The following is a 47,474-nucleotide window of genomic DNA, read 5'->3' as shown; positions in this document are numbered from 1 at the left end:
AAACTATTCAAATAATTAAAAAAATTTTAAATAGATGAAACCTAAATAAATTCCATGATTTTGCTACACTTGCTTAAAAGACTATGTGAGCCAATATAAAGTCTTCATTAGGTGTGTAATCCTAGTGAGATATTTGTGATTAGTAGTTTATTATGTTTATCGCAAAAAGCAACAATAACCCTTACTCATTTTCCACTGAGATTAGTATACTATCTACTTCTTATCAGATAAGCTATGATGATTCTATTTAAACACAAAAAGAATATTAGAGACAAACTAACATTCCATAATTTTTCACTCTGATTATATTATAGAGAAAGCATTTTTCACTTTTTTAAAATTTACCGTATAGGAACTAAATGAAACAACAATTTAGTATATAGTCTCATCTTCGAAACATACTACATGTTATCTTTCACTGCGACTGCTACCATTCTAGCTTTGGCACGAACCTGACCCGCTACTGTCATCTCCATTGCCACAATGGCTTTTCTTTGGCCTAGTTCTTCAAGTCGAGAGATGACCGTAATTTCCTCATCAATGGGCGTTGGACTTTTATAATCTATTTCCAAGCGAGCTGTGATAAATCGTCCAATGACCGTTTCTTCTGTCAAATCTAAGCCCTTATTTTGATGAGCAAACCAGGCTGCTGAAGCGGTACCATGACAGTCAAAAATCATGGCAATCATACCGCCAAATAGATTAGCTGGAACACCACCGGTATACTGTTGAGCTGGTGTTATCTTGCTAATACAACTAGTTCCGTTTAAACTAGGATAAGTTTTTAAATGCAAGCCTGACTCATTCTTAGAACCACATCCCCAACAATGCTGGAATCGCTCACCATAAGTATCTTGAATAGCAATATTTCTTGTTTCCAAAACCATTTGTTCTCCTTTTTAAAATTAATTTTACAAGCGCTTTCATGATTATTATATCAGTCTTTAAATGAAGAGTAAATACGAAGTAGATTCAAGATATTTTAATCGTTCGTCTAAGCTTACTTTATAGAAAATATAGTTAGATTTCACACAACGAATGCCTTTAAAACTTTTCAATTTTCATTGAGTATGAGATGAACAGGCAACAAAAGGCCAGCGAGAAATACAAAAAACGAGCAATTTTGATTTTCTGTTAGTTAGAATATCAAAATTGTTCGTTTTTCTTATTTGTACTATTAAGTTATAGTATTTTATAAAGAATCTCTGGTTGCCCCTTTTATAGAGGAAGCGTCTCAACCTCTTTCTTTGTCTTCTGCATAGTTACGCTTCAAGCTAAATACATCCGGCACAGGATCATCTCCTCCTTCTGCCCAAGGATGACAACGCAAAATACGTGCTGTTCCCATTAAGACACCTTTAGCACCGTACTTTTCAATCGCTTGAATCATATAATTTGAACAAGTCGGCTGATAGCGACAAGAAGGTGGAAAGGCTGGCGAGATAAACTTTTGATAAAGACGCACTGGTGCAATAAGGATTTTTTTCATCATTTTTTCTTCGTCACAGCTAGGTTATGTAACTGGCTGACCTCTTTTTTATTGAGACGGCGAGCTTCACCTGGACGAAGTCCCGTTAAATTCAAATGACCGAATTGCGTACGAGAAAGTTTATCTACTTGCAAACCAACCGCTTCAAACATCTTTTTCACTTGATGATTTCGTCCTTCATGAATGGTCAACTGGACAACCGAACGATTCTTAATCGGGTCTACTTTCAGAATTTCATAAACCGCTGGTTTGGTTTTTTTGCCGTCAACTTCCACACCTTTTGTCAAGGGACGGAGAACTTCTTTATCAGCCACCCCCTTGACACGAGCTACATAGACCTTATCAATTTCATTTCTAGGATGAATCATCTCATCTGTAAAATCGCCATCATTTGTCAAAATCAAAACACCCGACGTATCCCAATCAAGTCGACCAACTGGATAGATTCTCTCTGTGACATTTGGCAACAAATCAACCACCGTTGGACGACCTTTGTCATCTGTCACGCTAGAAATGACACCGCGAGGCTTGTTTAAGAGATAATACACTTTTTCTTCATTGTAAATCGGCTGACCACTGACCTCAACACGATCACCTGACTTAATCGTCGTTGCCAACTCACGAACAACTTGTCCATTCACAGTGACAAGCCCTTGTTTTATCAACTCTTCTGCCTTTCTACGGCTTGCAATCCCAGAATGGGCAATATATTTATTGATTCTCATCCTCTATCCTTTCGGTAAATAGCTGACTTTCTTCTGCTATTAACTCTGTTTCTTCTACTATTGGCAATTCTTCTAAGCTATTGATTCCCATATAATCCAAAAAATAATCCGTTGTCACATAAAGATTTGGGTGCCCTAGCACTTCTTTTTTTCCATTTTCACGAATCAAGTCAAATATCTGCAACTTTGAAATCGCACCACTAGAATTGACTCCACGAATCTCATCCACTTCCACTCTCGTAATGGGCTGCTTATAAGCAATAATGGATAAGGTTTCCAAGGCAGCCCTTGATAAACTTTGATTGATAGGGGCTTTTGAATATTCCCGCAACAATTCAGCGAAATCTTGCTTGGTAACAATTTTATAAGTATTCGACGTCTCTAACAAGGCAAGACTCGAATCTTCATCTTTTTGATACTTTTCTGCCAATTTCTCCAAGCTCTGTGTCACACCTGTCGGAGGTATAGAGAGGAGCTCTGCTATTTGACGGACCCGCAAGCCGTCTTCGCCCGCTACAAAGAGCAGGGCTTCAATCTCTGCTAACTTACTCATTTCTTTTTCCTATTAGATAAATATTCCCAAAATTTTCTTCTTGCATTACTTGGATTTCTTGGACTTTTACTAGTTCCAATGTCGCTAAAAATAAGGTAATCACTTCATTCATATCTTTTGTTTCTGAAAAAATGGCTTGCAGAGCAATTTCTTCTTGAGAATAACAGCGCTCACGTATCACATCCATCATGTCTTCGATTTTATATTCATCTTTGACAATCGTTGTATGACTTTGGGCAAATTCTTCTCTTTTTTGCGTCATCAATTTAGAAAAAGCCAAAAACAAATCAATCGTTGTCTTATCATGGAGCAATGTTGCATCTTCATACACCAATTCAATTTTAGGTTTAGAGTAATAAAGAGCTCGTTCTTCATGTTGCTCCGCCATTTTCTCACCTAATAATTTGAATTTCCGATATTCCTCAATTTGAGAAAGCAAATCTTGCTCCAAATCTTCTTCAGCTTCTAAGCTATCAGCTACTTTTGGCAAGAGTTTTCGGCTTTTAATCAACATGAGCTGACTTGCCATAACCATGTATTCTCCCGTCACTTCTAACTTCATTGCTTGAAGAGTCGCCACATAAGCCAAATATTGCTCAATGACCTCTGTAATCGGCACATCATAGATATCCATTTGATATCTTGACACCAAATGAAGCAATAAGTCCAATGGGCCTTCAAAATCTTTAATTTTTATGTCCATTATCTGTATTTTTCTAATGTCATCATTGTTTTCAAGCCTAAATTGCGCGCAATTTCATACAATTCAACACCTTGCTCTCGCTGACGTAAAATATATTGCTCTCGCAAACTCTGAGCTGATAAAGTAGCTTGATTTTTTTCAATCAAAAAAGCTTCTAATTGACGAAAGCCCCATTGGCGCGAATAGCTTTTCCCATTCTTTTCTAACAAATAAGTTCCTTCCAGAGTTGTTTCCAGTTCTCCAATCAACTGGTCTGGAATGGGCACAATACGCTTTTGACCTGCTTTCTCAATGCGAATAATCTGAAAATCCAGATTGACATCTGCTACTTTCAACTGTAAAATTTCGCTTGGTAAAAGCCCTATTTCTAAAATGAGAAGCGCAATCAAGCGACCGTTGTATTGATTTGTATCTGCATAAAAATCAGACAAATCCAAAATTTCCGCATCGTGTTCTTTCGGAATACCAACTTTTGGCAACTCCAAACGATAAAAGTCTGAAATCAACCGTTGCTTGTATAAATAATGCAAAAATTGATTGATAGCAGATAGTTTTCGTTTCTGAACAGATGGTTTGAAGTCAGCGATAGAAGCTTGGTAAATCCGCAGATTGGTCTCTGTAATTTTTGCATGGGTCACATCTACGAATTGCTCCAAATCATAAAAATAAGCTGTTTTTGAATTCTCAGATAAATTTTTTCCTTCTAAAAAGGTTGTTATTTCTTCTTTCATTTTGGATGAATCTCGTATTCATTCGCAAAACTATGCAAAAGAGCATTAACTGCTTTTAGGATAGATTTACGTGTAATAATTCCTTGAAATGTATTGTCCCGATCAACAACTGGCAAGAAGGACTCATCTACTAACTTATGCAGCACTTCTGTCAATGTAAAATCTGGACCAACTGTCAAATCATCTTTTTTTGCCATGTGCACAATATCGGTTGTCATAAACTCCTCGTCAGGAATTTCGTGCTGCATCTGATAAGACAAGATATCTGTCAGCGAAATGGTGCCAACAAACTTTTTCTGATCTGTCACCACGGGTACTCGTGAGTAGGTCATCTGACTTAACAACAAAATAGCATGATCAGCATTGTGAGTATCAATCAAAACAGCCAAGTTTTCTGCCGGTGTTAAAAAAGTATCTTCTTGCTGTAAGAGAAAATTTTCAAATTCTTTGGCAATCATCGAGTAAACTCCTTTGATAGGCGAGAATACAGTTCGTGTTGACGCGTATAGTAGTTCACTTGAAATGCATCATCACTAATCTCTACCTTAGCATAAAGTCGCTCATTGATAACACCACGCGGTTGACTGATAGAGCCGGGATTTAAAAAGAGTGTTTTTCCTTCCATCCACGCATCTGGAATATGTAAATGCCCATATAAACAAATATCCGCATCTACCTCTTGTGCCCATAAATCCAATTTTTGAAAACCAAAGTTGATATGCTGAAGGTGACCATGAGTTTGTGCAATAACGGTACCATTTAAATCCGTCACCAAACGATCTGGATAGCCACCATAGAAATCCATGTTCCCTGCTACAACGTAAATTCCTTGCCACACTTCGTCATCACTTGGCAGCTCAGAATCACCATTATGAAAAATAGCATCTACTTTTCCGAGATAATAGGTCTTTATCTCTTCTACAATAGCACGATCTCCATGAGAATCACTCATTACGATGATGGTTTGTTTTGCCATGTTGGAAATACCTCCACTAATTTTTGAACTGCTTGAGCTCGATGTGATTGAGCGTTTTTTTCTTCCATTGTTAATTCTGCAGATGTTTTGCCTGTTTCACCTACTAAAAATAAAGGATCATAGCCAAATCCATTTTCACCTTTCGGCTCAAAATTGATATAGCCTGGCCAGTCAGCCTCTATGACCAGACTTTCTTTGTCAGGACTTGCCACTACCAGAGTGGTATGAAACTGTGCAGAGCGATCTTTCAAGTCGAAAACCATTGCTAATTCATGTAGCAATTTTGCATTGTTTTCTAAGTCTGTTGCATCATTTCCAGCAAAACGAGCAGACCAAACTCCAGGAAGACCACCTAGTGCATCCACTTTTAAGCCTGAGTCATCCGCCAATACCATTTTGCCAGTCAGCTTAGAAATGGTCTCTGCTTTCAAACGAGCATTTTCTTCAAAAGTCATCCCAGTTTCTGCGACCTCTGGTAAATCAGGATAGTCATTCAAATTTTCAATCTGATAGCCTAATTTTTCAAAGATTCTGCGGAATTCAGCGGTCTTTCCCTCATTACGAGTAGCAATTAAAATCGTATCTCCTACTGTCAAACCTGACAATTCTTGTTGAGAAAAGAAAACATTTAATTTGACACCTTTTTCAGGTAAGTGCACTAAAACTAATTGTCCCTTTTCCGTAATCAGAATAGCACCTTTATGAAATTGCGCCTGAAACTGTGAATCTTGGTTCTCGTTAATCATTTGCAAGACAAATTGAACAAAAGACATCATGGAGTTATATTGAATCACTGCAACAGAAAAAGACTGCTCTTCAACTACTAATTGACGGAGCTCTTCTTCCATGCGACTGAGTTCTTCCGAATCAACATCCTTAAAATGGAAAGTTCTGCCACGAGAAGACCATTCTCCAACATACCAATCTTGGGTATCTTTATACTCATAAATTTTGCTACTCATAAGGTCACATGCTCCACATTTATTTCTTTGTTTAACCACGTTTCTGCAATTTCAGCAAAACTTTTTGCATTTGCTGTGGTAAAAAAGCGGTGTTGAGGAAGTTCTCCTTCTCTGCTGTGATTGATTTCAAAATAATTGAGCAAAACAGAAATGTCCCGCACGCATTCTGCTCCACTATCAATCAGTTTCACTGTTGGTCCCATTACATTTTGAATGATTGGTTTTAGTAAAGGATAATGCGTACAGCCTAGCACTAAAGTATCTACCTTGCCTTTTAACGGCATCAAGCTCTCATAGACCACTTTTTTCGTAATGCTAGACGACAGCTCGTTAGACTCTACCAGTGGGACAAACTTGGGACAAGAAAGACTTGTCACCTCCACTTCCGGTAAGAGACGTTCGATTTTTTGCCGATAAATATCTGATTGAATCGTCATTGGCGTTCCAATAATGCCAATCGTCCCATGTTGAGAGGCTTTAATTGCTGCACTAGCTCCCGGTAAAATCACTCCCAAAACTGGAATATCCAATTTTTCTTTGATTTCTTCCCAAACCACAGCAGTAGCTGTATTACAGGCAAGAACAATCATTTTGACATTTTTAGTTAAGAGAAATTGCACTAATTGCCATGTATACTCACGAATCTGCTCTGCAGGTCGAGGACCATAAGGCGCACGCGCAGAATCACCGATATAAATCACTTCCTCATGTGGAAGCTGCCGCATCAGCTCGCGAACAACTGTCAAACCGCCCACGCCTGAGTCTAAAAAACCAATTGGTCGATTATCCATAAGTTCTTCTTTCTAAAGAAGGGACTGGGTGCAAGTCCCAAATCCCCATTCATTTATCTCTTTAAAAATCAAATTTTATACTGTTTTAACAGCTTATTTTTTCTTTTTAGCATTTTCAAGTGCTGCTTTTTGTTGATTTTTAATTTGACGATACACTTGTTGTACCTTTGCTTCATTTGGCTTTTGTCCATTTGCAGATAGCATTGTACGAACCGCATCAATATTCAAACGTGGATTGTCTGCAAATTCTTTTTCAATTTGTTTGCGGACAAGGTACATTCCAGCGAGCATACCACCAAAGAAAGCCAGAATAATCAACAAAATAGCTAATAGTAAATTCATAAATATGTAATCCTCTTTTCCCTTTTTACATCTTCTTATTATATCAAAAATTGTCTATTTTTCAAAATCAAAGCCATACAAAGTTGCGAAGTAATCCTCCGGTATTTCAGCACGCCGAATCATTCGTACACCACCGTCTTCTTCTAGCAAAATCTCAGCTGAACGAAGTTTAGCGTTATACTGATAGCCCATTGAAAAACCATGTGCTCCTGTATCGTGAATCACCAAAGTATCTCCAATATTGGTAATCGGAAGTTCGCGCTGAATGGCAAATTTATCATTGTTTTCGCAAAGACTGCCGACCACATCCACTATTTCTGTCGGTCCATCTGGATGATCCATATTTGTAATATGGTGATAAGCGCCATACATAGCCGGGCGCAGCAGATTCACTGCCGAAGCATCTACACCAATGTAAGTGCGGTAAGTCTTCTTTTTATGCAATACTTTCGTCACCAATAATCCATGAGGGGCCAGCATAAAACGTCCCAGTTCCGTAAAAATTTTAACCTTTCCTAAACCTGCAGGTGTTAAAATTTCCTCATAAACTCGGCGAACTCCTTGCCCAATCGCTAAAATGTCATTTGCTTTTTCTTCTGGACGGTAAGGAACGCCTACTCCGCCTGAAAGATTGATAAAATCCAAGTCCACATTGGTCTCAGCCACAATCTCAACGGCTAATTCAAATAGCTGACGGGCTAATTCAGGATAATAATGATTCGTAACAGTGTTAGAAGCCAATAAGGCATGAATCCCAAATTTTTTAACGCCCAACTTTTTTAAATCTTTAAATGCTTGGATGAGTTGTTCTTTAGTCATCCCGAATTTGGCTTCTTCTGGAGAATCCATAATATCTGTTCCCAATTCAAATACACCGCCTGGGTTATAGCGGCAAGAAATGATTTCTGGAATGCTCGCCACTTCCTGTAAAAATGCAACATCTTCATAAGCATCAAGATTGATAGTAGCTCCCAATTCACGCGCAAATTGTATTTCTTCTGCGGGTGTATCATTGGACGAAAACATCATGTCATTTCCTGAAAAGCCTACTTTTTGGCTCATCAAAAGTTCTACATAGCTGGCGCAATCTACTCCACAACCTTCTTCTTTCAAGATTTTCAAAATAGTCGGATTCGGAGTTGCTTTCACTGCAAAATACTCTTTAAATCCTTGATTCCAAGAAAAGGCTTTCTGAAGCGCACGAGCTGTCTCACGAATTCCTTTCTCATCATATAAATGAAATGGAGTTGGAAATTGAGTTGTGATTTCAGCTAACTTTTCGCGACTAAGAAATGGTTCTTTCATAGCAAGTCTCATACTTTCTTTTCATTTGCTTTATTATATCATAAAAGAAGAATCCACAGCCATAAAAAAGAAGCTGGAACTATTCCAACTTCTAATTCTTACTTTTAATTATCTCTTCCAAAAATGCGAAGAATGCTGAGGAACAGATTGATAAAATCAAGATAAAGGCTTAAGGCGAGTGAAACTGCCCAACCAGCCGCTACATTTCCTCCTGATTGCTCATAGACATAGCGGATTCTTTGATTATCCCAAGCAATCAATCCAGAGAAGATAATCACACTAATAATGCTAATGATGAAATCTAGTCCAGAACTTCTAAGGAAAATATTCACCAAACTAGCGATGATAACTCCAATCAGACCTGCAATAAAGGCTCTACCCAAGCCAGAAAGATCTTTTTTGGTAAATTTCCCAATCAATGCCATAGCAAAAAACATCGCTGAAGAAGTAACGAAGGCTGCTAAAACCGTTGCTTGTGTGTAAAGAGCCAATACTAAACTAATCGTAAAGCCATTTAAAGCCGAATAAACTAGAAAAGTTGGCAATGCAGCTGGATTGTTTTTGGCAGACATCCCTGAAGCTACCCAGACAAGAACCAACTCAGCAAAAATAGCTAAGTAAAAAATCCAACTATTCGCCATTATTACTGAATAAATCACATCTTGAAATATTGTTAACATCAAAGCCGAGACAAGGGCAGAAATGCCAATACCCATACCGACTAATGAATAAACTTTAGCGTAAAAACTATTGATACCACTATTTTCTTGAATAACTGTATTGTTCATAAGTTCCCTCCTTTATTATGATATGTTACGATTTTAACATTTTTCGATGAAAAAGTCTTCTTTTAGCAATTCTTTTCCGAACTGGCGCCATGGCTTCCTTGATTGCCCAGTATTTATCCACCATAGTGACAATATAGCCTTCTTTATACCGTGGCGGCGCCAATGTTGCTCCCCACATGTGTTTGATAATGATGTCTTCTTCTACTTTATTTAAATTGGTTACTTTCCGTGCATTTCGCACTGCTAAGCGAGGGTGTACCCAAGCATGGCTTTTATTAAATTTCGTTTCCCGCCAATCATAATAAAACATATCGTGCAGAAGTCCACCACGTGCGGTACTTTTTGCATCCCAACCTAATTTTTTCGCAATTTTATAACTCGTATAACTAACATGAATCGAATGCTCCAAGCGATTGGAATAAATATGGTGTGTTATGGTTTTTAATTTCTGGACGCGTGGTTGAGCAATCAATTGTCCAACATGCTCCATATACTCTTTATCTTCTTTATAAAGCATAGAACCACCTCCATGTGCTTCTAATTATAAATACATTTCTAAATTTTAGCTTAAAGCGAAGATGAGAATGCCTGCTGCCACGGCGACATTTAAACTCTCAGCTCGTCCTTTCATCGAAATATGAATGAGGTTATCAGCTGCTTCTGCCATTTCATGACTAATACCCTGTCCTTCATTTCCCAACACAAGAGCAAAATCCGACAGTGGTGCTAACTCTCGATAATCCATCGAATCTTTTGAAAGCGTCGTTGCTAATATCGGTAATTGTACTTGTTTAGCAAGCTCAAGAAAATCTGCTGTTTTTACTCGGTAAACAGGCAAATGAAAATGACTGCCCTGCATGGAGCGTAGGGTTTTAAGATTGTAAATATCTGCCGAATGCTGCGAAATAAACACTCCATCATAACCAGCTGCATCAGCCGTTCGGATAATCGTTCCTACATTTCCGGGATCCTGCACATCTTCTAAAAAGAGATATTTCCCTTTGAGAAATGAAGGAATCGTCGCTTCCTCAAAAGCAAGCTCTGCTACAATTCCCTGCGGTGTTTTGGAATCAGCTAAATCCGCCAAAATTTCTGCCGTCACTACATAAACTTGAGGAAAATCCTGCACTCTGTCAACAAATTCTTCTAAAACAAAGATATGCCTAATTTTAGCTTGTGCATTGACTGCTTCTTCAAATAAATGCCAGCCCTCAATTAAGTATGAGTCTTTTCGATATTTTTTTTGAAGTAATTTTTTAGTATTTTTTACCACATTATTCGCTTTTGAGGTTATAATATTCATAGAACTATTATATCACAAAAAGGAGGTTCACATGCAAAAAGTAAGAATGATTGCACAAGGTCGCGTGCAAGGAGTTGGCTTTCGTTGGGGTGTTTACACACTTGCCACAGAAATTGGCGGTATCACAGGGCGTGTCTGGAATAATGAAGATGGTACCGTAGAGATTTTGGCGCAAGCAGAAAACTCTGCCCTTATGGCAAAATTTATCCAAGAAATCCGCAAAGGGCCAACGCCATTTTCAAAAGTCAACTATTTAGATGTTACAATGACGAATTTTGAATCCTATTCAGATTTTAAAATTGCAAATTAAGTCCTAAGAACTATTGTATATTTAGGAAAAAAACAGTAGAATAGAAAGGTATTATTTTTTAGAAAAAGGAAACAAACACGTGAAAAAATTAAATCGTATTTTATTCTCAGGATTAGGGTTATCTATGCTTCTGCTGCTCTCAGGATGTGTGCAAGTAAAAGATGGTAAGCCTGCTGGGTTTGTCTGGGATATCATTGGAAGACCAATGAGCCTTGCCATTCAGTATTTTGCTAATAACATGGGGCTAGGTTTTGGTGTTGCTATTATCATTGTTACCCTGATTGTGCGGCTGATCATTTTGCCACTAGGACTTTATCAATCATGGAAAGCAACTTATCAATCTGAAAAGATGAACTACTTGAAGCCTATTTTTGAGCCTATCCAAGAACGTATGAAAAATGCTGAAACACAAGAAGAAAAGCTTGCTGCTCAGCAAGCACTCATGGCTGCTCAAAAAGAAAATGGTGTCAATATGCTCGGAGGTATCGGATGCCTTCCTCTCCTGATTCAATTACCATTTTTCTCTGCCCTCTATTTCTCTGCTCAATACACTGAAGGAGTGGCTAAGAGTGTATTCCTAGGAATTCCACTCGGAAAAGCCAGCATTCTCCTTACTGTTATCGTCGGAGTTTTGTATTTTATTCAATCTGCTTTGACCCTTGTCGGCGTTGATGAGGTTCAAAAAGAGCAAATGAAGAAAATGATGTACATGAGCCCGCTCATGATTGTCATCTTCTCGTTCACAGCTCCTGCAGGTGTCACACTTTACTGGGTAGTCGGTGGTTTCATTATGATCATTCAACAATTGATTATCAATCATTACATCCGTCCTCAGCTCAGAAAACGCGTAGCTGAAGAATACAAAAATAATCCACCTAAAGCCATTAAAAATTCTGGTCGTAAAAAAGATGTGACACCTCAAGCACAGGCCGTTATTGAAAATAGAAAACAAAATAAAAAGAAAAATCGTAACGCTGGAAAACAACGTTCAAGATAAGCAAAAAAGCTGGAACAATCATTCCAGCTTTTTGCTTGCCGTTCAATTTAAATGTTCTCATTCAAAAATAAACTTACCAAAATTCGCGAACAAAATCATTTTCTAAACGTTCACTATAAAACAATTCTGACAACGATTTGTCATCAAAAATACGTAGCAAATTTTTTAAATCATAAGCCAATTCGAGAGTGTCCAACTCTTCACGCGCCACCCACCTAACTTCACCTTCTTCTGATGAACGGAGATGTCCTGAAAATTCATTTGTGCGATAAAGAAAAACCAGATAACGAATTCCTTCTGCCGTGTACCAATGTTTCATACCAACCAGTCTAGGATGATGGATTGTTAGTCCCGTTTCTTCATAAATTTCACGCACAACTGCTTGGTGGAGGCTCTCCTTTTCTTCTATATGTCCGCCGGGTAAGGCTGCTCCTGACCAAGAATACATCTTGGGATCACGAATCTGCATGACAATGCGATTTTGATTATCTTCAATCAGACACATATTGGTTAAAATTACTTGAGACTTACGAGCCATATTTCTCTCCTCTATGTTTTGCAGAGACAACCCCCGTGGTACTATTACAATCACGGGGGCTCATCTTACTCATTTTTAATTATGCCGTTTTTTCGACTTTTAGGATTTTTACATCATAACTGCCAACAGGTGTTTCAACTGTAGCTGTATCGCCTGTTTTCTTGCCAATTAGAGCTTGTCCAATAGGACTTTCATTAGAAACTTTTCCTGCAAAAGCATCTGCTCCTGCTGCACCAACAATCATATAGACTTCTTCGTCCGTTTCGCCAACTTCTTGAATTGTAACAGTCTTACCAATAGCGACTTCATCTTGCGCCACTGCATCGCTATTTACAATTTCAGCATAGCGAATCTTGGTTTCCAGACTTGAGATTTGGCCTTCAACAAAAGCCTGCTCATCTTTGGCTGCTTCATACTCACTGTTTTCTGATAAGTCTCCATAAGAGCGAGCAATTTTAATACGTTCTACCACTTCTGGACGGCGAACTAATTTTAATTCTTCTAATTCTTTTTCAAGTTTTTCCTTTTCTTCAAGGGTCATGGGATAAGTTTTTTCTGCCATTATTTTTTCTTCTTTCTATTTTTAAAATAAAGAGGGAGTGGGACAGAACTCATCTTGAAAATTTTAGTTCCTAGTCTCACCCCCGCAGGGTTGCTCAACAGTCTGGAAGACTGTTGAGGTGGTGGATAAAGAAAACAAATTTTTTGTCAAAAGTGTTCTTCCGAACTTGAAAAGCAAACAGCTTTGAGATTTGCTTTACAAGTTCTATCCGCCACCTCAAAGCAATGCTTTGAGCAATCAGTAGCTGCGTCGTTGGTTTATTATAACTATATACTTTATACTTTGAAGCTGGAAACTTTCGTCCCAGCTTCTTTTTAATATTCGCTTGCTTTGCAAGGTGCATTCTTCATCTAGTCTAAAATACACTTGTAGCAATCTTTTTAGACTTATACATCATTGCTCAGAAGTAGAACAAAATCAAGTTTTAAAAGTTACGATTTTGTCCCGCTTTTTTAACTTGAACTACTTGATTGTGTCAATTTACTATTAACATGTTCTTGAACATTTTTTTCATGTTCTTCATAGGTATTTGCGAAATAAACATTTCCTGTTTCTGTATTAGCTACAAAGTAAAGATAATCCGTTTTAGCTGGATTAACAGTCGCTTCAATAGCAGAAAGACTAGGATTGTCTACAGGACCAGGCATTAAACCGGTATTTTTATAAACATTATAAGGCGAATCAATATTAGTATCAATCGCAGCGTCTTCTGCTAAGGTTGTCTTTTGACCAAGCTTCCCTTGAGCATACAAAATTGCAATATTACTTTGCAACGGCATGTTTTGATTTAAACGATTGTAAAAGACACTTGCAATGTTCTTTCGATCTTGATCTCTTGAACCCTCTTTTTCAACCAAGGACGCAATTGTCAAAACATCGTGCACAGTCAAGTTCTTTGAGGCTAAAACATCATAATATTGCGACATGGTGTTATCCATTGCTGCTAACATTTGGTCAATGAGCGTTTCAGCAGTTATGCTGTCGGTCACATTGTAAGTAGCAGGGAAAAGATAGCCTTCTAAGCGATACTTAACACCGCTCTCTTTTTTAGCTAAATTGCCTAATAAATTTGGATATTTTGCAACTTCCTGAGTGATAAAATTATCATCTTGCACTTTCTTTAAGAACGTATCCGAAGACAATTTACTTTTCTTCAACTTCGCAATCGTTTTTGCAATTTGGTCAATCGTATATCCTTCGGGAATGGTTAATTTTTCCATTGAGGGATCCTGCGGAGTGTCCGTTCCACCTTGCTGTAGCTTTTTAGCAATCGTATCCAAACTCATGCTCTTTTGCAGATTATAATAACCCGATTGAAAATCTGCATAGTTATTAAACTTAGCATAATAGCTAAAAATCTGAGCATTTTTGATCAAACCAGCTTTTTCCAAGACCGTTCCAATTGCTTTGGTGCTCGATCCAGTCGGAATCTTAACCGTCACATACTTTGTATTTTTCGCATCAACTGGTTGTAAAGCTGATGTAACATAGCGATAAGCAAAGAAACCAGTTAAACCAATCCCTAAAAGTAGCAAAATTAAGACCGTTTTGACGATTTTTCCGGCAATTTTGTTTTGACGCTTCTTCGTGTTAATCGTTTGAGCAGTCCGATTTGAACGAGAAAGTTTCTTTGTGTCTTGCTCTGTTCCGTAAACTGCAGGTTGAACCAATTCTTCCGGAGCTTTACTTTCTTCAACCGCTTGATTGGTTGGATAAGAAACAGGAACTTTCGTTGTATGAGTATTAAACTCTTTCTCTTCCCTAGCTGCCGTTTCGGCTTCTATTTGTTCAACGGTTGGAAGGGGACTTTCTAAAGGAGCTAGCTCTGGTTCGCCACTTTCTTCTTTTTGAACTTTTGGTATATCCGTTTCAGAAGCAGTTGTTTCCTCCTCTTCCTGTGCAGAAGGAAGCACAAATTGACCCAAACCTAACTTTTCCTGCAAGTTATTAGATTCTTCTACAGGTTTTGGTTGTTCAGTTCCCTTTGCTTTTGCCAAGTCGCGCAGAATCTGCTCTTTAAAACTCAGCCCTTCTTTTTCTTGTGAATCTTCAGCCAAATAGTTGACCTCCTTGTTCAATATCCCTACTATTATATCTTAAAAGGTAAATAAAAGCAATAAGAGAATGCCTTTCTTTCAAGCATTCTACAGAATAATCAATTCTTTTCTCCACTATTGGGAGTTTTCCAAAGCATATCATACCAAACTTCACCTGCATAGGTAGATTGGGATACACCCTCATTGATAAAACCATGTTTTTCATAGTAAGCTACCAAATAATCATGACAGGTTAAGTTGATCCCCAAACGCTGGTCGCGAACAGCAATATCCTTCATTGCATTTAACAAACTTCGACCTAACCCCATATTTTGAGCATTTTTAGCAATAGATAAACTGGTCAACGAAATATAATGGTCTGTCAAATGACTATAATCTTCTACCTCAGAAGTAAAGGATTGGTCTACTAAATGGCGCTCAGGACGAACAGGTCCTTCAAGGTAGCCTAAAATCTGACCGTCTCGTTCAGCGACTAAGAAACTGGTTGTTAGTTTTTGGATATGGGCTTCTAAAATATCTCTACTCAGAGCTTCTTCTGGTCCAAAATTTTCCCATTCAATAGTTGTAATAGCATCCAAATCTGCTAAATTTGCCTGTCTAATCTTCATTGTTCCTCCTTAAAATATGGATTTTCCCAAACAAGTTCATATAAAATAGCATGGCTATCTGCCCTTTCAGAAATTCCTTCGTTTATGAAAGCATTCATTTCGTAGTAAGAAATCAACTCATCTGAACAAACCAGCTGAAGACCTTTCTGATTTCGTGCGACAGCTATTTCTTTGCAAGCAGCTAAAAGCAAAGTTCCCAGCCCTTGACCTTTAAACTCTGGATGAATGGACAAGCGCTGAATCGTCATAAAATCAGAATCTTGCTGCTGTTTTGACGAATTATCTATCATTTCATTTGTCAAATGACGTGAAAAAACGGCTGACCCTACAATGTAGCCAGCTATTTTCTCATTTAATTCTGCTATTAAAAAGTTCGTTTGACCCTGTTCAATCCATTTTTGGAGCGTTTCTGCACCAGCTGCTTCTGTGGAGAAATTCGCCTCCTCAATCGCAACGATTGTCTCCCAATCTTCCGAAGCAGCTTCTCGAAGGGTAACTTGTGTGACTTGTGGTATTAGATTACTGGACATTGCTTGTCAAATTAGATAGCAAACGTTCAAAAGAATATTCATAAGTCTGAATATCCCCAGCTCCCATGAAAACATAAACAGCATTTGGGTGTTCTAACAATGGCGAAACATTGTCAACAGTAATAATTTCTGCCTTTTTGATAATTTTTTCAGCCAAATCTTCTACTTTGACATCTCCATGATCCACTTCGCGTGCAGAACCATAAATCTGTGCTAAATACACTGCATCCGCTTGATTCAAGGCTTCGGCAAATTCGTCCAAAAGTGCAATGGTTCTAGTAAAAGTATGTGGTTGGAAAATCGCAACAATTTCTTTACTTGGATATTTCTGGCGAGCTGCATCTAAAGTTGCAATGATTTCAGTAGGGTGATGAGCAAAGTCATCAATAATTGTCGTTCCATTGACCATTTTTTCAGTGAAGCGACGTTTCACACCACCAAAAGTGACTAAATGCTCCCGAACTAAATTCAAATCAAATCCAGCGGTGTATAACAAACCAATGACTGCTGTTGCATTCATAATATTATGACGACCAAAGCTAGGAATCTTAAATTCTCCTAATTCTTCGCCATGGAAAGAGACTTTAAAGCTAGAGCCTGTCGTAGAACGGAGTAAGTCATGAGCGATAAAGTCATTGCCTTCCTTAAAGCCATAGTAATAAATAGGAGCGTTAGCTGTGACTCGGCGCAATTCTTTGTCTTCACCGTAAACAAATAACCCTTTGCTAACTTGCTTAGCATAATCATTAAAAGCATTGAAAACATCTTCTAAGCTGGTGAAATAATCTGGGTGGTCGAAGTCAATATTCGTGATAATTGAATATTCAGGATGATAAGGCATGAAATGACGTTCATATTCATCTGCTTCAAATGCAAAGTATTTCGCATTTGCAGAGCCGCGCCCCGTCCCGTCACCAATCAGATAACTGGTATCCGTAATGTTTGACAAAACGTGTGCTAACATACCCGTCGTTGATGTCTTTCCGTGTGCACCTGCCACTCCCATGCTGACAAAATCGCGCATGAAGGTTCCAAGGAATTCATGGTAGCGCTTATAAGTAATTCCATTTGCATCGGCATAGGCAATTTCAATATTATTATCCGGACGGAAAGCATTTCCCGCAATGACTTCTACATCTGCTTGAAGATTTTTTTCATCAAAAGGTAGGATTTTAATCCCTGCTTGTTCTAAGCCACGTTGTGTAAAATAATATTTCTCCACATCGCTTCCCTGAACGTGATGTCCCATTTGATGTAGCATCAATGCTAAGGCACTCATCCCAGAGCCTTTAATCCCGATAAAATGATAGGTTTTTGTCATAATTTCTCCTTAAATGCTAAGAGCGTTAAATTTAGTGAAACCAAGTTCACACAAAAATATTTGGCTCTTGTCAACGTTCGATTATTTTTCTTCCAGCCGTGTTAAATTTAGTTCTTGCGCTATCCGACGCTCTCTTTGGCTTTGCAATTCTTTTTTATTGTAAATTTGACTTGTCTTTAAAAAGTCATAATTATTTTTAGCTTTTTTGGGCAATTCATTTGGTTGATGTACAGAAGGCTCCGTCCTGATATCTGCTAAAATATATTGATCCTGTTTCAAATTCCGACTGTATTTTGCCAGTTCACTACCATTTTCCTTTTGGAAAAATGCTGTTGGTTGATGTGAAATAGCTGTGTTACCATTCATAACGGCAGGATAGGAGCGCTTTTTAGCAGTAAAATCCGATGTCAAATAAGCTGCCGAACGTTTCTTTTTCAAATCCGCTCTGGCTTCTTCTCTAGCCAATTCTGCATAACTTTTTGAAGCAGACTTTTTGGCTTTGACAGATTGAACAACTGAAGTCGCTTGGTAAGACTTTGCCTGTCCTTCTTTTACTTGACTGTCTGCAATTTTCTTTACAATTGGTTCCCATTCTAAATAATTTTTATCGACATAGTCACCATTAATATTGCTGATAAGATCGCTTTCATCATAAAGGTTCATACGCGGCATTTCTGATAGCATGACTTCATCGTCAGAAATCAACGGAAAAGTTTTTTCTTTCATGAGCACATTCCTTTCAACACTTCATTATAAACTATTGATGCTATTTTTCAAGTGTTTCTGGAGAAATTCCTAGAATTTCTCGTATTTCAGCAACGGTTAGGCTGCTGCGCGACTCCGTTCCGTCTAGGATAGTTGACACGAGATGGCGCTTGCTTTCTTGCAATTCTTGAATTTTTTCTTCAATCGTGCCTCGCGTAATCAGGCGGTAGACTTCTACATTTCTTTCTTGTCCCATACGGTGAGCTCGGCCAATTGCCTGAGACTCTACTGCTGGATTCCACCAAAGGTCAACTAGAATAACGGTATCTGCACCTGTCAGGTTTAAGCCAACACCGCCAGCTTTTAGGGAGATTAGAAAGGCGTCTCCTTCCCCATTGTTGAAAGCATTTGTCATCTCTTGACGTTCTTTTGCTGGCGTGGAGCCTGTAATTTTAAACGTCTCTATTTTCATCTTTTTCAATTCTTTTTCGATAATATCGAGCATGCCTCGGAATTGAGAAAAAATGAGCACACGGTGGCTTCCTGTCTGAATCTGCTCTAATAGTTCCATCAAGCTTTCTAGTTTGCCACTCTCGCCATGATAATCTTCCATAAAGAGCGCTGGTGTATCACAGATTTGTCGTAAACGCATCAAGCCAGATAAGATTTCCATTTTGCTGCGATTGAGTTCTTCCTCTGTAGAAGTCAGCACGCGCTCCCGCATTTGTTTTAGCTGCGCTAGGTAGATAGCCTTTTGACTATCTGCTAACTCATTGCGATAAGACACTTCGATAAGATCTGGCAATTCTTGCAAGACATCTTCTTTCTTTCGCCGCATGACAAATGGTTTGATAAAACGAGCGACAGTTTCTGCAGGCAATTTCAAAAAGTTCTTTTTGCTAGGTAATAATCCTGGCAAAACAATTTGAAAAATAGACCATAATTCGCCGAGATTATTTTCAATCGGCGTTCCAGAAAGAGCAAAGGTATTTTTGACCTCAAAATTTCGTAAATGATGAGCAATCTTGGTCTGTGCATTTTTCATGACCTGCGCTTCATCTAAAAAGAGATAATCGAAGTTCAATTGACTATATTCTTCAACATCTTGACGGAAGGAAGCATAACTTGTAATCATCACCTGATGACCTTCTGCAATCAAGTTATCTCTGACTGGTTTTAATCCATAAATGACCGCTACATCCATTTCTGGTGCAAATTTCGCAAACTCATCCAGCCAATTGTAAATCAAACTAGACGGAGCCAAAATCAAAACATTGATCTCTTTTTTTAGCTGACTACTTAAAAAGGCAATGGTTTGAAGGGTTTTTCCCAACCCCATATCATCTGCTAAAATACCACCAAATCCGTAACGATGAAGCATAGACATCCATTTGACACCCGTTTCTTGGTAATCACGCAAAGTTGCTTCCACTTTTAATGTAGGTAGCGCAAACTCCTCTGGATGCGTCAAATCAAAGGCTAAATGGCGAAACTCCTCTGAAAAACTAACTTTTTCTTGGTCTTTAAACAATTCAGATAGCTGATAAGCAGCAATCTTCTGCGTTTGGAAAATGCCGTCTTTTCCTTTTTTAGCTCGTAAATCCTGTAAGGTTTTTCTGACTCTTTTTGTTTCTTCATCAAAAACGAGCACCTTACCAGAGCGACTAATGAAATAATCATTAGCCGAAAAAAGAGCTTCTAACGCATCGTCCACTTCTGTCTGGTCAATACTTGTAAAGTCAAACCCGATATCCAACAAGCCACCATTTGTCTGAACAGAAACTGCTGGTCTTTCCACTTGGTACAAGGCTGTCAGGTTTTCTGCCACAGATACCTTTCCCAAGCGTCTAAAATGAGGCAGAGCCACTGTGAAAAAGGAGTAGATTTCTTGTGGTTGCAATGGCGGACGGGTGCTTGTGAAATCTGCTTCAAAACCAGCAGACAGAGCTTGTTGAAAAACCTTTTGTTCTAACTGGAAATCGCTGGCAAATGGCAATTCTTCCAACTCAAGACGAGTATCCACAACACAATTTCCATAGTCAAACTGGATTTTGAGACGAATTTCCTGAGTATCCAATAATTCGAAATCAAACAGCGGAGTAAAAGTATGAATCACCAAACTTTCTGGTGCTTGAATAGAACCGACTTTACCAAATTCTAATAGTCCTGAAGCCAGTTTGGCTTGATCGCTTGTATCAAATTGAAGGCGTTTTTTGCGATCGGCATCCACAGGTAATTCTCGAATCACCTGAATCATCCGCTTTTGTTGCTCCGTCAGTTGATAAAAATGATCTCCATAAAAAATAAAGTCACCACCATATAAGATTTTATAATTTTGCTCTGTAATGATGAGCTCAAAATAATCCGAATTTTCCTCTACTGTAAAATCATAGATGCCTACTTCAGCATGCAAATCTTGAAAAAAAACTTTGTCATAGTCATAAAGACTGTATTCTAAGCGGAAATGCGGCAAATTCATGAGTCGATTTACGCCTTCTTCAAACAGACTAGACGGAAAATAAAGATGTCTAGCTGCATTTGGCAAGATAAAAGAAGCATCTTGATCTTGCTGATAAGAAACAAGTCCTCGTAAAAACTGAATCACCTCTTGGCTAGCTTCATCGAAAGCGGCTAATTGCATTTTTTCATAATAGTGCTTGCCGATTTGATAATAATCGCCTTTTTCAACAATCTTTAAAAAAGCACGAATATCCCGGATAACATAGGAGCGCTCATCTGGTAAACGACTGATACGCAAGGTCCACAAAAATTGTCCTGTATAGTCATCTTCTTGCCCGACAGCAGACAGTTCATAGCGAACGGCTACATCTTCTGTCTGGAGGATTTTATCCAAGAAGAGACTGCCAAATGAGACCTTCGTTTGAGTTTCTTCTGAAGTTGTCTGCTCCTCTTCTAGATTTGCCAAAACGACTTTCCCTTCAGGATCATTTTTTAGAAAATATTCTAAGCCTGCTAGATGAGCACAGTATTTCTTTTTTTGAAAAAAATCACAGGCGCAAAAAATGGCTTCATCATCCAAGCTATATCGCAGATTGTGATTCTCCACTCGGCTGTAAATCATCTGATCTTTCACTTTGAGAATTTCAATTTTCCCTGCTTCGTAAAGAGCAATTCCTTCTGTCCGAATCTTCCCAGGAATCAATTTTGCCATAAGTACCACCTTTATTTTATCTATTCATTATACCATATTTTCAGTATAAAGAAAAAAAGCAAGGTTCGCCTCGCTTTCTTTTAGAAAATATCCTTGTTGAGCTTTTTATAGTGCTTAGTGCGTGCAATCAACACTTTCATAAAACCGACTAGCAATATTGTATTTCCTATTACTAAGAATACTAAAAGGAGCCAAATTCCCAGTAAAAGTATAGAGAATTTTGTTATCATAAGCCAAATGACTCCCAATGTTATAGCAGCCAAGAAAAGATGTGCAATTCCTACAACTATCAGACTAAAAAGTGATAACCAATAGCGAAAACCAAACGGTTTGTACTTTCTATCATCATAGTGAATATTCACATAAGCTGCACTTGCAATTCCAATGAGCACCACTTTAGCAATATTTATCCAATTCATATTTCTTTCTCACATAAGCACATTAGATTATCTTGTACTGTACCACTTCTACTATTTTTATGTTCATCCTTGTTTAGCTAGCTCCGCCCTACTTCCGCTTTCTGGCAATGAGATGAATTGGTGTCCCTTCAAATACGAAAGCCTTGCGGATTTGATTTTCTAGGAAACGCATATAAGAAAAGTGCATGAGCTCTTCTTCATTGACAAAGATGACAAAGGTTGGCGGTTTGGTCGCAACTTGTGTCGCATAGAAGATTTTCAGCCGTTTGCCTTTGTCAGTCGGTGTTGGATTGATTGCAATGGCATCCATGATGACATCATTGAGTACTGCAGACGGTATGCGGGTATTTTGGCTTTGACTAATTCTCTTAATCATGTCTGGTAATTGATGCAAACGTTGCTTAGTCAGAGCTGATACAAAGACAATCGGTGCATAAGAGAGATACTGAAATTGGTCGCGAATATCGGCTTCCCAATTTTGCATGGTCTTATTATCCTTTTCCAGCGTATCCCACTTGTTAACAACGATAATAATTCCTTTACCTGCTTCATGAGCAAAACCAGCAATCCGCTTATCATACTCGCGAATCCCCTCTTCAGCATTGAGCACCATGAGTACTACATCGGAACGGTCAATGGCTCGCATAGCTCGCATAACAGAATACTTCTCTGTATTTTCATAGACCTTGCCTGACTTGCGCATACCTGCTGTATCAATCATGGTAAATTCTTGCCCCTCATTGTCCGTAAAGACCGTATCAATCGCATCACGAGTAGTACCAGCCACAGGACTAGCAATCACACGGTCTTCTCCCAGAATCGCATTGATTAGGCTAGACTTGCCGACATTGGGACGACCAATAAGGCTGAATTTAATCATGTCTGGATTTTCAACGGCTTCTTCATTAGGGAGATTTTCAACAATGGCATCTAAAATATCCCCCGTACCAATCCCATGAACGGAAGAAACAGGATAAGGGTCACCCAAGCCAAGAGCATAAAAATCAAAAATTTCACTACGCATCTCTGGGTTATCTACTTTATTAACCGCTAGAATAATCGGCTTGTGGGTCTTGTAGAGCATACGAGCCACATATTCATCCGCATCTGTAATACCTTCTTTTCCAGACACCACAAAAACGATGATATCAGCCTCATCCATAGCAATCTCTGCTTGGTGCTTGATTTGTTCCATAAAAGGCGCATCTACGTCATCAATCCCGCCCGTATCAATCATGCTAAACTTGCGATTCAGCCACTCAGCCGTTGCATAAATACGGTCTCTGGTTACTCCTTCAACATCCTCAACAATCGAAATCCGCTCCCCAGCAATCCGATTAAAAAATGTCGATTTGCCGACATTAGGACGGCCGACAATGGCAATGGTTGGTAAAGCCATAGTGTTCCTCTTTCTATTCCAAGAAGCTGGGACAAAATGCTCAGCTTCACTTGTTTATGTAGTTATAATTACAGGACGCAGCGGTTTGGAGAAACTCTGTTGACTTTAGTCAATTTAGAATTTTCCATGCACAATTGATTAGCACCTTAGTGCCAATCAATCACTGCTAAGTGGGGGCTAATGTGCTGATAAATCAGCTTTTACAACTCTTTTGACGTCAAGTTTCACTTGACTATTTCCAACTTCGAAAGATTCCCCAAACCTTTCGAGCTGTGCGGGGTGAACCAACAAAATCGAATTGCTTCGAAATGACTGTTTTTTGTCTCACTGCCTTTACTTTATAATAATTTCTTATCTTGTAATAGATTCTGGCTAGCAGGATTGGGCTTTTGAGCAAATTGATTCGTCAACCGCTCGCTCCATGTATCAGTTGCTCGATCTCCAGCATAGTCTGCCTGAATCTGATCATAAGCCTGAATAACAGACGCACCCTGTTCTTGATAATCTTCCTCAAAAACGACTGTTTCATACGGCAGGCGTGGTTTAACAGCATGGTGCTGAGCTGGCTTTCCCAAAGCCATTCCAAAAATAGGATACGTATAATCTGGTAAATTAAACAGCTCTGCTATTTCCCTAGAAGCATAGCGAATCAAGCCAATGATGACCCCGCCATATCCCAGACTTTCAGCCGCCAAAAGAGTATTCTGCGCGACCAGACTAGCGTCAACAGAACTAATCAGAAGATTCTCCACTCCTTGTGGGTAAAAGGCATTTGTGTGAAGTCGCACACCTTTCTCAGCTCGACTGAGGTCTCCGATAAAAAGAAGAAAAACGGACGACTGACGAATAGCCTCCTGAGGCACCAAATCAAACAAGGCTGCTTTCTTTTCCTGACTACGAACAACGATAATCGAATAAGACTGGAAATTCTTCCAGCTGGAGGCTGCTCGACCAGCATCAATAATCGCTTTCAAATCCTCATCTGAAATCTGCTCCTCTGTAAAACGACGAACAGAAGTATGTTTTTTCATCAAATCAATCGTTTCATTCATCGGCGATTTTCTCCTTCCAGACGAACTTCCTCTGCTAAAAATTTTATTCTTTCCATGACTCGACGAGCCTGCCAAGTTTCATCTCCGTTTTTGGATGTCGCAAAATGCCGTTCCAAATCCGCAAAATTAAAATTCGATGTAAAGAAAGTTGGCAAATTTTCCTGCATCCGGTGCTGCAAAATAACCTGCAAAATCTCATCTCGCATCCACGGACTTGATTGCTCCGCACCAATATCATCCAAAATCAATACTTGCGCTACTTTTACTTCATCAATCTTTTCCTTAACTAGACCGGAAGAAATAGCATTCTTTACATCCAAAACAAAACTAGGATAATGAAGTAATGTCGTAGAAACACTACGTTTTTCCGACAAATCATGTGCCAAAGCCGCCATCATGTAACTTTTCCCTACGCCAAAATCACCATAAAGGTAAATCGCTTTTTTGTAGTTTGGATAATCTGCCACAAAATTCGTCAGCAATTCAAAAGCCTTGTAACGACCAACATCGTCCAAATCCACTTTTGCCAAACTAGCTTCCTTGAGACTAGCAGGAAGACTAATCAAGTTTAAACGTGCATTGATAGTTGCCTGTTTCTGCGCTTCAACTAATTCTGGAGTTTCTTCATAAGAAACATCCGCATAACCCTCATTTTTCACCAAGATTGGCTTATAGCCCTTAGCAATATACGCTTCATCTCCCAGTAAGAATCGATTGCGTTCAGAAATATACTGATTAAACTTAGAAATGCTTCGTTTGATTTCAGCAGGTGTTAATCGCTCAGACTGGATAAAAGCCACTACATCTGGATCGGCGACGATTTGCTTCACCAACTCTTCATAGTTAAATTGACGAGCTTGTTTCCTATGCGCCATCGTTTGTCCAACACTCTCCATCTAGTCACCTCCTTGGTCTAATTTCGCTAAAAGTTTTCTCTTTTGCTCCTCTAGCTCAGCCTGCTTTTCAACACTTGTTTCATTCTTATAGTCAGGATTGCTCCAGTCGGGAACATTGCTCTTTGAAGTAGCCGTCTGATTTGCTTTTTTGCTTGGTTGTTGATTTCGCTCACGAATTCGCAAAACTGCCTCTTCTGCTGATGTCACTTCTTGATATGAAAAATCATTTGCTACTTTCAAAGCGTATTTTTCATTGAGATTAGCCGAATCCACTTTGTTAAAAGTCAACAGCAAAATCACATTAATCACTTCATCTAACAGTCCCAAATTTGCCAATTCTTGCAAACACTGACGTTCTCCTCGTGTGATTGTCGCATGCTTAGTTTTTTTGATTTCTGCTAAAAACTGCATGGCTGACTTACTCTTAGCCTCTCGAATAATCGTTTGTTCAGCGTTAGAAAATCCGCTTGCAGCAGGCTTTTGATTTAATTTTTGCTTCATTCGCTTGGTTGAAATCACATGACCGACAGCCGTCTCCTTAGCCAACAAGTAGGTCTCATACCAAGTCCAATTTTGTTGCTCTGAAATAGCAAAAAGTACCAGCAAATCTTCTTTTTCGTTTTCAAAACGCAAGTTTTCTCGCGCCATCAATTGTTTAAAGTAATCCAAGTCAAAATGATTCTGTTTTGATTGCGTCTCTGCCTTTGCATCTTCCACTTGAAAAATCTCTGACAGCTTCACATCTTTCTTCTCACCATTTGGGTGACTAGGTAACAAAGCCTCTACCGCAGCTTCACCAATCTTCTTTTCTAGCAGGCGCTTGTAAACAGGATTGCTTAAAAATTCACCAGACGATAGTGTGGGCTGCAAATAGACCTGAAAATGATTCTCCGTATGATAAAGCTCTACTAACTGCATAGCAGACAACATTTCTAAACTTTTTTGCAAGGCATTCATCCCCAGATTGAGATGATTCAAAATGTGCCCAAAGGTGTAAGATGATTTCCCGTTGTCCCAAAAAGCAAGCAAATACTGATAGATAGAGGTCGCTTCAAGCCCTAAAATTGGCAAATACAGACGAATCAAATTGGTGCTGTCCTGGCTAATCAGATTATTCTTCACAAAAGAAAATTGATCATTCGGTTTCATCTATTGTTCCTTTTTCTTTTTCGCTGTTTTTGTAATCTGTTTCAAGAGGTTTTCCAGCTCGCTCACATCTTTAAAGCTACGATAAACACTAGCAAAACGAACATAAGTAATTTCATCTAAATCCGCTAACTCTTCCATTACTAAACCACCGATATACTCGCTTGCGATCTCGTTTTCATTGCTGCTGCGCACTTTTTGCTCAATTCTGCTGACAATTTCCTCAATCTCATCACTAGAAACAGGACGTTTTTGCGCCGAACGAATGATTCCATTAAAGATCTTGTCTCTTGAAAATTGTTCCCGCGTGCCATCTTTTTTAACGACAACGAGCGTCCGTTCTTCTACACGTTCATAAGTCGTAAAGCGATACTGACATTCATCACACTCACGACGACGACGAATTGTATTACCATCTTCTGCTTGCCGACTGTCAATAACACTTGATTTACTACCACCACACTTAGGACAACGCATCTGCTTCCCTCCTGAATTCTTAATACTTCATTATACCATGTTTTAAGAAATAACAAAAGATAGGACCTTCCTCACGAAAACATATAATAATCCGTTATCCTATTTACTTCTCTCGAGAAATTTTATATAATAAATTGTAAACGTTATCATTTTAAGGAGAATTATGATGAAAAGATTTTTTTCTGTTGCCTTTTTTAAAGACAAAAAGAATATCGCTATTCTAACGCTAGTAGTTCTTTTATTGGGATCGTTTTCTGCCATGGGAAACCAGCAGAAGGACGAGAAAGAATATAAGGTACAGATTCAAAAATTAACAAAAAGCAATGAAGAAGCCGCGAAAGACTACAAAACATTAAAAAATGAGTTTGACTCCTACAAAAAAGAAAACGAGCAATATATTGCTCTAGGTAAAAAAGAGGAACAGACAAAGAAAGAGAAAGCCGCAGAGGAAAAGAAGAAAAAGGAAGCGGAAAAAGCTAAGCAAGAAAAAGAGGCTGCAGAAAAAACAGCAAAAGAACAAGAAATAGCTAGACAAGCAGAAGAAAAACGAAAACAAGAAGAAGCAGCTGCCGCTCAAGCGCAGCAACAACAAGAGGCTGCTGCAGCAAAAGAAGCTCAACAGCAGGAACGAACCGTTTATGTAGCTCGTAATGGAACTGCTGATGTTTATTGGTACAACTTAGATAATATGCCACGCAATACACGGTTTGACAGAGTAGTCACCATGACCGAGGCCGACGCTATCAATGCTGGAAAACACCACACCTCTAAAGAATGACAATCAAAAACGGGAAGTTCAAGATAAAACTTCCCGTTTTTGATTGTTAAAATGCAACTTCTGCTTCTAACCCAAAATGGTCACTAACAACAGGTGTTGCTTTGCCGTCAAAAACAACAGCAGATTTTTCAATGTTGAAATCTTTACTTGTAAAGATATAATCAATTTTTAGAGCTTCCTTATTTCCAGCCCAGCCAGCAATATCGCCTTCAACCGTTGCTGTACCAACGACTGTAGCAGCAACAGCATGACTATCTTGCAAAGCAAGTGGACTTCTTAAAATGTGCTGATAGCCTTCATAACCGACAGGATTGTTAAAATCTCCCATCAATACCAAAGGCATGTTGCATTGTAACAATTCTTCTTCTATCTGTGCCCACTCTTCTTGGAAGCCTTTATTCCACCAGGAAAGATGACAGGAAGCCACCGTTACAAGCCGTCCATCAACTTCTGTTTCCGCCAAAAGTACTTTTCTAGTGTGATAATCCGTTGGATCGTTGGCATCTGAAACCAATAACTCCCTTGGTTTCAATGGATTTAAGGATAAAATAGCAACTCCCTCATGAAACCGATCAAAACCAATATGATTATAAGCCCAAGACCAATGATAAATAAGACCTTTCTCTACCAATCTCTCCACAAGACAATGTGCAAAGTGGTCTTTATGAATCGCAATAGCACCATCTACCGCATGATAAAATGGAGCCTGAACAACCTGTTCAGACTCCATTTCTTGATTGACTTCCTGCAGGCAAATGACATCATATTTTTCTTGAAGAATCCGCTCAGCTAGTTGATCTAGCTTTTTTTCTTGCTCATCTTCCATCCAACTATGAGTATTTAAAGTCAGGAATTTTGCCATGATTTCTCTTTTCTATTTACAATTCTACTTTAGCAACAACCGTTTTCGCTGCTACTTTGCCGAATGTTTCAACCGTTACAGATTTAATAGCTTGTGCATTTGTGAAGACAACAACTGTTGAAGTTTCACGACCTGCCGCTTTGATAGCTTCTAAATCAGCTGTCACAAGAAGATCACCTGCTGCAACTTTTTGTCCTTCTGCAACATGTACTTCAAATGGTTTACCTTCAAGACTGACTGTATCAAGTCCGATATGAACAAGCACTTCAAGACCATTATCAGTCAAGAGACCAAGAGCGTGTTTTGTAGGGAAAATGCTTGTAACAGTACCTGCTACTGGTGAGTAGATATTCCCATTTTCAGGTTCAACTGCAAATCCGTCACCCATCATTTTTTGTGAGAAGACAGGATCTTTCACATCAGAGATAGCAATGACTTCACCGTCAGCAACCGTTTCAACTTCTTCTGTTACACCTTTGTAGCTCACTTCCGCAGCTTGTGAAGCTGTCATTTGACTCGGAAGAGTTTCAGGAATCACTTCACCTGAGTCAAGTAAGTCTTGAATATCAGATTTAAGAACATCCGCTTTCGGACCATAAATAGCTTGAACACCTTGGCCTTTCATCACCAAGCCCATTGCTCCTTCAGCTTTCCATTGTTCTTCTGTACCAACTTTTTCACCATCTTTGACAGTCACACGGAGACGTGTCATACAGGCATCTACATCAACGATATTTGCGCGTCCGCCAAGAAGGTTGATAATATTTACTGCTTGAGAAGCTTCAGCTACTTTGCCACCAGCTTGAGCAGATGAATCACTATCTTCTCCATCAGCTGTTTCATAGTTACCATTACGTCCTGGAGTTGCGTAGTTAAATTTCTTAATCATAAAGTTGGCAATAAAGTACATTCCAACTGCAAAGAGAACTGTTACCCAAATAAAGTTAATGATATCCATACCCAAACCAGCGTTGATTGCAAGTGGGGTACGAGTTAAGAATTCGATCGAACCAAATGAGTGAACACGCAAGTGAACAACGTCAGCCATTGCAAAGGCTAACCCTTGCACAACTGCATACACCAAATAAAGAGGTGTTGCAACAAACATAAACATGTATTCAATTGGTTCTGTAACACCTGTTAAGAAAGTTGCAAGTCCTGTTGCAATCATCATCCCTTTGTATTTATGTTTCTTATCATCATCTACATTTCGATAAATTGCAAAGGCAACCCCCATCAAAATACCAAATGAACCAATCATTTGCCCAACTTTAAAACGAGCTGGAGTAATACTATTTAGAAGATGTTGATATTGGTCAGCGTGTGAACCTTTTAAATTAACAAGGTCTGTTACCCAAGCCAACCATAATGGATCTTGACCAAATACAGTCGTTCCTTTAGCAGCCCCTGTCAACACTTCATATGTCCCACCTAATTGAGTATAGTTGATTGGAATTGTCAACATATGGTGAAGTCCAAATGGTAAAAGAAGACGTTCTAAAGTACCAAACAAGAATGGTGCGAGAATTGGAGCTGTCTTTTGAGAGTTAGCAATCCAAATACCAAAATTGTTGATTCCAGTTTGAACAACTGGCCAAAATACTGCAAGAATCAAAGCCACAATTGTAGAACGCAAAATAACAACGAATGGCACAAACCGTTTACCATTAAAGAATGAAAGCGCATCTGGTAATTTACGGTAATTATAATATTTGTTGTAAGCAGTTGCTCCAACAAAACCGGCAATGATACCAACAAACACCCCCATATTAAGAGCAGGAGCTTCAAGTACACTTACAAAATAATCAGCCACCTTAATGGTTCCACCAAAGACAGTTTTTACAGTAGCTCCTTGTTTTGTAAGAAGGTCTGAAGTTACTCCAAAAAAGACCCCTGTAATACGGTTAATTAAAATAAATGAAAGTCCGGCCGCAAATGCACCACCAGCACGTTCCTTTGCCCAGCTACCTCCAATAGCTAATGCAAACAAAATGTGAAGGTTTCCGATAACTCCCCAACCAATTTGCTCAAGAATACCGCCTGTTGTAACAAGAGCAGCTACGTTTGGATTGATCATTGGAATTGATTTACCAATACTGATCATCAAACCAGCCGCGGGCATTACTGCGATAACGACCATCAGAGCTTTTCCGAATTTTTGCCAAAATTCGAAACTGAATATGTTTTTGAATGTCTCTTTCATCATTCATATCTCCTTATAAAATTTTCCGCAAGCGCTTTCCGCAAACGTTTGCATTTATTTGACTCTTTAATTATATCATATATTTCTATTTTGTAAAGCGTTTTTATATAATATTTTAAAAATTTTTCCTATTTCTTGCTTACAAATTGTAATAGACTAGGGAAATACGCCCATTAGAAAAGGGCAGAAAAACGATATTTCCTGCACCTCAGAGTTATTCTTGCATAACATAACCAACACCACGCACGGTTTTTATATAACTTTTTTGCCCCACTATATCAATTTTACTACGAAGATAGCGAATATAAACATCGACAACATTTGTTTCAACAGCTCCTTCGTATTTCCACACGCGTTCTAACAACTGTTCACGGCTTAAAGCCTGATGACTTCCCATCAATGTTGCTAATAAATCATACTCTCTTCGAGTCAAAGCAATCACTTCTTCACCTCGATAAACTGTATGATTTTGCACATCAATCCGAAGATTCCGATAAGATGTTGGAACTTTCATCTGACTACAATGCTGGTCAATAAAATCACGCCCACGAAAAATGGCAGAAATTTTTTCAACTAAGTCCGTCACAATGAATGGTTCTACCATGTAAGCAACAGCAAAGCGTTGGATTTCCTCAGTATATTGAAGAATATTATCACGATTATCCAATACAATGATGACCGAAGCAGGCTTTATCACACTTAATTGTGCGGCAAATTCTGTTCCTGTCATATCGTCAAGCATAAAATTCAACAGGAATAAATCGTATTGATTAGCTCTCGCAGACGCCAAAGCATCTTTTCCTGTTTCAAAAAGATCAACTCGATAACCTTCTTTTTGTAGCTCTAAGCCAATAAATTGCGCTAATTTTTTTTCTTTCTCAACTAATAAAATCCGCTTCGCCATAGCCTATCCTATTTTTCATCATACCAAGAATAGTGGTAAATTCCTTCTTTGTCCTTGCGTTCATACGTATGCGCACCAAAGTAATCGCGTTGCGCTTGAATTAAATTGGCTGGCAAGTTTTCTGCACGATAGCTATCAAAGTAAGCAATCGCACTAGAGAACGTTGGTACCGGCACACCTGCTTGAACAGCCAACGCCACTACATCACGAACAGCTTGTTGGTATTTGGCAGTGACGTCCATAAAATATTCGTCAAGCAGTAAGTTTGCAAGATCTGGATTACGTCCGTATGCATCTGTAATTTTTTGCAAGAAACGAGCACGAATGATACAACCAGCACGCCAAATAGAAGCAATTTCACCAAACGGAAGATTCCAATCCTGTTCTTTAGATGCTACACGCAATTGTGAGAAACCTTGTGCATAAGACATAATTTTCGAGAAGTAGAGGGCTTGACGAATTTTTTCAATCAATTCAGCCTTGTCTCCTTCAAATTTAATAGCAGTAGGTTTTGGAAGAACCTTGCTAGCCTGAACACGTTCTTCTTTGTAAGCAGAAATATAACGCGCAAAAACAGACTCCGTGATAAGTGGAAGTGGAACACCAAAATCAAGAGCTGATTGGCTCGTCCATTTTCCTGTTCCTTTATTTCCAGCTGCATCCAAGATGTAATCAACGATTGGTCCATCTTGTCCTTCATCATCTTTACGTGTCAAAATATCAGCAGTGATTTCAATCAGATAGCTATCCAACTCACCCTTATTCCATTCAGTAAAGATTTCAGCCATTTCTGCTGCTGAAAATCCAAGCAAGTGCTGCATTAAATCATAACTTTCTGCAATCAGTTGCATATCGCCATACTCAATCCCATTGTGGACCATTTTTACATAATGACCTGCACCATTTGGTCCGATATAAGTTACACATGGTGCCCCATCCTCTGGCGCTTTCGCTGAAATTTCTTCCAATACATCTGCTACCAATTCATAGGCTTCTTTTTGTCCACCAGGCATGATAGATGGACCTTCAAGCGCACCTTTTTCACCACCAGATACTCCTGTCCCGATAAAATTGATTCCAGAATTTGCCAATTCTTCTGAACGACGAATAGTATCTTTATAGAACGTATTTCCACCGTCAATCAAGATATCTCCCTTATCCAGGAACGGTAATAATGCTTGAATCGTTGCGTCTGTCCCTGGCCCAGCTTTAACCATGAGCATGATCCGACGTGGTTTTTCAATAGAATTCACAAAACTTTCCACATCGTAACTTGGAACAAAGTTTTTTTCAGGATGAGATGCAATCACATCCTCTGTTTTATTCGCTGACCGGTTGTAAATTGCTACTGTATAGCCACGAGATTCGATGTTTAGGGCAAGGTTACGACCCATAACGGCCATACCCACAACGCCAAAGTTTGCTTTTGTCATGTCTTACTCCTATTTATAGTTACTAGTCTTATTGTAACATTTTGCAAGCATAATTGAAAGTACTTTGCCATGATATGAATTATAAAAAGAGCGAAACTGCAACTAGGTGAACAAAATATTTTTCACTGCTTGACAAAAAAGACCTTTTGTTATATAATAAAAACCGACCAGTCGGTATGTATTTTAAAAAAGAAGGTAAATAATATGCAAAAAAAGTATGATTCAAAGGTTACTATCGAAACCATTTTAACTGTTTCAACCAAATTATTTTTAGAAAAAGGTTTTGATAAAACCAGTATGCGAGATATTGCAGAAGCAGCAAATGTGTCAAAAGGTGCCATTTATCATCATTTCAAATCGAAAGATGATGTTATAAATGCTGTAACAAAAAGGCAAACTGAAGCTACAAAAGAGACAATGAAGCTCTTACTATCCCAAACAAGCTCTCTGAGCGGAAAAGAACAATTGTCACTTATTTTAGAAAAGACTATTGAAAATCAAGAAATTCATTATTTAGATGATGCCATGGTTCCAAAAATGAAAAGTGCAGAATTTGTTATCTCCTACATGAAAGATTGTGTAAATAACGATGCTCCTTTTCTTTCTAAAATTATTCAAAAAGGGATTGATGATGGATCTATTGTTACAAAATATCCTGATGAATGCGCAGAAATCTTTTTGCTATTATTAAATGTGTGGTGTGACCCTGCGGTATTTACTTGTGATGAAGAGAAGCTATTAACACGATTAAATTTCTTACAAACCCTAATGGCTTCTCTAGGCATTGATGTATTGAATAATACGCTCATTGAAAAATTCATGAACTTATTGCACAGATTATATTTTAAGGAGGGTAACAATGAAACATAATTTAGCAGTCGAAACAGACAATCTAACCAAAACCTTTGATAAAAAAGAGGTTATCAGAGCTTGCAATATTCACGTAGAAAAAGGGAGTATCTACGGATTTCTAGGAGCAAATGGAGCTGGAAAAACAACTGTATTTAAACTACTGTCCGGGCTACTCATACCAACAATGGGCAAGATACAAATCTTGGGATTAGATATTGGAAAACAGCGAAATGAAATCCTATCAGAAATAGGCACCTTAATTGAAACACCTGTATTTTATGAACATTTATCAGCCGAGGAAAATTTACAAATCCATCTCTCCTATATGGGAAAAGAAGGTAAAGATTGTGTCTCTGCTTTGCAAAAGGTTGGGCTAAATAACACTGGAACCTTGCCAGTATCTAAATTTTCTTTGGGCATGCGACAACGTTTAGCAATCGCGCGAGCCATTGTCCATGAACCAGAACTACTCATCTTAGACGAACCAATAAATGGTCTGGATCCTATGGGAATCAGAGAAATGCGAGAATTATTCTTGCAACTAAAGAATGAACAAGGTATGACCATTCTAGTATCTAGCCATATATTAAGTGAAATAGAACATATTGCAGATACTATCGGTGTCATTGTGAATGGCACCGTTGTAGAGGAAGTTAGCTTGTCTGCAATAGAAAATCAATTCCCAAATGGACTGGAAGACTATTTCTTCAATATCATGAGTGGGGGTGAAAAAATTGTTTAAATTGATAAAATTAGAATTAAAAAGAAATAATATCAAAACATATGTAATTGCAAGTAGCGTTACCTTTATTGTAATGCTTGGCTTTATTTACTTGTTTGCATATGCCCCTCAAATAAATCCAGACCCAGATCTACAAATATTTGCAGGATATCCTAAAATTATTTCCTTATTTTCAACACTAAGTATGGCTGTCTTCGCAACACTCTCTGCCACCATGTGTACACGGTTTATCATTGATGAATACAAAGATAAACGAGCTATTTTATTATTTTCCTACCCTATCAGAAGAGATAAAATATTATGTTCAAAATTAATGGTTGTCTTTCTTTTTACGCTCATGGCAATGGTATCTTGTAATGTGCTAGCCTTTGGAATATTTGGCATCACAGAGTCCATTAGTCCTTTGGTTGAAGGCACATGGACTGTCTCTCTTATGATGAGAGCAATCAAAATAACAATCATCATGTCCATGATAGCAGCATCAACTGGGATTATAGCTGTAGGTATTGGTTTTTTGAAAAAATCTATACCAACTACCATTTTGTCGGCTGTCTTTCTTTCCTCTTTATTTTGTAATATCCTGTTTAGTTTTATAGGAAATAGCAATAAAAATGATGTAGCCGCTCTTATCTTAATGTGCCTTACTGTTTTGGGTGGAATTGGTGTGTCATTGTTGCTTACTAAAAAAATAAACCATATGGAGGTAGAATAATGGAACGGACCTTAGATAATACAGTTAATACTGTGCTTGAAAGCATTTTTGGTAAAAACGGTTTGCAAATCAATATGATTTTTGGATTTATCATCTTAGTAGTAGGAATAGGCATGTTTTTATTTTCAAAAAACAACTCGTCTTCCAAAAAGCGAACAATTGGATGGATTTGCATTGGATTAGGCTGCTTAGGAATTATCAGTGGTATCATTCAGTTATTGTTATAATTATTCTTAGTTACTTTCAATTTTCCAAGAGATATCCACGTCAAAAGAATAAATCCTAACATTTAAAAATATTAAAACACACAAATATATATTTGTGTGTTTCTTCTATCTGGATTATTAACTCAATTTTCTTCATCAAACAGGTTCTTCAGTCTAGCAAAAGGGCTCTTGCTTGCTTTTTGCTCTTCTTGCTGGCGGCGGTATTCTTCCTCGGTCATGACCTGCCAGTCTTGTCCCACTGGAAAATCCTGCCCTGCTTCTTCCTCAGCCGTCAAGACCTTAAGCGGGATATTGAGCAAGATATTATCCGCTACACTTTCTGCCAGATCAATCTCATCGCCCTCAAGCCCCAAAACGAGGTCATCATCAATCAAGTCTTGGCTGATCTTCTCGCCATGATTTTCCATGAAAATCTCATTGACTAAGTAAGTTTCCTTGCGCTCAACAGGCTCCATGCTGCGGCTGGACGCCAGAGTAATCGTGTAGGACAAATCATAGTCTAAAAAGTAAAGACCGTCCTCATACTGAGCCTTGCCTCTTGCAAGCACATCGCGGATACCCAAAATTTCAGGGTTACGCCCTTTTAAATCAGCAACTAAGTCAAAATTCACTTCAAAGTCTAGTCCATCGGGGTTCTTACGAATTTCATGAATATTTAGCATATACTTTTCCTCCAATATTCCTTAAACCATTATAGCATTTTCTTTCTGTTTGTGCGCCTTTCTTTGCAACTTACCCTGCCGTTTTCTACCAGTCACTTTCCCTTTGACACCACTTGGCTAAAAGACCTTGAAAACCCTGTTATACCCCGCTATAATGGTGGCAATAAAGCTTTTAGGAGAACAATTTATGAATATATACATTGAAAAGAAAAGAATTACTCTCACATCAAGTGAAAGTCGAATTGTTAAGCGAACCATAAAGAGTGATATTCGTCAGGTTTGGGAATTTGTCACACAGGGTAAAAGGTTTCAACTCAAAAGTCCTAGCCTCGCTAAACAACTTGTCAAAAAATATTCAGGAGATAAAGCAGATGAAACTATTGATTAAAAATTCACTTTTTCGTGTCATAGCTCTTTCTCGCTTTTTCAACTACTTAGGAGCCTCTATCTACAATCTTGTTTTTGTAGTTTTTGCAGCAAGTCTGCCCCATGCTAAATTCGCAGTTGGAACTGCCAATATTATCTTACTTGCTCCTATCCTTTTTACTGTTTATGTCGGTAAGCGGGCTGACCAAACGCACGAAAAAGGGTACTGGCTGATTGCCACAGGCTACATTCAAGCAATATTGTTTGTCCTTGTTGCAATGCTGACTTATCAAAAAAGTCTAATCGCTTTTTCCTTTGTTTGCTTAATTAACATCATCTCAGATATTCTCAGTGACTACCGCGGCGGTTTGCAAATGCCTATTTTCCAGAAAAATATTCCTGAAGAAGATCGTATGGAAGCCTATAGTTTTACTCAATTTCTCTCTATCATTTGTTCTATTTCGGGGCAAGCTCTGGGAGTATGGCTACTCGCCATTAGCAATCAAAATTTCTTTTTCGTTGCCTCTATCAATGCCCTAGCTTTCCTGCTTTCTTCAACTGTCCTCTATTTCTACCGCAAACAGCTAACTCATGCACCTGTCACTGTCAAAAAATTAGAGAAAAAGACTTCTTTCCTTACTCAAGCTAAAGAAATTTTTAAATTGGGCGAAGAAATTTTCCAAAAAGAAGAAAAAAGCAATTTTATACTGCTCCTAGCCAGCATTGCCATTATTAATGCCTTGGGTGGCAGCTTAAATGCCATCTTTAACCTCAGCCTTTTAAATCGTCCTTTCTGGAATTTCACTTTCAGTCAATCACTATTTCTCATTCAAGTAGTAGTCATGGCAGGTATGGTTCTCGGAAGTCTCACTCCCAGAGACTACTTTGCTAAACTCTCCGTCGCCCAAATTGTTTTATGGGCAATCCTTCCCATTGTTCTTATTGGATTAAATCAAATATTTTTTGGTTCTCAACTAATTACTCTTCTTTCCACCATGTTCCTCATGTATCTGGCAGCGAAGGTCAATCCCAAGCTCAATGCTCTTCTTCTCAACAGCCTTCCTTCTGATGTTCTCGCACAGACCAGCTCTTTTTTATCCCTTCTCTTTAGTCTCTCCCTTCCTGTCGGAACTACTCTTTTTACAGCTCTTGCTGTTTGGAATATGACTATTTGTTGGACTGTATTTACTCTACTAGGAGTACTCGCCCTTGGACTTGCTTGGAAAAACAGATAAGAAAACTCTCCCAGTTATGTCATTAGGAGAGTTATTTTTACATATTTTTCAAACGTTCAATCCGCTCACTAATCGGAGGGTGAGTGTGAAAAAGTTTTTGCAAACCACCTGGCTTTTTAGGGTCATTGATATAGAGAGCTGCACTAGCATCATCAACCTTGCGATGCATGGGCTCACTTCCATCTAACTTTTGCAAGGCATTGATCATACCTTGTGGATTACGAGTCAGCTCAACACTGGAGGCATCAGCTAAAAATTCCCGCTGGCGCGAAATAGCCAACTGCACCAAAGTTGCCGCTAGAGGAGCAAGAACAATGACTATCAAGGATAACAACAGCATGATGATTCCTAAACCACTGCTGCTATCACGATCATCATTGCTTCGACGTCGGCTGCCACCACCAAACCACATCATGCGTCCTGCGATACTGGACAACATCGTCACAGCACTTGCTAGAGCTACTGCAATCGTTGAAATTCGAATATCATAATTACGAATGTGACTCACTTCGTGTCCAATAACAGCTTCTAATTCTTCACGATTCATCATATTCAACAGACCTGTTGTCGCTGCTACTGCAGCATTTTCAGGTTTTGAGCCTGTTGCAAAAGCATTGGGTGATGAGTCTTCAACAATATACACTCGTGGCATAGGAACTTGGGCTACCATTGCCATATCTTCTACCACATGATAAAGATCAGGAGCCTCAGCTTCCGTGACTTGTCGAGCACCATTCATGGACATGACAACCTCGGTAGACTGAAAAATCATGCTAAAAGCATAAATCCCTCCAATGATAAAGGCAATCAACACTCCGCCAAGAATCGAATCGAACCACAAATAGCCAACTGCAGCACCAATAATCGCTAAGAGAGCAAAAAATGCAATCAAGAGAACCCACGTTCGTCTTTTATTACTAGCAATTTGATCAAAGAGCATATTAGTCACCTAAACCGCTAAAATCAACTTTTGGTACGGATTTTTCTTCCTCTGGAACAGCCAAGAAATCTGCTGGCTTAAAACTGAACATTCCAGCAATAATATTACTTGGAAATGTTTCTAACTTCACATTATAATTACTTGTTACACTATTATAAAGCTGACGAGAATACGAGATTTTATTTTCAGTATTAGTTAATTCTTCTTGCAATTTTACAAAATTTGTACTTGCTTGTAATTCTGGGTAATTTTCTGCAACAGCAAAAATTCCTGAGATCTGACGCGTCAAGGCATCACTTGCTTTCATAGCTTCTGCTGGAGTTGTTGCAGCAGCCACCTGCCGACGCAGTTCTGTTACTTTTTCAAACGTTGATGCTTCATATTTGGCATACCCTTTGACCGTTTCAATCAAATTTGGCAACAAGTCATTTCGACGTTTCAATTGAACATCAATCTGACTCCATGCTTCTTTGGTTTGCATGCGGCTTTTGACAAGACCATTGTAACTAGCAATTACAAACAGCACTAGTACCACTACAATAGCTAAAATAATTATCCACATAGTCATTCTCCTTTTAATTTATTATAGATATTATACCAGAAAAATGAAAATAATAAACATTTTGACTTCTTCAAAAGAGAAATTTTGAAGATTCTCTTCTGATTATTTGATATAATAGAAGCAAGAAGATACAAGTAAGGATAAATGATGACACCCAAAGAATTTTATGAACTTTTAAAACAGCAACAGATTGAACTCACGGACCAACAACAGATGCAGTTTGAACGCTATTTTGAACTGCTCGTTGAATGGAATAAAAAAATCAATCTGACAGCTATTACTGAGAAAAAGGAAGTCTATCTCAAGCATTTTTATGATTCCATTGCGCCAATTTTACAGGGATTGATTGACAATAAAGACATTAAACTGCTGGACATTGGAGCTGGAGCAGGTTTTCCGAGTCTTCCGATCAAAATTCTCTATCCAGCGCTAGATGTGACGATTATTGATTCTCTAAACAAGCGTATTCTGTTTTTAAATCACTTGGCTGACGAATTAGGTCTGGAAAAAGTTCATTTTTATCATGGTCGGGCAGAAGATTTTGCTCAAGATAAAGACTTTCGCGCCCAGTTTGATATTGTCACTGCACGCGCTGTCGCTCGTATGCAAATCTTAGCTGAACTGACCATTCCCTTTCTTAAAGTTGGTGGTCGCCTTTTAGCACTCAAAGCCAGCAATGCTCCTGAGGAATTGACAGAAGCAAAAACCGCGCTTAGCCTTCTTTTCAGCAAAGTCGAAGAAAACATTCATTACCAACTCCCCAATGGCGACCCGCGGTATATCACGGTTGTTGGCAAAAAAAAAGAAACTCCCAATAAATACCCGCGCAAAGCAGGGATACCTAATAAACGGCCGTTATAAAAAGAAAAGCCAACCATTTAATTGGTTGGTTTCGTTTTTATCTGCCAACTTTTCGGCTGCGATGTTGGTAATGCTTGTAAAGTGCGGCATAGCGTCCGTGGTATTCTGTCAGCCAAGGCTTATCTCGACCGCAAAAGTGAAGAAAAACGGTGTTCTCAATCACCCAATCCAAGTCCCACTCTCCTTTACTCCGAGCATAATACAGCACATTGTAGCGTGCATCATAATTATACAATTCATCTGGAATTTGAATTGTCAAATGCCCATACAAGGCATTCAGCACATCTTGATCCGGTAAAAAGAGTTTAAAACTATTTTGAGCAATGTAATCCAAAATAGCATCACGCTTCACTTCTCGCCGAATCTCAGCTAGATTCATCAGTAAAACGCCGGAATTGTAATAACTTTCTGCCTCAAAATTCTGCAAACGCATCTTATTGACTAAATCTGTCATATTGTCATCTGATCCATGACTGGCCGCAGCATACAAAGAAGCTCCCAACTCCATTTCATAAAGAGGACAAATGTCGTTCAAACATAAAATATCTGCATCCAAATAAAGAATCCGATCCAAATCTTGAGGAAGGTATTCATGTGCCAGCAAGCGATAGTAGATTGTTTCTGGATACCGATCAGTACTTGGAGCATCTTCAAAAGCTTTTTCACCAATCACAACCGGCTCATAGATGATTCCTAATGCTGCACAAAAATCCTCAATCTCCGCATTCTTTTCTAACAATTGTTTTTGCAAGACAAACACATGCAGCAAAGTTGAAGGTGTATTCAAATAAACTGAATACAAAGTCGTTTTAAATTGCTCTACATAGCGATCATCAATTGAAAACAAAAGGTTTATTTCTGTCATACTCTCCCCATTCTATCTCATCTATTCTTCTCGAAAAACAGGCTGCACTCCAAATGTTTGTGAAACAGGCATGATTTCAATCCGGTTAATATTGACATGAGGAGGCTGTCCAACAATCCAAGCAACAGTATTGGCAATATCAACTGGCTGAATAGCATGAGCTCCTTCATACAATTTTTCAGCTCGTTGATCGTCCCCTTTAAATCGGACATTTGAAAATTCTGTTCCCTCACAAAGACCGGGTTCAATGTTAGTAACACGAATATGATGTCCTGCCAAATCAGCACGTAAATTCAAAGAAAATTGCTTCACGAATGCTTTACTAGCTCCATAGACGTTGGCACCTGGATAAGGAACCGTTCCAGCAGTCGAACCTAGATTGATAATCAATCCGCTATCTCGCTCTACCATTTGCGGTAGGATCTGACGTGTTAGATAAACCAAACCAATAATATTGGTCTGAATCATCGTCAGCCAATCTTGCATATCTGCTTCATAAGCCTTGTCTAAGCCCAATGCCAGACCTGCATTGTTGACCAAAATATCAATCGGTCGCCAATCCTCTGGCAAACTTTCTAAGGCTTGATCCACGCTTTTTGTATCCGACACATCCATTTGAAGCGGATAAAAATTTTCAAGACCTAACTCCTCTTGAAGTTGCGTCAACTTTTCTAGTCTTCTCGCTGCTCCAATCACTCGGTGACCTTCTGCCACCAATCGACGACAAATAGCTTGACCAAAACCAGCTGAAGCTCCTGTTACCAATGCAATCATTTTCTTCCTCCTATGTACATTTCAATTCTCATTTATAACCAAGGATTGTAAAAGCGACCGTGATTGACAAAAAAGAGTAGGAAGCTCAGCAGTAAAAATAAAATAGCCAGCAAAATCACTTCAATATCCAACCTCTGAAAAGCCTGATAAGTGTACCAAGTCCGCTTTTTATTTTTACCAAAACGCCGCAATTCCATGGCTGTTGCAATCGTATCAATCCGCTCCAGTGAGCTAAAAATCAATGGAATAATGATTTGCAGGTTCCCTTTGATGCGCTGGCTTAATTTTGCTTTTTTGGACAATTCCAGTCCACGCGCTTCTTGCGACATTCTAATCAGGTAAAATTCCTCCTGCAGGTCAGGAATATAGCGCAGCGTCAAACTGACAGAATAGGCAATTTTATAAGGAATTCCGATTTGATTCATACTAGACGCAAACTGACTAGGGTGAGTGGTCATTAGAAAAATAACTGCCAAAGGAATGGTACAGAGATATTTCAAGAACAGATTAAACAGATAAAAGATTTCCTGCGCAGTTACGGTATAACTGCCCAATCCGCTGAACCAGACCGTCTGTTGGCCATAAATCTCCACTCCGTACTGAGGAGCAAACAGATAAACCATGATAAGATTCAAAGCGGCAAAAATACCTGCAAAAGCCAAAACAAACGATACATCTTTAAAATGAATGTTCGACACTCTAAAAAGAAAGAGTGATCCAATCGCAATGACCAACAGCAAGCGAGTATCGTAACTAATCATCGCTGCAGTTGATACCAAAATGAAAAACAGTAACTTACTCGCTCCGGATAGGCGATGCAAAAAGGTCGTTCCCGCATGGTAACCAATAAGTTTTTGCTGATTAAGCATGGCTTTCCTCCCTTTCTTGCATATAAAATTCTGTTAAAGCTAGTGGATCAACGTTTAATTTCTTAGCCAAGGAAAAGATAGACGTTTCCTTAAGGTTCGCTGCATGAATCAAAGTCTTATCTGTCAAAACTTCGGCCGGTGTTTTGTCTGCCAAGATCTTTCCGTCTAACATCACAACCGCACGGTCAGAATAATCCAGCATCAGCTGCATATCATGCGTAATCATGATAATCGTATGCCCTTTTTGGTTCAACTCATCTAAGAAATTCATGATTTCTGTATAATTGCGTTGATCTTGGCCAGCCGTTGGCTCATCTAAAAGGATAATCTCTGGATTTAACACTAAAATCGAAGCAATGGTCACCCGCTTCTTTTGCCCAAAAGACAGAGCAGAAATGGGCCAATGCCGAAATTCATATAAACCACAGGTTTTCAGCACAGCCAATACACGCTCTTTTATCTCATCTTCTGCAATCCCACGCAACTTCAAGCCCAAGGCAACCTCATCAAAAATCATGGTCGTAGAAATCATCTGATTTGGGTTTTGCAAAACGTAACCAATCCGTTCTGCCCGCTCCTTAATGGAATCGCCTTTGATGTCTCTTCCCTGCCAAGTATAGCTTCCTTCTGTTGCGATAAACTGGCAGAGCGCTTTAGCTAACGTGGATTTTCCAGCACCGTTTTTACCAACAATGGCAATTTTTTCTCCTTTAGAGATTGTAAAATCAATATCTTGTAAAACCTTTTTCTCACCGTATGCAAAGTGGACATTTTTCAACTTCAGCAAATCATCCTGGGCCTGTGGTTTTTGAATAGAGACTTTTTTACCCAAAAACTGAACAGCGGAGACATCTATCTGAGCTAAATTTGCCAACTGTGCAGAATTTTCCAGCTGAAAACCAAGCTGACGCAAGGTAGTCAGATAAAGCGGCTCTCGAATCCCATTTTCGGTTAATAACTGCGTATGCAGCAGGTCATCAGGACTGCCGTTAAAGAGAATTTGTCCGTCATTGATGAGGACAATCCGATCAATAGACCGATACAGTACATCTTCCAGACGGTGCTCGATAACAATCGTTGTCGTTCCTGCTTCCGCATGGATCTGATCAATCAGCTCAATCGTATCCTGTCCCGACTTCGGATCTAAGTTTGCCAAAGGCTCATCAAAGAGCAAAATCGGACTTTCATCAATCAGCACCCCAGCCAAACTGACCCGCTGCTTCTGCCCGCCAGATAAGTCTTGGGGGCGCTGGTGTAACAGCGATAACAAATCCAATTTCTCCGCCCACAAATGCACCTTGTCTTTCATCGTCGGCAAATCCATCATATCATTTTCCAAAGCAAAAGCCAGATCTTCCGCGACACTCAGCCCGATAAATTGACCGTCTGTGTCTTGCAAGACGGTACTGACAAGATTGGACAAGTCATAAATGCTGCTGCCAAACGCAGACTTACCTTGAATCCACAGATTCCCAGTCATTTCTCCATGATAAATAGTTGGAATAATGCCATTTAAGCATTGCCCAAGAGTGGACTTCCCCGAACCAGAAGGACCGACTATTAAGACCTTTTCTCCCTCATAAATCGTCAAATCAACATTTTTCAAGGTTGGTTCTGTCTGTGCTTGATACTGAAAACTAAAGTTTTCAAATTGAATAATTGGTTTTTTCATAGCATCTTCTCTATAAAGCAAGGGCGAGCTGAATCGCCAAGTTAGCCACTTTGTCTTTTTCGTCTAGGTCCGCATGATTGGCTAAATTGCGCATATCCCAGGCTTCTTCTGACAAGTGATCCGCCGCATAAAAGAAATGGCAAACGGAAATCTCACGAAAAGCTGCCAAAGCTGCAACTGCTGAACATTCCATATCTACACAAACAGCACCCATTTCTTTCCGCTTACGGAGTTTCGCAGCTGTTTCCCGATAAATACCATCTGTCGTCCAAACTTTCCCAGTCGAATGGGAAATCTTGTTTTTCGTTAAAAAAGAAAGCAGAAAATCCCGCAAGCCAACATTTACTTCTATCTCATCAGAAGCCGGCAGGTAATGATAACTGGTCCCTTCATCACGAATCGCAGTATGGGGCACGATAATAGATGTTTCCTTAATATCTTCATTCAAAACCCCACAAGTCCCAAAAAGAACCAGCTTCTTCATTCCAAAGGCAATCAAATCTTCCAAAATCGCCACACAGGCAGATGCCCCGACTGGTGCATTAAACAGAGCTATTTCTCTTTCTTCCACAAAAACCTTGTAAATAGGAATCTCAATATTTGCCATAGAAGTAGAAGCTAGCAACTCATGCTGAAAATCAGCCAGCATGCGCTTAAAGGTCTCACGGGCAAAGCAAGATACTACTGTTTCTGGAAAATTCGGCAACGCCTCAACCAAATCTTCTGGATTGATAATCGCCTGACGATTTTCATCAAATTCCTCTAAAATCATCCACTTCTCCTCTTGTACTTACTCATTCTATTGTAGCATAAAAGAAAATAAGATGAAAATCAATTTTGAAGTCCGCTAACACTGCCGCAAAATTAAACCTTGAACGTGAAAAAAATCTGACCAAACAAGAAGCGTTCAGCTTCCTGCCAAACCCTACACGGTTAATGAGAAAGTGCGACAATGGTTAAAATGCTCGACTCGATCGACGAAGCAAACCAAAACTCGTTGAGACTATCGACCCAGTCAACGAAGCAAACTAAAACTCATTAAAAGTATCGACCCGGTCGACGGGACAAACAAGAACTCGTTTCTTCTGTCTGAGCCTCGAACGACATGAACCAAAATCAGTTTGCTCCGTCCGAACCTCGGATGACATGAACTAAAACCAATTTGCTCCGTCTGCCCCTCGGATGACATGAACTAAAACTAGTTCGCTCCGTCTGAGCCTCAGAAAGCTTACCCAGACAATATTTTCCGTATTAGGTGCTTTCTTAAGCCTAAAAGCAAATGAAAAGCTCCATCATAGGGCATTTTGCCATTATAAAGTAAGAAACTGAGGCAAAAATGCTCAGCTCCTTTGTTTATATAGTTTATATAGTCATCAGAATTATAAGACGCAGTGGTGAGAATAGGAAAAAACATTTTCAAACCTTCGCTCCGTCTCACTCGCGCTTCCTGTCACTAATCTTTTTTCAAACTTTCTGATTTGGTTTGCGTGCGGGCATAAGCTAGCAAAAGCACTGTTCCTGCAATAGCAACCGTCAAACCATTAGAAATCATTGCAACAACGCCCTGTACAAACACCTTGTTTGCAGGCTCATTGTAAATCAAAATATCACCTAGCGGCGCAATGACAATCCACACCACAGCATTGGCCAACAGTTGAATTACATTGAACGATACAATATCTTTTGCTTCAAAAATACCTTGCACAACACGGATTCTTTTCCGAAACAGTCCAACAATCAAGCCAAACAAACCGCTGGCAATCACCCATGACCACCAAGGATTTCCATATTGCAAAGAGTCCTTTAAGGCATGCCCGATGAAACCCGTTAAAAATCCAACAATCGGACCAAAAATCACGCTAAACAAGGCCTGCAAAGCATACTGCAATTGAATGCTCGTATTTGGCACAGGAGTTGGAATACTAATCATTCCAATAACGACGAAGAGAGCTGCACCAATCCCCGTTGCGACAACACTTCTTATTGAATTATTTTTCATAATAATCTCCTTTATTATTTATTTTTCAATCCGCTTGATTTCAATACTCCATTGCGCTCCGACTCCTACATTATAGGCCTTCGCAAAAGACCCCTGATTGATAGCAAGACCAACACGATAAAGAGAATTGATATACAAAATAGGCTGACCAATCCGTACATCCGCAAAAGATTTCCCATAAGTCACCTGGTTCTGATAGACCAGCATATCGTTATTATAAATCGTGACCTCAAACCGATTACCAAATTCAGGACTAAGAGTATAAAATTCCTCACGTGTAATAGACGTCCATAGCGAACCAAAACGAACATCTAAAATATCAATAGCCCCACTAACAAAATCATTCCCAATTGTCGTTTCCACAACAGGAATTTCTACAATTTCATCTATACTTAATTCTGGGCCCACTTCTTCAAATGTAATGTGTCCGCTTGCTAACTTCGCACCAGTATAAGCATAAACATCTCGGCCATGAAACGTGTAAGAATGTTCCGTATTCTTCCGCCGGTTTTCCACTTCCGAAATCTCACGAATCGCTAGAATTCCCACATGTTTCTTGATAAACGAAAGTGTCCCATTATTTGGCGTGACAATATACTGATTTTGTACAGTTTTGGCAACCACGCTTTTACGCTTAGAACCGACACCTGGATCCACAACGGATACAAACGTTGTCCCTTCCGGCCAATAATTCACCGTTTGAAACAAACGATAGCTTCCCTCAAAAATATTATAAGGCGTAATATCATGGGTCAAATGATGTATTTTTAACGTTGGGGATTCCTCTAAAGCCACACCGACCATTGCTGATACAGCCCCATCTACCAAACCAAAATCTGACTGTAATACCAGTAAATTATTCTGCATTTTCTCTCCTTTATTACACTTATATCATAACATAAATTAAGTTTCTTATCCATATCTATTTTTTATCACGTTGATAAATACTCTCTATAGCTATTTGCCCATATCCCCCAATAACTAAATACAGAATAGCTACTTTAACAAAAAATATCATTCTAATTCAAACTTGGTACAAATCTCTAATATTAAAAAATAACATTAACCCGTGGTGCTAGTTAAACTCAAAACACTATAA

Annotated in this window: 52 protein-coding genes and 2 pseudogenes; 10 read left to right on the top strand and 44 right to left on the bottom strand. The window is 38.9% G+C overall.

Annotation, left to right across the window (positions count from 1 at the left end; all coding sequences use genetic code 11):
* Positions 1-401 precede the first annotated feature (401 nt).
* The 15 genes from HMPREF3249_RS05495 to HMPREF3249_RS05425 form a co-directional block, all read right to left on the bottom strand.
* Positions 402-887, bottom strand: coding sequence for an acyl-CoA thioesterase (locus HMPREF3249_RS05495; RefSeq protein ID WP_049534620.1), 486 nt, complete (start codon positions 885-887; stop codon positions 402-404).
* Positions 888-1,234: 347 nt separating this feature from the next.
* Positions 1,235-1,489, bottom strand: coding sequence for a membrane protein insertion efficiency factor YidD (yidD, locus tag HMPREF3249_RS05490; protein ID WP_049534622.1), 255 nt, complete (start codon positions 1,487-1,489; stop codon positions 1,235-1,237).
* Positions 1,489-2,214: a pseudouridine synthase gene (locus HMPREF3249_RS05485; RefSeq protein WP_049534625.1), complete on the bottom strand. Its 726-nt coding sequence runs from the start codon at positions 2,212-2,214 to the stop codon at positions 1,489-1,491. The genes yidD and HMPREF3249_RS05485 overlap by 1 nt, the downstream gene beginning before the upstream one ends.
* Positions 2,201-2,767, bottom strand: coding sequence for an SMC-Scp complex subunit ScpB (gene scpB / locus HMPREF3249_RS05480; protein WP_049534628.1), 567 nt, complete (start codon positions 2,765-2,767; stop codon positions 2,201-2,203). Before scpB ends, HMPREF3249_RS05485 begins: the two co-directional genes overlap by 14 nt.
* A complete protein-coding gene (locus tag HMPREF3249_RS05475; RefSeq protein ID WP_049534630.1) occupies positions 2,760-3,470 on the bottom strand; it encodes a segregation/condensation protein A in 711 nt (236 codons plus the stop codon). The genes scpB and HMPREF3249_RS05475 overlap by 8 nt, the downstream gene beginning before the upstream one ends.
* Positions 3,470-4,201, bottom strand: a complete 732-nt coding sequence (gene xerD, locus HMPREF3249_RS05470) for a site-specific tyrosine recombinase XerD (protein ID WP_070867512.1) — start codon at positions 4,199-4,201, stop codon at positions 3,470-3,472. The genes HMPREF3249_RS05475 and xerD overlap by 1 nt, the downstream gene beginning before the upstream one ends.
* A complete protein-coding gene (cbpB, locus tag HMPREF3249_RS05465; protein ID WP_018543705.1) occupies positions 4,198-4,659 on the bottom strand; it encodes a cyclic-di-AMP-binding protein CbpB in 462 nt (153 codons plus the stop codon). Before cbpB ends, xerD begins: the two co-directional genes overlap by 4 nt.
* A complete protein-coding gene (locus tag HMPREF3249_RS05460; RefSeq protein WP_003068159.1) occupies positions 4,656-5,177 on the bottom strand; it encodes a metallophosphoesterase in 522 nt (173 codons plus the stop codon). Before HMPREF3249_RS05460 ends, cbpB begins: the two co-directional genes overlap by 4 nt.
* On the bottom strand, positions 5,153-6,139 hold the full coding sequence (locus HMPREF3249_RS05455; protein WP_059221009.1) for a nucleoside-triphosphate diphosphatase: 987 nt from the start codon (positions 6,137-6,139) through the stop codon (positions 5,153-5,155). The genes HMPREF3249_RS05460 and HMPREF3249_RS05455 overlap by 25 nt, the downstream gene beginning before the upstream one ends.
* Positions 6,136-6,930: a glutamate racemase gene (gene racE, locus HMPREF3249_RS05450; protein ID WP_059221012.1), complete on the bottom strand. Its 795-nt coding sequence runs from the start codon at positions 6,928-6,930 to the stop codon at positions 6,136-6,138. Before racE ends, HMPREF3249_RS05455 begins: the two co-directional genes overlap by 4 nt.
* 93 nt (positions 6,931-7,023) lie before the next feature.
* Positions 7,024-7,272 (bottom strand): YneF family protein, encoded by a 249-nt coding sequence (locus HMPREF3249_RS05445; protein WP_003023631.1) that lies wholly within the window; start codon positions 7,270-7,272, stop codon positions 7,024-7,026.
* 54 nt (positions 7,273-7,326) lie between these two features.
* Positions 7,327-8,577 carry a diaminopimelate decarboxylase gene (locus HMPREF3249_RS05440; RefSeq protein WP_022525073.1) on the bottom strand — a complete coding sequence of 417 codons (1,251 nt, stop codon included), beginning with the start codon at positions 8,575-8,577 and terminating at the stop codon, positions 7,327-7,329.
* A 104-nt stretch (positions 8,578-8,681) separates the two neighbouring features.
* Positions 8,682-9,365, bottom strand: coding sequence for a Bax inhibitor-1/YccA family protein (locus HMPREF3249_RS05435; protein WP_003029961.1), 684 nt, complete (start codon positions 9,363-9,365; stop codon positions 8,682-8,684).
* A gap of 25 nt (positions 9,366-9,390) precedes the next feature.
* Positions 9,391-9,882 (bottom strand): HDIG domain-containing metalloprotein, encoded by a 492-nt coding sequence (locus HMPREF3249_RS05430; RefSeq protein WP_003041470.1) that lies wholly within the window; start codon positions 9,880-9,882, stop codon positions 9,391-9,393.
* Positions 9,883-9,927: 45 nt separating this feature from the next.
* On the bottom strand, positions 9,928-10,668 hold the full coding sequence (locus tag HMPREF3249_RS05425; protein ID WP_059221013.1) for a TrmH family RNA methyltransferase: 741 nt from the start codon (positions 10,666-10,668) through the stop codon (positions 9,928-9,930).
* 31 nt (positions 10,669-10,699) lie between these two features.
* Between HMPREF3249_RS05425 and HMPREF3249_RS05420 the strand changes: the two genes are divergently transcribed.
* Both HMPREF3249_RS05420 and yidC read left to right on the top strand, forming a co-directional pair.
* Complete coding sequence (locus HMPREF3249_RS05420; protein WP_003023619.1) at positions 10,700-10,978, top strand: acylphosphatase; 279 nt, start codon at positions 10,700-10,702, stop codon at positions 10,976-10,978.
* Positions 10,979-11,057: 79 nt separating this feature from the next.
* Entirely contained in the window at positions 11,058-11,975 is a 918-nt protein-coding gene (gene yidC, locus HMPREF3249_RS05415) for a membrane protein insertase YidC (RefSeq protein WP_049534638.1), read from the top strand.
* Between the two features lie 73 nt (positions 11,976-12,048).
* Here the strand turns inward: yidC and HMPREF3249_RS05410 are convergent, their stop codons facing one another.
* The 14 genes from HMPREF3249_RS05410 to nrdR form a co-directional block, all read right to left on the bottom strand.
* Positions 12,049-12,513 (bottom strand): 8-oxo-dGTP diphosphatase, encoded by a 465-nt coding sequence (locus HMPREF3249_RS05410; protein WP_003029953.1) that lies wholly within the window; start codon positions 12,511-12,513, stop codon positions 12,049-12,051.
* Positions 12,514-12,592: 79 nt separating this feature from the next.
* The gene (gene greA / locus HMPREF3249_RS05405) at positions 12,593-13,075 is read right to left on the bottom strand and encodes a transcription elongation factor GreA (protein WP_003029952.1); all 483 of its coding nucleotides are present in this window, start codon (positions 13,073-13,075) and stop codon (positions 12,593-12,595) included.
* Positions 13,076-13,527: 452 nt separating this feature from the next.
* On the bottom strand, positions 13,528-15,132 hold the full coding sequence (gene mltG / locus HMPREF3249_RS05395; protein WP_022525074.1) for an endolytic transglycosylase MltG: 1,605 nt from the start codon (positions 15,130-15,132) through the stop codon (positions 13,528-13,530).
* 98 nt (positions 15,133-15,230) lie between these two features.
* The gene (locus tag HMPREF3249_RS05390; RefSeq protein WP_003029948.1) at positions 15,231-15,740 is read right to left on the bottom strand and encodes a GNAT family N-acetyltransferase; all 510 of its coding nucleotides are present in this window, start codon (positions 15,738-15,740) and stop codon (positions 15,231-15,233) included.
* Positions 15,737-16,270, bottom strand: coding sequence for a GNAT family N-acetyltransferase (locus HMPREF3249_RS05385; protein ID WP_003029947.1), 534 nt, complete (start codon positions 16,268-16,270; stop codon positions 15,737-15,739). Before HMPREF3249_RS05385 ends, HMPREF3249_RS05390 begins: the two co-directional genes overlap by 4 nt.
* A complete protein-coding gene (gene murC / locus HMPREF3249_RS05380; protein WP_003029946.1) occupies positions 16,260-17,591 on the bottom strand; it encodes a UDP-N-acetylmuramate--L-alanine ligase in 1,332 nt (443 codons plus the stop codon). The genes HMPREF3249_RS05385 and murC overlap by 11 nt, the downstream gene beginning before the upstream one ends.
* 81 nt (positions 17,592-17,672) lie before the next feature.
* The gene (locus HMPREF3249_RS05375; protein WP_003029945.1) at positions 17,673-18,317 is read right to left on the bottom strand and encodes a divisome accessory protein ZapJ; all 645 of its coding nucleotides are present in this window, start codon (positions 18,315-18,317) and stop codon (positions 17,673-17,675) included.
* A 40-nt stretch (positions 18,318-18,357) separates the two neighbouring features.
* A complete protein-coding gene (locus HMPREF3249_RS05370) occupies positions 18,358-21,468 on the bottom strand; it encodes a pilus expression-regulating Snf2 family helicase (protein ID WP_003029944.1) in 3,111 nt (1,036 codons plus the stop codon).
* An 80-nt stretch (positions 21,469-21,548) separates the two neighbouring features.
* Positions 21,549-21,887: a hypothetical protein gene (locus HMPREF3249_RS05365; protein WP_180363196.1), complete on the bottom strand. Its 339-nt coding sequence runs from the start codon at positions 21,885-21,887 to the stop codon at positions 21,549-21,551.
* An 88-nt stretch (positions 21,888-21,975) separates the two neighbouring features.
* Positions 21,976-23,286, bottom strand: coding sequence for a ribosome biogenesis GTPase Der (der, locus tag HMPREF3249_RS05360; RefSeq protein WP_003029941.1), 1,311 nt, complete (start codon positions 23,284-23,286; stop codon positions 21,976-21,978).
* Positions 23,287-23,624: 338 nt separating this feature from the next.
* Complete coding sequence (locus HMPREF3249_RS05355) at positions 23,625-24,338, bottom strand: nitroreductase family protein (RefSeq protein WP_059221016.1); 714 nt, start codon at positions 24,336-24,338, stop codon at positions 23,625-23,627.
* Positions 24,335-25,234, bottom strand: coding sequence for a primosomal protein DnaI (dnaI, locus tag HMPREF3249_RS05350; RefSeq protein ID WP_003029939.1), 900 nt, complete (start codon positions 25,232-25,234; stop codon positions 24,335-24,337). Before dnaI ends, HMPREF3249_RS05355 begins: the two co-directional genes overlap by 4 nt.
* Positions 25,235-26,383, bottom strand: a complete 1,149-nt coding sequence (locus tag HMPREF3249_RS05345; protein ID WP_049534649.1) for a DNA helicase — start codon at positions 26,381-26,383, stop codon at positions 25,235-25,237. It abuts the gene before it with no gap.
* Positions 26,384-26,857: a transcriptional regulator NrdR gene (nrdR, locus tag HMPREF3249_RS05340; protein WP_003029936.1), complete on the bottom strand. Its 474-nt coding sequence runs from the start codon at positions 26,855-26,857 to the stop codon at positions 26,384-26,386.
* A gap of 166 nt (positions 26,858-27,023) precedes the next feature.
* Between nrdR and HMPREF3249_RS05335 the strand changes: the two genes are divergently transcribed.
* The gene (locus HMPREF3249_RS05335; RefSeq protein WP_022525076.1) at positions 27,024-27,635 is read left to right on the top strand and encodes a hypothetical protein; all 612 of its coding nucleotides are present in this window, start codon (positions 27,024-27,026) and stop codon (positions 27,633-27,635) included.
* Positions 27,636-27,681: 46 nt separating this feature from the next.
* On the opposite strand, the gene HMPREF3249_RS05330 is transcribed toward HMPREF3249_RS05335, so the two are convergent.
* From HMPREF3249_RS05330 to gndA, 4 genes are all read right to left on the bottom strand, one after another.
* A complete protein-coding gene (locus HMPREF3249_RS05330) occupies positions 27,682-28,497 on the bottom strand; it encodes an endonuclease/exonuclease/phosphatase family protein (RefSeq protein WP_003029933.1) in 816 nt (271 codons plus the stop codon).
* A gap of 16 nt (positions 28,498-28,513) precedes the next feature.
* Entirely contained in the window at positions 28,514-30,703 is a 2,190-nt protein-coding gene (locus HMPREF3249_RS05325; RefSeq protein ID WP_049534654.1) for a PTS transporter subunit IIBC, read from the bottom strand.
* A gap of 211 nt (positions 30,704-30,914) precedes the next feature.
* Positions 30,915-31,604 carry a response regulator transcription factor gene (locus HMPREF3249_RS05320; RefSeq protein WP_022526966.1) on the bottom strand — a complete coding sequence of 230 codons (690 nt, stop codon included), beginning with the start codon at positions 31,602-31,604 and terminating at the stop codon, positions 30,915-30,917.
* An 8-nt stretch (positions 31,605-31,612) separates the two neighbouring features.
* Positions 31,613-33,037: an NADP-dependent phosphogluconate dehydrogenase gene (gene gndA, locus HMPREF3249_RS05315; RefSeq protein WP_059221018.1), complete on the bottom strand. Its 1,425-nt coding sequence runs from the start codon at positions 33,035-33,037 to the stop codon at positions 31,613-31,615.
* Positions 33,038-33,241: 204 nt separating this feature from the next.
* On the opposite strand from gndA, the gene HMPREF3249_RS05310 reads away from it, so the two are divergent.
* The 4 genes from HMPREF3249_RS05310 to HMPREF3249_RS05295 are packed head-to-tail and all read left to right on the top strand — an operon-like array spanning position 33,242 to position 35,570.
* Positions 33,242-33,907: a TetR/AcrR family transcriptional regulator gene (locus HMPREF3249_RS05310; RefSeq protein WP_049534658.1), complete on the top strand. Its 666-nt coding sequence runs from the start codon at positions 33,242-33,244 to the stop codon at positions 33,905-33,907.
* Positions 33,897-34,631, top strand: coding sequence for an ABC transporter ATP-binding protein (locus HMPREF3249_RS05305; RefSeq protein WP_003029928.1), 735 nt, complete (start codon positions 33,897-33,899; stop codon positions 34,629-34,631). The genes HMPREF3249_RS05310 and HMPREF3249_RS05305 overlap by 11 nt, the downstream gene beginning before the upstream one ends.
* Positions 34,615-35,343, top strand: a complete 729-nt coding sequence (locus tag HMPREF3249_RS05300; protein ID WP_003029927.1) for an ABC transporter permease — start codon at positions 34,615-34,617, stop codon at positions 35,341-35,343. Before HMPREF3249_RS05305 ends, HMPREF3249_RS05300 begins: the two co-directional genes overlap by 17 nt.
* Complete coding sequence (locus HMPREF3249_RS05295; RefSeq protein WP_003029926.1) at positions 35,343-35,570, top strand: hypothetical protein; 228 nt, start codon at positions 35,343-35,345, stop codon at positions 35,568-35,570. The genes HMPREF3249_RS05300 and HMPREF3249_RS05295 overlap by 1 nt, the downstream gene beginning before the upstream one ends.
* Positions 35,571-35,692: 122 nt before the next feature.
* Here HMPREF3249_RS05295 and HMPREF3249_RS05290 read toward each other — a convergent pair whose 3' ends face one another.
* Complete coding sequence (locus HMPREF3249_RS05290) at positions 35,693-36,232, bottom strand: DUF177 domain-containing protein (RefSeq protein ID WP_003029925.1); 540 nt, start codon at positions 36,230-36,232, stop codon at positions 35,693-35,695.
* A gap of 187 nt (positions 36,233-36,419) precedes the next feature.
* On the opposite strand from HMPREF3249_RS05290, the gene HMPREF3249_RS05285 reads away from it, so the two are divergent.
* Positions 36,420-36,620, top strand: coding sequence for a hypothetical protein (locus tag HMPREF3249_RS05285; protein WP_003041551.1), 201 nt, complete (start codon positions 36,420-36,422; stop codon positions 36,618-36,620).
* Positions 36,604-37,833: an MFS transporter gene (locus HMPREF3249_RS05280; RefSeq protein ID WP_003029922.1), complete on the top strand. Its 1,230-nt coding sequence runs from the start codon at positions 36,604-36,606 to the stop codon at positions 37,831-37,833. The genes HMPREF3249_RS05285 and HMPREF3249_RS05280 overlap by 17 nt, the downstream gene beginning before the upstream one ends.
* Before the next feature lie 37 nt (positions 37,834-37,870).
* Here HMPREF3249_RS05280 and htpX read toward each other — a convergent pair whose 3' ends face one another.
* On the bottom strand, positions 37,871-38,773 hold the full coding sequence (htpX, locus tag HMPREF3249_RS05275; RefSeq protein WP_003029919.1) for a zinc metalloprotease HtpX: 903 nt from the start codon (positions 38,771-38,773) through the stop codon (positions 37,871-37,873).
* Position 38,774: 1 nt separating this feature from the next.
* Complete coding sequence (locus tag HMPREF3249_RS05270; RefSeq protein WP_006270461.1) at positions 38,775-39,335, bottom strand: LemA family protein; 561 nt, start codon at positions 39,333-39,335, stop codon at positions 38,775-38,777.
* A 147-nt stretch (positions 39,336-39,482) separates the two neighbouring features.
* Between HMPREF3249_RS05270 and rsmG the strand changes: the two genes are divergently transcribed.
* Positions 39,483-40,196 carry a 16S rRNA (guanine(527)-N(7))-methyltransferase RsmG gene (rsmG, locus tag HMPREF3249_RS05265; RefSeq protein WP_003041414.1) on the top strand — a complete coding sequence of 238 codons (714 nt, stop codon included), beginning with the start codon at positions 39,483-39,485 and terminating at the stop codon, positions 40,194-40,196.
* A gap of 37 nt (positions 40,197-40,233) precedes the next feature.
* Here rsmG and HMPREF3249_RS05260 read toward each other — a convergent pair whose 3' ends face one another.
* The 8 genes and pseudogenes from HMPREF3249_RS05260 to HMPREF3249_RS05230 form a co-directional block, all read right to left on the bottom strand.
* Positions 40,234-41,061, bottom strand: coding sequence for a glycosyltransferase family 8 protein (locus tag HMPREF3249_RS05260; RefSeq protein ID WP_059221020.1), 828 nt, complete (start codon positions 41,059-41,061; stop codon positions 40,234-40,236).
* A 21-nt stretch (positions 41,062-41,082) separates the two neighbouring features.
* Positions 41,083-41,835, bottom strand: coding sequence for an SDR family oxidoreductase (locus HMPREF3249_RS05255; RefSeq protein WP_049534667.1), 753 nt, complete (start codon positions 41,833-41,835; stop codon positions 41,083-41,085).
* Positions 41,836-41,867: 32 nt separating this feature from the next.
* On the bottom strand, positions 41,868-42,704 hold the full coding sequence (locus HMPREF3249_RS05250) for an energy-coupling factor transporter transmembrane component T family protein (RefSeq protein WP_003023551.1): 837 nt from the start codon (positions 42,702-42,704) through the stop codon (positions 41,868-41,870).
* Positions 42,697-43,500 (bottom strand): annotated as a pseudogene (locus HMPREF3249_RS09790) (energy-coupling factor ABC transporter ATP-binding protein); the annotation flags it as partial. The gene HMPREF3249_RS05250 and the pseudogene HMPREF3249_RS09790, both read right to left, overlap by 8 nt.
* Before the next feature lie 24 nt (positions 43,501-43,524).
* Positions 43,525-44,376, bottom strand: a pseudogene (locus HMPREF3249_RS09785) (DUF3744 domain-containing protein); the annotation flags it as partial.
* Positions 44,377-44,386: 10 nt separating this feature from the next.
* The gene (locus tag HMPREF3249_RS05240) at positions 44,387-45,148 is read right to left on the bottom strand and encodes a nucleoside phosphorylase (protein ID WP_049534669.1); all 762 of its coding nucleotides are present in this window, start codon (positions 45,146-45,148) and stop codon (positions 44,387-44,389) included.
* Positions 45,149-45,829: 681 nt separating this feature from the next.
* Positions 45,830-46,375, bottom strand: coding sequence for an ECF-type riboflavin transporter substrate-binding protein (locus HMPREF3249_RS05235; protein WP_070867511.1), 546 nt, complete (start codon positions 46,373-46,375; stop codon positions 45,830-45,832).
* 18 nt (positions 46,376-46,393) lie between these two features.
* Positions 46,394-47,242: an SAM hydrolase/SAM-dependent halogenase family protein gene (locus tag HMPREF3249_RS05230; RefSeq protein ID WP_021001990.1), complete on the bottom strand. Its 849-nt coding sequence runs from the start codon at positions 47,240-47,242 to the stop codon at positions 46,394-46,396.
* Positions 47,243-47,474: the final 232 nt, after the last annotated feature.

Origin of the sequence: Streptococcus sp. HMSC36C04 (assembly GCF_001839535.1) — a bacterium.
Taxonomy (GTDB): Bacteria; Bacillota; Bacilli; order Lactobacillales; family Streptococcaceae; genus Streptococcus; species Streptococcus hominis.
The sequence above is the reverse complement of the archived record's forward strand: the minus strand, read 5'-3'. Positions and strand labels throughout refer to the sequence as shown.

Coding starts and splice junctions, on each gene's coding strand:
- HMPREF3249_RS05495 (WP_049534620.1), bottom strand. CDS start 887: ATGGTTTTGGAAACAAGAAATATTGCTATTCAAGATACTTATGGTGAG.
- yidD (WP_049534622.1), bottom strand. CDS start 1,489: ATGAAAAAAATCCTTATTGCACCAGTGCGTCTTTATCAAAAGTTTATC.
- HMPREF3249_RS05485 (WP_049534625.1), bottom strand. CDS start 2,214: ATGAGAATCAATAAATATATTGCCCATTCTGGGATTGCAAGCCGTAGA.
- scpB (WP_049534628.1), bottom strand. CDS start 2,767: ATGAGTAAGTTAGCAGAGATTGAAGCCCTGCTCTTTGTAGCGGGCGAA.
- HMPREF3249_RS05475 (WP_049534630.1), bottom strand. CDS start 3,470: ATGGACATAAAAATTAAAGATTTTGAAGGCCCATTGGACTTATTGCTT.
- xerD (WP_070867512.1), bottom strand. CDS start 4,201: ATGAAAGAAGAAATAACAACCTTTTTAGAAGGAAAAAATTTATCTGAG.
- cbpB (WP_018543705.1), bottom strand. CDS start 4,659: ATGATTGCCAAAGAATTTGAAAATTTTCTCTTACAGCAAGAAGATACT.
- HMPREF3249_RS05460 (WP_003068159.1), bottom strand. CDS start 5,177: ATGGCAAAACAAACCATCATCGTAATGAGTGATTCTCATGGAGATCGT.
- HMPREF3249_RS05455 (WP_059221009.1), bottom strand. CDS start 6,139: ATGAGTAGCAAAATTTATGAGTATAAAGATACCCAAGATTGGTATGTT.
- racE (WP_059221012.1), bottom strand. CDS start 6,930: ATGGATAATCGACCAATTGGTTTTTTAGACTCAGGCGTGGGCGGTTTG.
- HMPREF3249_RS05445 (WP_003023631.1), bottom strand. CDS start 7,272: ATGAATTTACTATTAGCTATTTTGTTGATTATTCTGGCTTTCTTTGGT.
- HMPREF3249_RS05440 (WP_022525073.1), bottom strand. CDS start 8,577: ATGAAAGAACCATTTCTTAGTCGCGAAAAGTTAGCTGAAATCACAACT.
- HMPREF3249_RS05435 (WP_003029961.1), bottom strand. CDS start 9,365: ATGAACAATACAGTTATTCAAGAAAATAGTGGTATCAATAGTTTTTAC.
- HMPREF3249_RS05430 (WP_003041470.1), bottom strand. CDS start 9,882: ATGCTTTATAAAGAAGATAAAGAGTATATGGAGCATGTTGGACAATTG.
- HMPREF3249_RS05425 (WP_059221013.1), bottom strand. CDS start 10,668: ATGAATATTATAACCTCAAAAGCGAATAATGTGGTAAAAAATACTAAA.
- HMPREF3249_RS05420 (WP_003023619.1), top strand. CDS start 10,700: ATGCAAAAAGTAAGAATGATTGCACAAGGTCGCGTGCAAGGAGTTGGC.
- HMPREF3249_RS05410 (WP_003029953.1), bottom strand. CDS start 12,513: ATGGCTCGTAAGTCTCAAGTAATTTTAACCAATATGTGTCTGATTGAA.
- greA (WP_003029952.1), bottom strand. CDS start 13,075: ATGGCAGAAAAAACTTATCCCATGACCCTTGAAGAAAAGGAAAAACTT.
- HMPREF3249_RS05390 (WP_003029948.1), bottom strand. CDS start 15,740: ATGAAGATTAGACAGGCAAATTTAGCAGATTTGGATGCTATTACAACT.
- HMPREF3249_RS05385 (WP_003029947.1), bottom strand. CDS start 16,270: ATGTCCAGTAATCTAATACCACAAGTCACACAAGTTACCCTTCGAGAA.
- murC (WP_003029946.1), bottom strand. CDS start 17,591: ATGACAAAAACCTATCATTTTATCGGGATTAAAGGCTCTGGGATGAGT.
- HMPREF3249_RS05375 (WP_003029945.1), bottom strand. CDS start 18,317: ATGAAAGAAAAAACTTTTCCGTTGATTTCTGACGATGAAGTCATGCTA.
- HMPREF3249_RS05370 (WP_003029944.1), bottom strand. CDS start 21,468: ATGGCAAAATTGATTCCTGGGAAGATTCGGACAGAAGGAATTGCTCTT.
- HMPREF3249_RS05365 (WP_180363196.1), bottom strand. CDS start 21,887: ATGAATTGGATAAATATTGCTAAAGTGGTGCTCATTGGAATTGCAAGT.
- der (WP_003029941.1), bottom strand. CDS start 23,286: ATGGCTTTACCAACCATTGCCATTGTCGGCCGTCCTAATGTCGGCAAA.
- HMPREF3249_RS05355 (WP_059221016.1), bottom strand. CDS start 24,338: ATGAATGAAACGATTGATTTGATGAAAAAACATACTTCTGTTCGTCGT.
- dnaI (WP_003029939.1), bottom strand. CDS start 25,234: ATGGAGAGTGTTGGACAAACGATGGCGCATAGGAAACAAGCTCGTCAA.
- HMPREF3249_RS05345 (WP_049534649.1), bottom strand. CDS start 26,383: ATGAAACCGAATGATCAATTTTCTTTTGTGAAGAATAATCTGATTAGC.
- nrdR (WP_003029936.1), bottom strand. CDS start 26,857: ATGCGTTGTCCTAAGTGTGGTGGTAGTAAATCAAGTGTTATTGACAGT.
- HMPREF3249_RS05335 (WP_022525076.1), top strand. CDS start 27,024: ATGAAAAGATTTTTTTCTGTTGCCTTTTTTAAAGACAAAAAGAATATC.
- HMPREF3249_RS05330 (WP_003029933.1), bottom strand. CDS start 28,497: ATGGCAAAATTCCTGACTTTAAATACTCATAGTTGGATGGAAGATGAG.
- HMPREF3249_RS05325 (WP_049534654.1), bottom strand. CDS start 30,703: ATGATGAAAGAGACATTCAAAAACATATTCAGTTTCGAATTTTGGCAA.
- HMPREF3249_RS05320 (WP_022526966.1), bottom strand. CDS start 31,604: ATGGCGAAGCGGATTTTATTAGTTGAGAAAGAAAAAAAATTAGCGCAA.
- gndA (WP_059221018.1), bottom strand. CDS start 33,037: ATGACAAAAGCAAACTTTGGCGTTGTGGGTATGGCCGTTATGGGTCGT.
- HMPREF3249_RS05310 (WP_049534658.1), top strand. CDS start 33,242: ATGCAAAAAAAGTATGATTCAAAGGTTACTATCGAAACCATTTTAACT.
- HMPREF3249_RS05305 (WP_003029928.1), top strand. CDS start 33,897: ATGAAACATAATTTAGCAGTCGAAACAGACAATCTAACCAAAACCTTT.
- HMPREF3249_RS05295 (WP_003029926.1), top strand. CDS start 35,343: ATGGAACGGACCTTAGATAATACAGTTAATACTGTGCTTGAAAGCATT.
- HMPREF3249_RS05290 (WP_003029925.1), bottom strand. CDS start 36,232: ATGCTAAATATTCATGAAATTCGTAAGAACCCCGATGGACTAGACTTT.
- HMPREF3249_RS05285 (WP_003041551.1), top strand. CDS start 36,420: ATGAATATATACATTGAAAAGAAAAGAATTACTCTCACATCAAGTGAA.
- HMPREF3249_RS05280 (WP_003029922.1), top strand. CDS start 36,604: ATGAAACTATTGATTAAAAATTCACTTTTTCGTGTCATAGCTCTTTCT.
- htpX (WP_003029919.1), bottom strand. CDS start 38,773: ATGCTCTTTGATCAAATTGCTAGTAATAAAAGACGAACGTGGGTTCTC.
- HMPREF3249_RS05270 (WP_006270461.1), bottom strand. CDS start 39,335: ATGTGGATAATTATTTTAGCTATTGTAGTGGTACTAGTGCTGTTTGTA.
- rsmG (WP_003041414.1), top strand. CDS start 39,483: ATGACACCCAAAGAATTTTATGAACTTTTAAAACAGCAACAGATTGAA.
- HMPREF3249_RS05260 (WP_059221020.1), bottom strand. CDS start 41,061: ATGACAGAAATAAACCTTTTGTTTTCAATTGATGATCGCTATGTAGAG.
- HMPREF3249_RS05255 (WP_049534667.1), bottom strand. CDS start 41,835: ATGATTGCATTGGTAACAGGAGCTTCAGCTGGTTTTGGTCAAGCTATT.
- HMPREF3249_RS05250 (WP_003023551.1), bottom strand. CDS start 42,704: ATGCTTAATCAGCAAAAACTTATTGGTTACCATGCGGGAACGACCTTT.
- HMPREF3249_RS05240 (WP_049534669.1), bottom strand. CDS start 45,148: ATGATTTTAGAGGAATTTGATGAAAATCGTCAGGCGATTATCAATCCA.
- HMPREF3249_RS05235 (WP_070867511.1), bottom strand. CDS start 46,375: ATGAAAAATAATTCAATAAGAAGTGTTGTCGCAACGGGGATTGGTGCA.
- HMPREF3249_RS05230 (WP_021001990.1), bottom strand. CDS start 47,242: ATGCAGAATAATTTACTGGTATTACAGTCAGATTTTGGTTTGGTAGAT.